Origin of the sequence: Microbacterium timonense (assembly GCF_900292075.1) — a bacterium.
Classification (GTDB): domain Bacteria; phylum Actinomycetota; class Actinomycetes; order Actinomycetales; family Microbacteriaceae; genus Microbacterium; species Microbacterium timonense.
The window spans coordinates 394,757-452,427 of sequence record NZ_OLMV01000002.1 but is presented as its reverse complement, the minus strand read 5'-3'; the positions used below and the strand labels follow the sequence as shown (position 1 = coordinate 452,427).

General features: G+C 68.1%; 49 protein-coding genes (2 of these 49 running past the window's edge). 23 read left to right on the top strand and 26 right to left on the bottom strand.

The window, feature by feature from the left end; translation table 11 throughout:
- The 4 genes from C9992_RS07970 to C9992_RS18590 all read left to right on the top strand — a co-directional run.
- On the top strand, positions 1-1,572 hold the 3' portion of the coding sequence (locus C9992_RS07970; protein ID WP_106815042.1) for a dipeptide/oligopeptide/nickel ABC transporter permease/ATP-binding protein. It extends 297 nt beyond the left edge of the window; the window shows 1,572 of its 1,869 coding nt (coding positions 298-1,869); its start codon lies beyond the left edge, outside the window; the stop codon is at positions 1,570-1,572.
- Positions 1,569-2,423, top strand: coding sequence for an ATP-binding cassette domain-containing protein (locus C9992_RS07965; protein ID WP_106815041.1), 855 nt, complete (start codon positions 1,569-1,571; stop codon positions 2,421-2,423). Before C9992_RS07970 ends, C9992_RS07965 begins: the two co-directional genes overlap by 4 nt.
- Positions 2,420-4,822 (top strand): beta-glucosidase, encoded by a 2,403-nt coding sequence (locus C9992_RS07960; protein WP_106815040.1) that lies wholly within the window; start codon positions 2,420-2,422, stop codon positions 4,820-4,822. Before C9992_RS07965 ends, C9992_RS07960 begins: the two co-directional genes overlap by 4 nt.
- Positions 4,823-4,886: 64 nt before the next feature.
- Entirely contained in the window at positions 4,887-5,867 is a 981-nt protein-coding gene (locus C9992_RS18590; protein ID WP_456085559.1) for a family 43 glycosylhydrolase, read from the top strand.
- A 203-nt stretch (positions 5,868-6,070) separates the two neighbouring features.
- Here C9992_RS18590 and C9992_RS07950 read toward each other — a convergent pair whose 3' ends face one another.
- From C9992_RS07950 to C9992_RS07905, 8 genes are all read right to left on the bottom strand, one after another.
- Positions 6,071-7,030: a fumarylacetoacetate hydrolase family protein gene (locus tag C9992_RS07950; RefSeq protein ID WP_106815039.1), complete on the bottom strand. Its 960-nt coding sequence runs from the start codon at positions 7,028-7,030 to the stop codon at positions 6,071-6,073.
- Between the two features lie 15 nt (positions 7,031-7,045).
- On the bottom strand, positions 7,046-7,963 hold the full coding sequence (locus tag C9992_RS07945; protein WP_106815038.1) for an MBL fold metallo-hydrolase: 918 nt from the start codon (positions 7,961-7,963) through the stop codon (positions 7,046-7,048).
- Entirely contained in the window at positions 7,950-9,383 is a 1,434-nt protein-coding gene (locus tag C9992_RS07940) for an amidohydrolase family protein (protein WP_106815037.1), read from the bottom strand. The genes C9992_RS07945 and C9992_RS07940 overlap by 14 nt, the downstream gene beginning before the upstream one ends.
- 164 nt (positions 9,384-9,547) lie before the next feature.
- A complete protein-coding gene (locus tag C9992_RS07935) occupies positions 9,548-10,423 on the bottom strand; it encodes a LysR family transcriptional regulator (RefSeq protein WP_160150842.1) in 876 nt (291 codons plus the stop codon).
- Positions 10,424-10,645: 222 nt separating this feature from the next.
- A complete protein-coding gene (locus tag C9992_RS07930) occupies positions 10,646-11,476 on the bottom strand; it encodes an alpha/beta hydrolase fold domain-containing protein (protein WP_235008111.1) in 831 nt (276 codons plus the stop codon).
- Positions 11,477-11,953: 477 nt separating this feature from the next.
- Positions 11,954-12,880 carry a hypothetical protein gene (locus tag C9992_RS18045; RefSeq protein ID WP_160150841.1) on the bottom strand — a complete coding sequence of 309 codons (927 nt, stop codon included), beginning with the start codon at positions 12,878-12,880 and terminating at the stop codon, positions 11,954-11,956.
- 322 nt (positions 12,881-13,202) lie between these two features.
- Positions 13,203-13,562 (bottom strand): DUF2316 family protein, encoded by a 360-nt coding sequence (locus tag C9992_RS18565; protein ID WP_160150840.1) that lies wholly within the window; start codon positions 13,560-13,562, stop codon positions 13,203-13,205.
- Complete coding sequence (locus C9992_RS07905) at positions 13,498-14,022, bottom strand: hypothetical protein (RefSeq protein ID WP_106815032.1); 525 nt, start codon at positions 14,020-14,022, stop codon at positions 13,498-13,500. Before C9992_RS07905 ends, C9992_RS18565 begins: the two co-directional genes overlap by 65 nt.
- A gap of 50 nt (positions 14,023-14,072) precedes the next feature.
- Between C9992_RS07905 and C9992_RS07900 the strand changes: the two genes are divergently transcribed.
- The gene (locus C9992_RS07900; RefSeq protein ID WP_106815031.1) at positions 14,073-14,510 is read left to right on the top strand and encodes a MarR family winged helix-turn-helix transcriptional regulator; all 438 of its coding nucleotides are present in this window, start codon (positions 14,073-14,075) and stop codon (positions 14,508-14,510) included.
- Between the two features lie 127 nt (positions 14,511-14,637).
- Here C9992_RS07900 and C9992_RS07895 read toward each other — a convergent pair whose 3' ends face one another.
- The 9 genes from C9992_RS07895 to C9992_RS07855 form a co-directional block, all read right to left on the bottom strand.
- On the bottom strand, positions 14,638-14,973 hold the full coding sequence (locus C9992_RS07895) for a hypothetical protein (RefSeq protein ID WP_106815030.1): 336 nt from the start codon (positions 14,971-14,973) through the stop codon (positions 14,638-14,640).
- 95 nt (positions 14,974-15,068) lie between these two features.
- Positions 15,069-15,794: a GAF and ANTAR domain-containing protein gene (locus C9992_RS07890; protein ID WP_106815029.1), complete on the bottom strand. Its 726-nt coding sequence runs from the start codon at positions 15,792-15,794 to the stop codon at positions 15,069-15,071.
- On the bottom strand, positions 15,791-16,504 hold the full coding sequence (locus C9992_RS07885; RefSeq protein ID WP_106815028.1) for a GAF and ANTAR domain-containing protein: 714 nt from the start codon (positions 16,502-16,504) through the stop codon (positions 15,791-15,793). The genes C9992_RS07890 and C9992_RS07885 overlap by 4 nt, the downstream gene beginning before the upstream one ends.
- Positions 16,505-16,618: 114 nt before the next feature.
- The gene (locus C9992_RS07880; protein WP_106815027.1) at positions 16,619-17,437 is read right to left on the bottom strand and encodes a carbohydrate ABC transporter permease; all 819 of its coding nucleotides are present in this window, start codon (positions 17,435-17,437) and stop codon (positions 16,619-16,621) included.
- Between the two features lie 5 nt (positions 17,438-17,442).
- Entirely contained in the window at positions 17,443-18,423 is a 981-nt protein-coding gene (locus C9992_RS07875; protein WP_106815323.1) for a carbohydrate ABC transporter permease, read from the bottom strand.
- A gap of 22 nt (positions 18,424-18,445) precedes the next feature.
- Positions 18,446-19,690 (bottom strand): sugar ABC transporter substrate-binding protein, encoded by a 1,245-nt coding sequence (locus tag C9992_RS07870; RefSeq protein ID WP_106815026.1) that lies wholly within the window; start codon positions 19,688-19,690, stop codon positions 18,446-18,448.
- A gap of 33 nt (positions 19,691-19,723) precedes the next feature.
- Positions 19,724-20,650, bottom strand: coding sequence for a DUF6807 family protein (locus C9992_RS07865; protein ID WP_160150839.1), 927 nt, complete (start codon positions 20,648-20,650; stop codon positions 19,724-19,726).
- Complete coding sequence (locus tag C9992_RS07860; protein WP_106815024.1) at positions 20,647-21,774, bottom strand: Gfo/Idh/MocA family protein; 1,128 nt, start codon at positions 21,772-21,774, stop codon at positions 20,647-20,649. The genes C9992_RS07865 and C9992_RS07860 overlap by 4 nt, the downstream gene beginning before the upstream one ends.
- Positions 21,771-22,622, bottom strand: a complete 852-nt coding sequence (locus C9992_RS07855; protein ID WP_200826255.1) for a sugar phosphate isomerase/epimerase family protein — start codon at positions 22,620-22,622, stop codon at positions 21,771-21,773. Before C9992_RS07855 ends, C9992_RS07860 begins: the two co-directional genes overlap by 4 nt.
- A 187-nt stretch (positions 22,623-22,809) precedes the next feature.
- Here C9992_RS07855 and C9992_RS07850 point away from each other — a divergent pair, with 187 nt between their 5' ends.
- The 3 genes from C9992_RS07850 to C9992_RS07840 are packed head-to-tail and all read left to right on the top strand — an operon-like array spanning position 22,810 to position 25,544.
- Positions 22,810-23,856, top strand: a complete 1,047-nt coding sequence (locus C9992_RS07850) for a helix-turn-helix domain-containing protein (RefSeq protein ID WP_106815023.1) — start codon at positions 22,810-22,812, stop codon at positions 23,854-23,856.
- Between the two features lie 7 nt (positions 23,857-23,863).
- Positions 23,864-25,000 carry a serine hydrolase domain-containing protein gene (locus C9992_RS07845; protein ID WP_106815022.1) on the top strand — a complete coding sequence of 379 codons (1,137 nt, stop codon included), beginning with the start codon at positions 23,864-23,866 and terminating at the stop codon, positions 24,998-25,000.
- 16 nt (positions 25,001-25,016) lie between these two features.
- Positions 25,017-25,544, top strand: a complete 528-nt coding sequence (locus C9992_RS07840) for a DUF488 domain-containing protein (RefSeq protein ID WP_106815321.1) — start codon at positions 25,017-25,019, stop codon at positions 25,542-25,544.
- A gap of 304 nt (positions 25,545-25,848) precedes the next feature.
- Here C9992_RS07840 and C9992_RS07835 read toward each other — a convergent pair whose 3' ends face one another.
- The 4 genes from C9992_RS07835 to aztA all read right to left on the bottom strand — a co-directional run bounded on the left by C9992_RS07835 (position 25,849) and on the right by aztA (position 28,646).
- The gene (locus C9992_RS07835) at positions 25,849-26,118 is read right to left on the bottom strand and encodes a hypothetical protein (RefSeq protein ID WP_106815021.1); all 270 of its coding nucleotides are present in this window, start codon (positions 26,116-26,118) and stop codon (positions 25,849-25,851) included.
- A gap of 92 nt (positions 26,119-26,210) precedes the next feature.
- Positions 26,211-27,452 carry an RNA polymerase sigma factor gene (locus C9992_RS07830; protein ID WP_106815020.1) on the bottom strand — a complete coding sequence of 414 codons (1,242 nt, stop codon included), beginning with the start codon at positions 27,450-27,452 and terminating at the stop codon, positions 26,211-26,213.
- A 9-nt stretch (positions 27,453-27,461) separates the two neighbouring features.
- Entirely contained in the window at positions 27,462-27,869 is a 408-nt protein-coding gene (locus C9992_RS07825) for a YciI family protein (protein ID WP_106815320.1), read from the bottom strand.
- A gap of 102 nt (positions 27,870-27,971) precedes the next feature.
- A complete protein-coding gene (gene aztA / locus C9992_RS07820; protein ID WP_106815019.1) occupies positions 27,972-28,646 on the bottom strand; it encodes a zinc ABC transporter ATP-binding protein AztA in 675 nt (224 codons plus the stop codon).
- Positions 28,647-28,702: 56 nt separating this feature from the next.
- Here aztA and aztB point away from each other — a divergent pair, with 56 nt between their 5' ends.
- Genes aztB through aztD form a run of 4 tightly spaced genes read left to right on the top strand, consistent with a single transcriptional unit; the run spans position 28,703 to position 32,985 of the window.
- Positions 28,703-29,545: a zinc ABC transporter permease AztB gene (gene aztB / locus C9992_RS07815; protein WP_106815018.1), complete on the top strand. Its 843-nt coding sequence runs from the start codon at positions 28,703-28,705 to the stop codon at positions 29,543-29,545.
- A 39-nt stretch (positions 29,546-29,584) separates the two neighbouring features.
- Positions 29,585-30,826 (top strand): ABC transporter, encoded by a 1,242-nt coding sequence (locus C9992_RS07810; protein ID WP_106815017.1) that lies wholly within the window; start codon positions 29,585-29,587, stop codon positions 30,824-30,826.
- Positions 30,823-31,746, top strand: a complete 924-nt coding sequence (gene aztC, locus C9992_RS07805) for a zinc ABC transporter substrate-binding protein AztC (RefSeq protein ID WP_200826254.1) — start codon at positions 30,823-30,825, stop codon at positions 31,744-31,746. The genes C9992_RS07810 and aztC overlap by 4 nt, the downstream gene beginning before the upstream one ends.
- Before the next feature lie 27 nt (positions 31,747-31,773).
- Entirely contained in the window at positions 31,774-32,985 is a 1,212-nt protein-coding gene (gene aztD, locus C9992_RS07800; RefSeq protein WP_106815016.1) for a zinc metallochaperone AztD, read from the top strand.
- Between the two features lie 101 nt (positions 32,986-33,086).
- Here the strand turns inward: aztD and C9992_RS18040 are convergent, their stop codons facing one another.
- From C9992_RS18040 to C9992_RS07785, 3 genes are all read right to left on the bottom strand, one after another.
- A complete protein-coding gene (locus C9992_RS18040; RefSeq protein ID WP_200826253.1) occupies positions 33,087-36,053 on the bottom strand; it encodes a LamG-like jellyroll fold domain-containing protein in 2,967 nt (988 codons plus the stop codon).
- A 406-nt stretch (positions 36,054-36,459) separates the two neighbouring features.
- Complete coding sequence (locus C9992_RS07790; protein ID WP_106815015.1) at positions 36,460-37,485, bottom strand: LacI family DNA-binding transcriptional regulator; 1,026 nt, start codon at positions 37,483-37,485, stop codon at positions 36,460-36,462.
- Between the two features lie 116 nt (positions 37,486-37,601).
- Positions 37,602-39,317 (bottom strand): amylo-alpha-1,6-glucosidase, encoded by a 1,716-nt coding sequence (locus C9992_RS07785; protein ID WP_106815014.1) that lies wholly within the window; start codon positions 39,315-39,317, stop codon positions 37,602-37,604.
- A gap of 111 nt (positions 39,318-39,428) precedes the next feature.
- On the opposite strand from C9992_RS07785, the gene C9992_RS07780 reads away from it, so the two are divergent.
- From C9992_RS07780 to C9992_RS07760, 5 genes are all read left to right on the top strand, one after another.
- The gene (locus C9992_RS07780) at positions 39,429-40,451 is read left to right on the top strand and encodes a LacI family DNA-binding transcriptional regulator (protein ID WP_106815013.1); all 1,023 of its coding nucleotides are present in this window, start codon (positions 39,429-39,431) and stop codon (positions 40,449-40,451) included.
- 44 nt (positions 40,452-40,495) lie between these two features.
- Positions 40,496-41,749, top strand: coding sequence for a sugar ABC transporter substrate-binding protein (locus tag C9992_RS07775; RefSeq protein ID WP_106815012.1), 1,254 nt, complete (start codon positions 40,496-40,498; stop codon positions 41,747-41,749).
- Positions 41,750-41,816: 67 nt separating this feature from the next.
- On the top strand, positions 41,817-42,773 hold the full coding sequence (locus C9992_RS07770) for a carbohydrate ABC transporter permease (protein ID WP_106815011.1): 957 nt from the start codon (positions 41,817-41,819) through the stop codon (positions 42,771-42,773).
- Entirely contained in the window at positions 42,770-43,588 is an 819-nt protein-coding gene (locus C9992_RS07765) for a carbohydrate ABC transporter permease (protein WP_106815010.1), read from the top strand. Before C9992_RS07770 ends, C9992_RS07765 begins: the two co-directional genes overlap by 4 nt.
- Positions 43,589-43,591: 3 nt before the next feature.
- On the top strand, positions 43,592-45,544 hold the full coding sequence (locus tag C9992_RS07760; RefSeq protein WP_106815009.1) for a glycoside hydrolase family 127 protein: 1,953 nt from the start codon (positions 43,592-43,594) through the stop codon (positions 45,542-45,544).
- A gap of 67 nt (positions 45,545-45,611) precedes the next feature.
- On the opposite strand, the gene C9992_RS07755 is transcribed toward C9992_RS07760, so the two are convergent.
- Both C9992_RS07755 and C9992_RS07750 read right to left on the bottom strand, forming a co-directional pair.
- Positions 45,612-47,147: an alpha/beta hydrolase gene (locus C9992_RS07755; protein WP_200826252.1), complete on the bottom strand. Its 1,536-nt coding sequence runs from the start codon at positions 47,145-47,147 to the stop codon at positions 45,612-45,614.
- Between the two features lie 150 nt (positions 47,148-47,297).
- Positions 47,298-48,338, bottom strand: a complete 1,041-nt coding sequence (locus C9992_RS07750; protein ID WP_106815007.1) for a LacI family DNA-binding transcriptional regulator — start codon at positions 48,336-48,338, stop codon at positions 47,298-47,300.
- A 363-nt stretch (positions 48,339-48,701) separates the two neighbouring features.
- Between C9992_RS07750 and C9992_RS07745 the strand changes: the two genes are divergently transcribed.
- From C9992_RS07745 to C9992_RS07720, 6 genes are all read left to right on the top strand, one after another.
- Positions 48,702-50,072, top strand: coding sequence for an ABC transporter substrate-binding protein (locus tag C9992_RS07745; protein WP_106815006.1), 1,371 nt, complete (start codon positions 48,702-48,704; stop codon positions 50,070-50,072).
- Between the two features lie 75 nt (positions 50,073-50,147).
- On the top strand, positions 50,148-51,074 hold the full coding sequence (locus C9992_RS07740) for a carbohydrate ABC transporter permease (protein WP_106815005.1): 927 nt from the start codon (positions 50,148-50,150) through the stop codon (positions 51,072-51,074).
- Positions 51,071-51,997, top strand: a complete 927-nt coding sequence (locus C9992_RS07735; protein WP_106815004.1) for a carbohydrate ABC transporter permease — start codon at positions 51,071-51,073, stop codon at positions 51,995-51,997. The genes C9992_RS07740 and C9992_RS07735 overlap by 4 nt, the downstream gene beginning before the upstream one ends.
- 47 nt (positions 51,998-52,044) lie before the next feature.
- Entirely contained in the window at positions 52,045-53,553 is a 1,509-nt protein-coding gene (gene arfA, locus C9992_RS07730) for an arabinosylfuranosidase ArfA (protein WP_106815003.1), read from the top strand.
- A gap of 18 nt (positions 53,554-53,571) precedes the next feature.
- The gene (locus C9992_RS07725; RefSeq protein ID WP_106815002.1) at positions 53,572-54,585 is read left to right on the top strand and encodes a LacI family DNA-binding transcriptional regulator; all 1,014 of its coding nucleotides are present in this window, start codon (positions 53,572-53,574) and stop codon (positions 54,583-54,585) included.
- Between the two features lie 121 nt (positions 54,586-54,706).
- Positions 54,707-57,671 carry the 5' portion of a DUF7507 domain-containing protein gene (locus C9992_RS07720; RefSeq protein ID WP_106815001.1) on the top strand. Its footprint extends 2,585 nt past the window's final position, so 2,965 of the gene's 5,550 nt are visible here — the first part of the coding sequence; its start codon is at positions 54,707-54,709; its stop codon lies off the right edge, out of view.

Here is a 57,671-nt window from a genome sequence, read left to right as displayed (position 1 = left end):
ATCGTCACGTCACTCGTGATCGGCGTCGTCTCCGGCCTGATCGCGGGGTACTTCAAAGGCTGGTTCGACGGACTCACGTCGTGGGTGACCTCCCTCACGATGGCGCTCCCCGGCATCGTCGTCCTCGTCGCCGCCCGCTCGGTGCTCGGTCCATCGGTCTGGTGGGCGATGCTGATCTTCGGCATCCTGCTCGCACCGGCCTACTACCGGCTGGTGTACGCCGCCGTCGTGGGCGTTCGCGAGGAGCTCTACGTAGACGCGGCGCGCGTGTCGGGCCTCTCCGACGTGCGCATCATCGGCCGCCACATCCTCTCGGTGGTCCGCGCGCCGATCATCCTGCAGACGGCGATCATCGCCGGCATCGCGATCGCCATCCAGTCGGGTCTCGACTTCCTCGGTCTCGGGGACATGACGATCCCGACGTGGGGCTCGATGCTCAGCGACGGCTTCGCGAACATCTACCGGCAGCCGCTGCTGATGGTCTGGCCGTCGCTCGCCATCGGTCTCGCCTGCATCGCGCTGACGCTGCTGGCCAACGTCATGCGCGACGTGCTCGAGCGCACGAGCACGGTGCGCCGTCGCCGTCAGCGCGCCGTGACCACCGCCACGGGCTCGATCGCCGCCGTCACGACCTCGTTCGCGATGGGAGGGGCGGACGCCGCGCCGCTCGAGGACTCCGCGCCGCTGCCGGTCGCCGGCGCGACGATCGTGCACGAGGGTGAGGATGCGGCCCGCGACGCGCAGGCGACCGTCCTGCAGATCCGCGATCTCCGCGTCGCCTACCAGCAGGCGGACGGCCCGGACATCGAGGTGGTGCACGGCGTCTCCCTGGACATCCGCAAGGGCGAGATCCACGGTCTTGTCGGCGAGTCCGGCTCGGGCAAGACGCAGACGGCCTTCGCGGTGCTCGGCCTCCTTCCCCGCGGCGGACACGTCTCCGGCGGCTCGATCGACTACGAGGGCACCCAGCTGGCCGACGCAGGCGAGCGCGTCTACGGCGGCATCCGCGGCAAGCGCATCGGGTACATCCCTCAGGAGCCGATGAGCAACCTCGACCCGTCGTTCACGATCGGATCGCAGCTCGTCGAGCCGCTGCGCAAGCACCTCGGCCTCTCGAAGAAGGAGGCGACCGAGCGCTCGCTGGCGCTGCTCGACCGCGTCGGCATCCCGAATCCCCGGCGCACCTTCGACGCGTATCCGTTCGAGGTGTCCGGCGGCATGGCGCAGCGCGTGCTTATCGCCGGCGCCGTGTCGACCGACCCCGACCTGATCGTCGCCGACGAGCCGACCACGGCCCTCGACGTGACAGTGCAGGCAGAGGTGCTCGACCTGCTGCGCGACCTGCAGCGCGAACGGAACCTGGCGATGCTCCTGGTCACCCACAACTTCGGCGTCGTCGCTGATCTGTGCGACCGGGTCACCGTGATGCAGCAGGGCCTGTTCGTCGAGCAGGGGCCGGTGCGCACGATCCTGAAGACACCGCAGCACGCGTACACGACGTCGCTGCTGAACGCCATCCTCGACGGCGGACCCGCTCGCGGGGCACTCGTGCAGGGCGAAGGAAGACGATGATGACCAGCCTGCTGAACGTCCGCGACCTCGAGGTCTCGTACCCGGGCAAGGGGTTGCGCGCGGAGCCGTTCCGCGCGCTCAAGGGCGTGTCGCTCGACATCCGCCCGGGTGAAACGGTCGGCCTCGTTGGCGAGTCCGGCTCGGGGAAGACCACGCTGGGCCGCGCCGTGCTCGGCCTCGCCCCCGTCACCGGCGGGAGCATCGAGTATGGCGGGCGGGACATCTCGCACCTGAACCGCCGACAGCGCCGGGAGCTCAGCTCCGAGATCCAGGTCGTGTTCCAAGACCCGTACTCGTCCCTGAACCCCGCGCTCACGATCGAGCAGATCCTCGCCGAGCCGCTCACCGCCCGCGGCGTGGCCGCGAAGGAGGCGCGCGGAGGCGTGCGGGACCTGCTCGACCGTGTCGGACTGCCGGCGGATGCTGCCCGCCGGCTGCCCCGGGAGTTCTCGGGCGGCCAGCGCCAGCGCGTGGCGATCGCTCGCGCGCTGGCGCTGGATCCGAAGCTCATCGTGTGCGACGAGCCGGTCTCGGCGCTCGATCTGTCCACCCAGGCCCGCGTGCTGGACCTCTTCATCGAGATCCAGGAGCGGACCGGCGTCGCCTACCTGTTCATCTCGCACGACCTGGCCGTCGTGCGCCACATCAGCCACCGCGTCGCGGTGATGTACCGCGGCGAGCTCGTCGAGACGGGCGACGGCGATCAGGTGACCGCACGCCCGGAGCATCCCTACACTCAGCGGCTCTTCCTCGCCGCACCCGTCCCGGACCCCGACGCGCAGGCGGAGCGCCGCCACACCCGGCGTGAGCTCGCTGCCGCCCAGGCCGCGTCCGAAGGAGCAACCGCATGACCGCCGCCGACCACCTGATCCCCCTCCTCGAGAAGCTGACGCTCGAGCAGAAGGCGGCGCTGATCCAGGGCGCCGACTTCTGGACCACGGTGCCGCTTCCTGAGATCGGTCTGCGCGCGCTCACGCTGTCGGACGGGCCCGCCGGCGTGCGCGGGCCGCGCTGGGATGAGCGCGAGCCGTCGGTGAACCTCCCGTCGGCCTCCGCGCTCGCCGCATCGTGGGACGTGGGCCTCGCCCACCGGTACGGTGCTGCCGTCGCATCCGAGGCCCGTCGCAAGGGCGTCGACGTTGTGCTCGGCCCGACCATCAACCTGCACCGCTCGCCGCTCGGCGGCCGCCACTTCGAGTGCTTCAGCGAGGATCCGGAGCTCACCGCCCAGCTGAGCGCCGCCTACGTGCGCGGCCTACAGGACTACGGCGTCGCCGCGACACCGAAGCACTATGTCGCGAACGACTCCGAGACCGACCGCTTCACCGTCGACATCGAGGTGGACGAGCGCGCCCTGCGCGAGCTGTACCTCGCTCCGTTCGAACGGGCGGTCGAGGCGGGCGCCTGGTCGATCATGAGCGCCTACAACTCCGTCGACGGCGTGACGATGACGGAGAACGACCTGCTCGAGAACCCGCTGAACAGCGAGTGGGGCTTCGACGGCGTCGTCGTCAGCGACTGGACGGCCGTGCGATCGCTCGACGCCGTCGCCGCGGCGCAGGACCTCGCCATGCCGGGCCCCACCCCGGCGTGGGCGGACCTGGTCGCCGCCGTCCGCGACGGCCGCGTGCAGGAGTCCGACATCGACCGCAAGGTCCTGCGCATCCTCCTTCTCGCCGAGCGCGTCGGCGCCCTCGAAGGCGCGGATGCCGTCGCCCCGGCGCCGCTCGACGGCCCTGCGTTCGCCAGGGAGGCGGCGATCGCCGGCAGCGTCCTGCTGCGCAACGACGGCGTGCTCCCGCTCGACGGGCCGGCACTGGGCGCGCTGGCGGTCATCGGCCACAACGCGAGAGAGGCTCGCACGCAGGGCGGCGGCTCGGCGACCGTGCTGCCGGAGAACGTCGTCTCGCCGCTCGACGCCCTCCGCGCCGCGCTGCCCGGAGCGGGGCTGCGCTACGAGATCGGCGCCGTCGTGCAGGAAGGCGTGGCCGAGATCCCGCTGGCGACGATCGTGAACCCGGTCACCGGCACCCCGGGCCTGCGCGTGTCGTTCTTCGGCGCCGACGGCGAAGAGCTGTTCGCCGAGGACCGACGGGCGACCGCGCTCGTGTGGTTCGGCGGCGACGCCCCGATCGCGGCGAGCCGGACCGTGGTGCTGGAGACCCGGTACACCCCGGCCGAGTCCGGCGAGATCCAGCTCGGGTTCGCGGGCGCCAATCCGGGGCGCGTCTTCGTGGACGGCGAGCTCGTGCTCGACGACAGCCCCATCATCGAGGGGGCCGATCTGGGGGCCGCCTTCCTGAACCCGCCGTCGCTCACGACCGCGGTGCAGGTCGAGGCCGGCCGGGCGATCGACATCCGCGCCGAGTTCAGCCGCGAGTCGAGCGGCGCGCTCGACGGTGCGCTGAGCGTCACCCTGGGCATCGCACCGGAGCACACCGATCCCGACGAGCTCATCGCCCGGGCCGTAGACGCGGCGCGAGCGGCCGAGGTCGCGATCGTCGTCGTGGGTACGAATTCGAAGGTTGAGTCGGAGGGCTACGACCGCGTGGACCTCGACCTCCCCGGGAGGCAGGACGACCTCGTGCGCGCCGTCGCGGCCACGGGGACGCCGACGGTCGTCGTCGTGAACGCCGGCTCGCCGGTGGCGCTGCCCTGGGCGGGCGAGGTCGCCGCGGTCGTGCAGGGCTACTTCGGCGGCCAGGAGTTCGGGCACGCGATCGCCGACATCCTCACGGGCGCCGCCGAGCCCGGCGGGCGCCTGCCCACCACCTGGCCGGCATCGCTCGCCGACGCCCCGGTGACCGACGTCACCCCGGTCGACGGCCGCCTCGTCTACGAGGAGGGCATCCACATCGGGTATCGCGCGTGGCTGAAGGATGCGGTCGCCCCCGCGTTCCCGTTCGGCCACGGCCTCGGCTACACGTCGTGGACTTGGTGTGCGGCACAACGGCACGAGGACGCGGTCGAGGTGACGCTCGCGAACACCGGGGCGCGTGCAGGCAAGCAGGTCGTGCAGGTCTATGCGGAGCGCGCGGACTCCGCCGTGGAGCGTCCGGCGCTCTGGCTCGTCGGCTTCGCCGTCGTGCACGCCGAGCCGGGGGAGACCATCACGGCCACCGTTCCCGTGCCGGCTCGTCGCCTCGCGCATTGGGACGGGGAGTGGGTCGTCGAACCCGGTGCGTACACGCTGCGCGTCGGCCCCTCGGTCGCGGACCTGCCACTGCACGTCGAGTGGGAGCTGGCGTGACCGCGTCCACGTTCACCGGCACGCTGCGCGGACGGGTCGACGACCGGCTCGCCTGGGGCGCGGCATGCTGCGCTTCACCGCGACGGATGCCGCCGGCCCGTGGAGTGATGGCGCCCTCATCCTGAAGCAGGACGGCTCGGGTTCCCTCGACGGCATCGACCCGGATATCGCGTGGGGAGAGGACGGCAAGGTCTACATCACGTTCTCCGGGCTGGTGCTGGAAGGCGAGGATGCGGGGCGTCACCTCGGCATTCAGCAGGTGCGGGTCGACCTCGAGAACCACATCGCCCTGGAGGAGCCGCGCTCGCTGTGGTCCGGCACGGGCGGGCAGTTCCCCGAGGCGCCGCATCTGTACCGCGTGGGCGGCCGCTGGTACCTGATGATCGCCGAGGGCGGCACGGAGCGCGGCCACGGCGTCTCGATCGCCCGCGGCGAGTCCCCGGAGGGGCCGTTCGAGACCGCACCGCAGAACCCGCTGGTCTTCGCGCGCTCGACGATCTGCCCCGTGCAGAATACCGGGCACGGCGACCTTGTGAGCGGACCCGCGGGGGAGTGGCTTGTGCGTGCTTCTCGGAGTGCGCCCCCGGAGCATGACCCGTGCGTTCTCGGCGCTGGGCCGCGAGACCTTCGTCACCGGCGTGCGGTGGGAGGAAGATGGCTGGCCCGCCATCGACCCGGTCCCACGCACGTGGGCGTACAGCGGGTTGACGTGTACCGCACGGCCGAGAACACCGACGAATGGCGCGATCGCTGGGGCAAGCCGGTCGTCCTCGACGAGGTGCTGTGGTGGTCGAAGGGGGGTGTGCTGCACGGCACGTCCCCCGATCGCATCCGCTTCCTCGAGCAGCTGATCGCCGAGGCGCCGGACGGCGTCTGGGTGGACGATCGACGTCATCGACACCTGGAACATGACGATCGAGCGCCTTCCGGGCACCCACGCCGCGGGCTCCGTGCGCGTCGAATTGCCCGGCCGGCAGTTCATGGCGGTGAGGGTCGCACGCGCCCAGTCGTGACGGGAGGAGCGCCGGACTCACCTGATCGGTGACACCCCGCCGAGTTCCTTGAGGCTATGCCGGCCGATCGCGAGTATCGCACGCTGAACATCGCCGAGTCACTGAACGCGGTCCCCGCGGGGAGTACCGCACCGAGATCGCCCGGCGTCTGCCCGACCTGTTCACCGGTGGCGGCATCCCCGAGAAGCTGTCGCATGTGACGTCCACAACGCTGCTCACCCGACGCGTGCCGAGCTCATCCGCGCGCGCTCACCGCGTGGTACTCGGAGAAGTTCCTTCCCGGACTGCCGTTGACGATCTGGGCGACTTGCCGGCCGAGGAGCCCTCCTTCGATCGTGACGACGTCGCCCTCCTGAAGCGAGGGAAGAAAATCGGTCCCATGTCGACCCCAGAGTTCGGCGAGGCATCCGCCGCCGCTTGTGCCAGATCCGAACAGTTCGCCGGTGCACACGTCGGTGCCGCGTGACGCGTAGGCGATCATTTGGCCGAAGCTGAAGGACATGTTGCTGAGGCTGTCACTTCCGATGATCTCACCGTTGATGCTGGCAGTCAGAGTGATGTCATACGAGGCGCGGTGACGAAGGGGCTCGAGCTCTTCACTTGTGACCAGCCATGGGCCTAGTGATGTCGCAGCGTCCTTACCTTTCGCCGGTCCGAGACGAACGGTCATCTCGCGAAACTGGAGGTCACGCGCTGACCAGTCGTTGAGCAGGACGAATCCGGCGATCAGCCGGTCAGCCTCGTCCGCTGAGAGGTCATGCCCGCCACCGCCCAGTACGGCGGCAACCTCGAGTTCAAAGTCGAAGCGTGCACACCCAGGCGGGATGGCGACGTCTTGAAAGGGCCCGTGGATGGAGTTCGGATTGCTGAAGTAGAACGCCGGGGCCTCATACCAGTACTCCGGCACGTCGCCGTCCGGGGTGGCGAGCTTGACGACTCCCTCTACATGCTGTTCGAACGTCATGTAATCGCGGATTGTGACGGGGTGCGGTAGCGGAGCGCACAACTCCACGGTGTTGAGCGGGAGCGTCAACCGGGATGAGCGCAGCGCCACGTCTCCCTCTTCGCGAAGGCGAAGACCTCCTGCGTCGAGCAGATCCATGAGGCGGACCCCGGGCTCGAATGCGTGGATCAGGTCTCCCTCGATGACGCCGCAGCGAACGCCCGATGCATGGCGGAAGGTGACAAAACGCATGAACTCTCCTTCTCGCTAGACCGCGGTTCTCAACGGGCCACCGTGGAGTGCCACGGCGTCGCGGAACGCATCCATCACATCGACCTCGCCTCCCTCGATGTCGGCGAACGCTCGATGAATGTTGAGCACGATGCGTTCTGCATCCGGCCAGTCGCCGAACCTGCCGAGATCGAGTTCGCGTGCGGCTTCCAAAGGCGACGCGCCACGTGCCCATGCAGCTTCTGCCGCCGCGTGAACGAACTCGTAGTACTCTCGCTGCCGCTGGATCTCATTGCTGATCTGCGTGCCAGACAGAACGGGACCGTGACCTGGAACCACGGTTTCAGCGTCGATAGCCTCGACCCAGTCGAGGGAACGCAACGCACCATCGATTGACCCCATGAAAGCGAGAGGCGTCAAGCCGGCGAAGAGGAGGTCTCCTGCGAACAGCACGCGCGCGTGGGGCACCCACGCGACCAGATCGCCCGTGGTGTGAGCCGGGTATCCGGGAGCTTGGAGATCGACTCGAACGTCACCGCTCCACACGCTGGTGCGGCCCGCCACGGTAACGTCGGGAAGTCGCTTCACGACGCCTCCCCAATCGGGGTTGGGACTCCAGAACGGCGGGCATCCGTCGATCACCGGGTCGGCCGCCAGCGTGGCCCGCATCTGTTCGTGACCGATGATCGTCACCGTCCGTGGGAGCAGGCTGTTGCCGTACGTGTGATCGCCGTGTGCATGGGAGTTCACAGCCCAGCGCAGCGTGGCGTCCGGACGGGCGACGGACACGGCGTCAAGCAACAGCCGGGTGCGCCTCTCCGTCGCACAGGTGTCGAAGAGGATATCGCCGTCGTCGCCTGCGATCAGACCCGCGTTGTTGACCCACCAGGTGCCGTCCGCTTGAACCCATGCCCAGACACCCCGGGCGACTTCACTGAGCTCAGGCGAGTGCATCGCTACCAGCGAGATTCGCAACGGTGAGTCCCCGGATGATCGGGAACATACCACCGGGAGGTGTGCCCGGAAGTTCGGCTCCAGACTCGGCAATTCGCGCGAGGATCGCGCGGCTCGAGTCGTCGAGGCGTCGATCGAGTTCCGCCCGGTCAACCCCGACCAACTGGCCGCCACGCTTGAGGATTTTGCCGTCGATCATGACGGTCTCGACATCCCCGGCCGTCGTCTGGAACACGAGAGTTCCCTCGGGATCAGGCGTGGGGTGCTGCGATCTCCCGTGTCCCCCGACGATGATGAGATCGGCCCGCTTGCCGACCGACAGGGTGCCGACCTCGTCGCTCAGCCCCAGGGCCTCAGCCGCGTTCCGCGTCACCCAGGTGAGTGCTTCATGCGCGGATATCGTGACGTCGAGGGGGTCGCCCCCACCCAGATTGATCTCCTCCGTGCTTGCCCACCGCGCGAAGGCGATCGCAAGCCGCAGCTGATGGAACATGTCGCCGGAGTTGAGGGAGACGACGTCGGCAGACAGCGTCGGCTTGAAACCGTGCTTCCTGGCTTGCGCAAACACCGGCCGGCCCATGCCCATGTTGAGCTCGGTCTCGGGAGAGATCGAAATCTTGGCGCCGTGACGCGCGAGGATGGCGAACTCGTCATCGGTCAGAGTGTTGCAGTGCACATGCACCTGATCGGCGTCGATCAGGTCACGCTCCTCGAACTCGGTGATGCCAGAGGGGAGACTCCAAACACATCCCGTGTGGGTGACCACCAGTGCGCCTCGGGAGCGTGCGGCTTGGACTTCGGCGACGCTCTCCTCAATCGGGATCACGCCCGGCTCGGTCAGAGCGACGCCGAGCCGGACAAGGCCGCCGTCCGCAGCATCATCGGCGATCCGATGGAAGTCGTCTATCCGCTCGTCATGGCTTGTGAAGTGCTGCGGCGCGTAGGGGCTCGAGTTGAAGAATCCGTAGGCGTGCACCCCGCGAATGCCCGAGTCGCGCATGCCGCGCAGGGCCGCGTCACTGTGTGCTGGAGAATTGTTGCAGTGCGAGAAGTCCAGAACGCTCGTCACGCCCGCATCGATCGCCTCGAGGAAACCCGCGTAGTTGCCGAGATACACATCGTCCGCGGAGTATGCCGGGGAGACGGTGAACCGAACGCCGGCGAGATAGTCGCCCAGCGTCCAGTCGGCGCAGATCCCTCGGATCTGCGTCTGCCAGGTGTGCCGGTGGGTGTCGATGAGGCCGGGAGCGACGATCTTCCCCGTCGCATCGATGACGTCCGCGTCATCCGCCGCGATACCGGCCTCGATCGCCACGATGAGGCCCTCATCGATCAGGATGTCGACCCCTTCCAGGTTGCCGACGGTTTCATCCATCGTGACCACTCTGGCGTTGCGGATGATGGTGCGACTCTGCGCCATGATTCACTCCTTGAACTCGCGCTGCCAGTACAGCACCGCAGGTGCTCGCGATCATCAGCCGAAACGGTTGTGATCTCGCCGCCGTCCGCGTGTCGGGCGCGGCCCGATCTGCGGGTCTTCGCCTCCAGGAGCCGGAAGTGATCCGTCGCCAGTGGCCGTCCGGGTCACGAATGATGTTCGGTGCGAGCAGTGACGCGAGCCGCTCGACGCAGAGCCTGCACAGCGGGGCGGTCATCGCCTGTACGCGTTACAAGAGCAACCTCCAACGGCGCACCCTCGACCGGAATGTACGAAACTCCAGGGAACGGGTACAGCACGGCGGCTGTGGCGCAGTACACGGCGAGGCGCCCGGTCGTGGCGACCGCTGCTGGAAGCGCGGCAGGTCGCTCAACAGTGGGAGCGCCGCGAAGCTGTGTCGAGATCGAACCAAGCCAGTAGCGCATCGCCTCCTGACTCGAAGTGACGCCAACCCAATCCTCCGCGTCAGCGAAGCGCAAATCGAATCGGTCGAGCGCAGCGAGTGGAGAGGATGACGGTGCCATAACCATCCGAGGAGACTCGAAGAGCACGTCGAACTGAAGCCCCTCCGAGTCGCCAAGGAACTGACAGATAGCAACGTCGACGAGTCCGTCGCGTACTGAGCTGTGCTGCGTCGAATAGTCGAGGTCTACGTAGTCCAGGCGGGTATGCGGGTCCTCGGCCGAGAACACCTCTTGGATTCGAGGCCACATGTCTGCCGCTCCAAAACCGAGAACGCCGAGCGTAAGCCGTGAAGAGACATCCGGTGACTGAGCGGCGAGGGCGGCGATCCTGTCAGCTGAAGCGAGCAGGCGTCTCGCTTCAGCGATCACGATCGTCCCCGCGGGTGTAAGCGCGACTCGGCGACTGGTGCGTTCGAACAGTTGGACTCCGAGCGCTTTCTCGAGGGTGCGGATTCTCTTCCCGAAAGGCTGCTCCGATATGAAGTGCCGGCGCGCGGCTCGACCGAAATGCAGTTCCTCAGCAAGACTCACTGCGTACTTCAACTCGCGAATGTCCACGCGGTCTCCTCGACAGAGCGACGCCTCAGGCTGGTGCGTGGTAATGGTAGTCCACACCTGAGCGAGCTACAGGCCGATCAGCCCGCACGTGCCGCATGAGATGTAGGCCGAGTGGGTGTGGTCCGCGGGCACTCGTAGGTCGTGTTCTTTGGGTCGGCACCCACGCGGTTCGACCGCTCCATGAGGGCGACGGCAGTGGGTCAGTCATGGTGGTTCCTCGAGTCAGGGGGTGAGTGTCTTGAGCCGGGCAGCGATGCGCTCGATCGTGCGCATCGCGGCCTCTTCTTCCGGTCGGTTGAGGTGACCGTGGCGGGTGTCGGGTTCGAAGACCACGTCGATCTCGCGACCGGCGGCGGCCAGGGAAGCCGCGAAGTGCTCGCCGGAGACGCGCAGCTCGTCGACGTCGCCGTTGACCATCAGGGTCGGCGGGAACGTCGCGAGATCGGATGTCGTGGCAAGCCCGGGGATTGCCGCGATCGGAGCATCGTCGACGGGACCGCCTAGGTAGTTCTCGTACATCCAGAGGACGGCGTCCCGCGGGAAGAGGTCGGCCTCGGGGTCGGCGTCGAGCTTGGCTCGCAGCTCGGCGTCGGGTTCGGGCTGGACGGCCAGGAGCGTCGGGTAGGCGAGAACCACGAGTGCGGGGAGCTCGTCGGGTCCTAGCCTCAGCACAGCGCCGGCGGCGAGATTGCCGCCGGCGCTGGTTCCGCCGATCGCAAGACGATCAGGTCGAATGCCGAGCTCGTCGGCGTGCGACCTGGCCCAGCGCCAACCTGTGAGCATGTCGTCGGAGCCCGCGGGGTAGTGTGCGCCGTCGCGCGCGGGCATGTCACCGCGGAAGTCTGCGGGCACAGGCGCGAGCCGGTAGTCGACCGAGATCACAGTCGTGCCTCGGGCGGCGAGCTCGCGGGCCACCCAGTCGGATTCGGGCATGTCGATGTCGCCGAAGGCGAACGCGCCGCCGTGCGCCCACACGAGTCCCGTGCCGTCGGAGTGGTCGGCTGGATAGACGCGCGCGAGCCCGTCGGCTGCGGTGAAAGGCGTAGTGATCATGGTGTCCTTTGCAGATGGGGGATTCGGCCGCCGGCTCTGTTCGGGTGTCCGGACGAAGCGGTCGGTGCTATCCGGTCATGCACCCCAGCCGGCCTGCCTCCCAGCGGCCGGCCACCTCGGATGCGGCGAGGTAGGCCTGCGCGGCCTCGTCGTCGGTCTCGTAATAGCCGAAGAGCGCGCCACCCTCGCCGAGGATAGCGAGTAGTTGCGGCGCCCGGCAGCGGCGATCTCGGGAAGCATCTCCGGTCAGACGGGGAGTGCCGCGCGAGGTACTCGTCCAGTAGCTCCGGGCGCACCTTCTGCTGGAACCAGTGGCGAGTAGGGATCTCCTCTCATGAATCGTTTCAATCAAACTCTAAAGAGGTATTCCGGTCTGTCAAGGAGCAAACCGGAATCTAAGGTCCGGATGACGATGCTGCACCGCACCGTTGGTGCGCTCATCAGATCGACTCACGACCTTCTCGATGGTTGCTAGCCTCACGACCCGTTCGGGTCGGTACCGTGCTCGTACACGTAAACGTCGACGTGGTCGCCTTTGAGCACCGATCTGGTGCGAGTGGTGCCGGTTATGTCCGCGATGGTGTCCTGGCCCTTCAACGAACACCCCTCGGCGGCGCGCCCCCCGTCGCTGATCGGCTGATTGGCGACAGCGACGAGCAGGCAGCTCATACCGTAGCGAGACTCTCCGCTCCAGACGTTGATGCTCCATACCTCGGGGCCGCGAAAGTCCTCATAGCGCTTCAACTCACCGGGGCTGATCCCCAGCGCATCGAGCTTGCCGCCCGGGTCATCCGGCTGGTCGGCGGCGACCCCGTCCGACCTCACCGCGAGCACAAAGTCCGGTGCAGGCGCGTAGTCCTCATTCCTCTGCCCGGACGGGAACGGGCTCTCATCGGTCGCCGTCTCGGCAGGGACGGGGGTGAACTGATCGGCAAGCAGCTGCCACGTCACAGCGGTGACGGCCATGTTCAAGGCGAGGGCTCCGATGGTGCCGACGACGATCAACGAGCGCCGTCGGCGCCACCACGGTAGCGGCCTCCGGCCAATCGCGTCTGATCCGGTGACCGATGCGGTTTCGGACTCTTGCTCGATGAGCGACGTTTCGGCACCCGTGTGGTCGTCGAATGCTCCGTCAATGGGCTCCCGGAATCGCAGGGGTGCCGAACGTGACCAATCGGCAGTCTTTGTGGAGGTTGGGACGTCGCCAGGCATCGGAACGGCGACGGCTGTGCTGGCACCGCCATCAAGAGGATGCTGTCGTCGTCGAGCGGCCTCCAGTTCGGAGAGCCGAGCCTGAGCCGCTGCATCCCCCGCGATGTCGGCATCCGGTCCGTAGGCGCGTCGCCGCAGGCGTTCCAATTCGTCCGCCTGTTCGAATTCGACCGACCCCCGCGGGGCATCCACGCCCTAATTGTCCCCCTGCGTGAGGCTCGCGGCCAGGGGTGTTCAGCGCCGCAAAACCCGGCTGACGAAAGTGACCGAGGGAGCTAAGGGTTGCGGTGACCGAGATTCCTCAGCCATGCGCGGATCCCGGTGCCTGAGCGTTCGGACGTGGGTCGTTGAGGGCCCTCCGGCCCGGGCTCCCGTCCAGGAGGCCCATAGACCTGCCCGCGCAACTGACCGTTCCGGTGGCCACTAGCAACCCGGCCCGGCCATGCACACCCGCCCCTTGAGGGAGGACGGAGCTCAGCATGAGGTCGACCTGCCCCGCCGCGGAGAGGTGCTGTCACCGGCGGGGCATGGGTGGCAGCCCGAACCAGCGGCGGGCGCGAAGGCGGTTGGTGGAGGACAGCACCGTGAAGGGCGAAGACATGCCGGATCGCTTGAGAGAGACGTGGAGGTGATCGCGCACCGTCCACAGATCCACGGGGTTCGAGCCGGGGTCCGCGGCGAGGGTTCGTTCGAGCCTGTCGTGATCCCATCCGAGATTCTGGGCGAGGTCCTCCGTCCTGACCCGGACGCTCCGAGCGCGGACAGGAATTCGTCGCGGACGCGCTGCAGCCGCGCGGCATCCAGTGACATCACGCCTCCTGCATCGCGGCGAGCGGCTGTGGGCGGCGCGTGTTCGCAGTCGCAGCGATCGCACCGAACCAGACCAGGATGAGAATCCCGGCGGGGCGGAGGAACTCTTCACCCAACTGTGGAGCCACCAACGAGTACCCCGCGAGCCATAGCCCGGTGACGACGCCGATGGTTCTGATGACCCACGAGCGCGCGACCAGCGAACTCGAGACGATCCACACACCGGCCATCACGTGCGCACCCAGGCGAACTGTCCACGCTATCTCGTAGTCGATGCCGTTGATCATCAGCACCCCTGCCAGTACATCCAGGGCGACCCAGGCGTAGCCGCAAGCGCGTGACCACTGCGCTGCATCGAGGCGTGAGACGAGGAACAGGATCGCCAGGTGGAAGAAGATGCCGAGGTACTCGCCCCACCAGACATCCGGAGCGACGAAGAAGGCGACCACCGCCGGGGTGAACAGCAGCAGCGGGAGGATGGCCGACCAGCGAAGATTGAGATAGACACGGTTCGACGTGAGCATCAACTATCCTTTCGTGTTGAGTTGTCAACACTAAGGAAGGTGGCGTTGACATGTCAACACCCAGCTCCGATGACCCGGTCGCGCTATGGCTGCTCTGGAAGCGCGCGTTCGAGCATGTGCGCGCGGCCGTCGTCGCACATGTCACGGCACATTCCGACCTCTCCGAGTCGGAGCTCAGTGTGCTCATCGCCCTCCGGGAGGCTGGCGGCGGGGCGCGTCAGAGTGAGGTGGCTGCGGCGCTTGGGTGGGATCGCACACGACTGTCCCATCTCCTGACCCGCATGGAGACGCGCGAACTCATCACCCGGGCGCGTGACGATCGCGCGGTCGTCGTGCATCTGCTCCCGCAGGGGCGCGACGCACTGGAGGCACTCACTCCCGCGCTGGAAGCGGCAACACGCCGCCACCTCGCCGACCGCATCGCCCCCACCGAGCGGGCAGCCCTCGCGAACGCGCTCTCCGCGCTGCTGCGAGGACAAGACTCGTAGCGTCAGGCAAACGGGGGTACCCGGCAGGCATCGCGGGGCATCGCGACGTTCCGCGGCGCTCTCGGTGTCACGCCGAGCGGAGCGTCGCCCGGCAGCCGGCCGGCCTCCGAGGAAGCCCTGTAGGCGACTACCGATCCTGGTCCAGGAAGTCGGTGTCCCAGGGGTCGATGAATCGTGCGGTGCCTGAGTCTCCTTCGAGCCGCATCGCCGTCCGCGCGCGGAGGGCCTGCGTGGTGGCGGGATCGATCAGCTCGGGGTGGTCGGTTGCCGCATCCAGGGTGTGCAGCTGCACGAGCCAACCCACCGTGAAGCGCAGACGTGCGGTGGTGTGGTCAGTGATGACGGGGATGTCAACGAGGTCCGTGGCCTGATCGCGGGCGAGCGCGTGACTGTACTCCTGCACAGCGTCAGCGATGTCATCGCCCGTGAGATACGAACCGAGGGCGGTGGTGATCAGCTTCATCTCAGAGTCCCGTGCGTAACGTCCTAACGAGCGCCGGGGTCTGGGGCGGTCGATTTCAGTCTAGGAAGTCGGCTGGGCGTTGCAAACAGGTGCTGTCAACGGCTCTCGCCGTCCAGGCGCAGTTCTCTGCGAACGATGCTGGCGGCGACCTGGCTCAGCGGCAGCTGGTGGCGGCGGGCGTAACTGCGGATGAGGTCGAACGCGTCCTCGATCGGGATGTCGGCGGTGAACGACACGACGCCCTTCGCCTGTTCGATGACGACGCGACTGCCGAGAGCCAGCTGCAGCTGTTGGGCCAGTACTTCGGATTCACGCAGCGAGCGCTCGTGCAGGATGCCGATGGTGGCGACGTCTGCGAAGGCGCGGGCGGCGACCACAGAGCGCTCCGGCAGGGGGCCCTCCCTGGCATCCATCAGGTTCAGAGTCCCGATGGTCCGCTCCCGCAGCCGCAGGGGAAGCGCGTGAATCGATGAGAACCCCTGCGCCAGTGCCTCCTCACGGAACGCGCCCCATTCCGAACTTGACAGCAGCGACGGGACGGTGACGGGGGCGCCTGTGCGGAAGCACTCGATGCACGGGCCGGCTTGCGCGGCGAGCTGCATGACCTCGACGAGGCGGCTGGCTTCGCTCGTCGACGCGACGAGTTCCAGTTCGCCGGCTTCGTCTGCCAGCAGGATGCCGGCCGCTGTGATGTCGAGGATGTCGCGACACGCATCGACGAGGGTCTGCAGCAGTTCGACGACGTCGTAGTCATCGACAAGGGTGTCGGCAAGGATGGTGAGGGTGTTCAGCAGTCGCGAGTCGAAGCTCGTCTCGTTCATTCGACCGCCTCGATCTCACCGTTGACCTTGCGGAATCGAAGTCGGCGCTCGAGGATTTCCGAAGCGATGGCCGTGACCGGCTCGCCGACGGCGAAGGCGTGCCCCTGAATGACCAGCAGCGCCTCCTCAGCGGTGATCTCGAGCTGGGCGAGCACCATTCCGGTAGCTTGATGAACGACCCGCCGGGACGAGCGACTCGTCGTCTCGGCGGAATCGGCGTCATTGCCGCGATCCACGGCGTCTCGCAACAGGTGGCGGCCGATGACTCCGGCCATCGCGCTGGCCTGACGGGTCTGGCGCGGGGAGAGCGTCAGCCGGGTCTTGGCGTAGAGGTCCACGGCACCGAACCGGAGTGATCCGACCGCGACCGGGAATGCGTAGATGGAGGCCGCCGGCACCTTCTGCGCGGCCGCGGCCGCGAACGCCGGCCACCGACGGCGCCCGCCACCGGCGAGATCCGCCTCAGCGATCGGTTCGCCCAGTCGCACCGCATCCCAGCAGGGACCCTCGCCGAGGTCGAACTGAAGCTCGTCCAGCCGGCGGGCCTCAGGACCGGTCGTCGAAACGATCTCCGTGCCCAGCACATCACCGAGCGTCGAGACCGACGCGCCGTCGACGGGGAACACCGTCAAGAACGGTGCGCTGTAGCGCTCCGGTGCAGCGCCTGCCCGTTCCAGGACGGCCATCGCTGTCGCGAAAGCATCATCCATGGGGCCTCCTCGCGTGCTGCACCCGCACCCGTGTATGCAATGAATGCTAGTGCGTCGCGGCGCACGCGGTGCCCGACCGCGTCCGAGTGCCGGTGCGTTCAGATGCGACCCCCTCTATTTGACCGCCCCGCCCGTCACCCCCGCTGCGATGTACCGCTGGGCGACGACGAGCAGTGCAGCAGCCGGGATGCTGGCGAGCACCGCGGTCGCCATCAGTGCCGCCCAACTCTGCGTGTGCGCGCCGACGAAGATGTACATGCTCAGCGTGATGGGCGTGACCGTCGAGCCGTTCGTCAGCGTGAGGGCGAAGAGGAAGTCGCTCCAGGCGAAGAGGAACGCGAACACCGCCGCCGTCACGAGTGCGTTCCGGCTGAGCGGCAGCACGATCGAGAGGAAGAGACGCATCTCGCCGGCACCGTCGATGCGCGCGGCCTCGAGGAGAGACTGCGGGATGTTCTGCATGAACGCGCGGATGAGCAGGATGCAGAAGGGGATGCCGTGCGAAGCGTCGGCGAGAATCAGCCCCGGGATCGTGTTGACGAGTCCGAGGTTGTTGTAGAGCGGGAATAGCCCGTTCGCGATGACGATGCCCGGGATCATCTGCGTGATGAGCAGGATGACGATGCCGATCGCTACGACCCTCACGCTGACGTTGTTCCGCGACAGGCCGTATGCGGCGGGCGCCGACACCGCAAGGCAGACGACCACCGCGCCGATCGAGACGACGAGGCTCGTGCCGAGGTTGCCGAGCTGCGATTCGATCGCACGCTGGTATCCCTCCAGACTCAGGTGGAAGGGGAACCACTCGGTCTGCAGCAGGTTCTCGTTGCCCTGAAGCGAGGTGTTCAGCATCCAGTAGACGGGGAACAGCAGCAGGCCGACGATGAAGACGCCGAAGACGGTGCGTGTGTACGACGAGAGTGTGCGAGTCATGGGTCCTATCCCGCCAGGTCGCTCGCGCGCTTGTTCGCCCGCAGCTGCAGCACCGCGACGATGAGCGAGACGACGATGAGGATGTTCGAGAGCGCGGCACCCTGGCCGAACTGGAAGTTCACGAACGAAAGCTGATACGCCTCGGAGGCGTAGGTCTCGGTGGCGTTCGCGGGGCCGCCGCCGGTGAGGGCGAGGATGATGTCGAGCACCCGGATCGTGTAGATGAAGCCGAGCATCAGCACGACCACGACGACGGGGCGCAGCAGCGGCCAGGTGATGTGCGCGAACGCGCGCCATCCGGTCGCACCGTCGAGCGAGGCAGCCTCATAGAAGTCCTTGGGGATCTCCTGCAGACCGCCGTAGAGGATCACCATGACGAAGGGGATCCCGACCCAGATGTTGACGATGATTATGGAGAAGAGAGCGATGTCAGGGCTCGTCAGCCACGGAACTCCGTTCAGCCCGAGCCCGCGGAGCACCTGGTTGATGATGCCGCTCTCCTCATCCATCATGCGGCGCCAGACGGCCGACGAGATGATGAGCGGCAGCAGCCAGGGGAGCAGGATGAGAGCGCGCAGGACACCACTCAAGGGGAAGTAGCGGTTGAAGAAGAGCGCGAGCCCGAGTCCGATCAGGAAGGTCACGGTGAGCGAGGTGATCGTGAAGACCGCGGTGTTCCACGTCAAGCGACCGAAGAGGGCGGATGTCGTGACCTCGATGTAGTTGGCGAAGCCGACCCACGGCGCATCGCCGGTGTAGAAGGTCGCCGTGGTGAAGTCCTGGAAGCTCATCGTGATGTTGCTCACGATCGGATAGCCGAAGAAGACCAGGACGTAGATGGCGGCGGGGAGCACGAACGCCCACGTGACCAGGCGCATGCGCGAGCGGTGCGAGAGGGTGCGGCGCGTCGCAGCGCCGGGCGGGCGGGCGCCCCCCGCCGCGTCGGCGACGCGACGGGGAGCGCTCGTGCTGTCGGTTGTCAGCATGTCGTGACCCATAGCGGAGGAGTTACTTGCTCACCGCCGCCTGAGCGGTCTCCATGGCCGTCTGCGGGTCTGCCTGTCCGGTGATGACCGACTGGAGGGCGACCGAGATCGCCTCGTTGACGATGGGCCACTTGGTTCCCGAGTCGCCGGTCAGCGGGTAGGCGGTCGACACCGTCTCGACGATGGATTGCATCTCGGGCATCTCCTCGATGAGCTGCCGGGCGACCTCACGGTTGCTCGGCACGGTGTTGTTCGTCAGCGCCGTCTCCAACTGGGTCTCGGGGCTGTTGAGGCACTCCACGATGTGCGCCGCCCGCCGCTCACGCTCCGGGTCTGTCACCGGGACGGTCCAGAGCTCGCCACCGAGCGGAGCGACGACATCCATCCCCGCTTCGGGTACCGGGATCGGCACGCTCGCCCACTCCAGGCCCTCGGTGTCGTTCAGGCTCGGGATCTGCCAGGGGCCGTTGATCATCATCGCGGCGTTCCCCGCGGCGAACTGGTCCTTGGCATCGGCCTGCGTCCAGTTGACGACGGACGTCGACACGAACCCGTCGAGCGCCAGCTTGGTGTAGAAGTCCAGCGCCTCCACGGCTTCCGGGGCGTCCAGCTCGAGCTGGGAGCCGCCGTTCGACCACAGGAACGGGATGAAGGTCCAGGTGCCCTCGGTACCGGCTTGCCCGGAGTAGACGAACCCGTAGCGTTCGGGAGTGGTGAGTGCTTCGGCCGCGGAACGGAGTTCCTCCCACGTCGTCGGCGGCTCGATGCCGGCCTCTTCGAGGATGGTGGTGTTGTAGAAGAGGACGAGGCTGTTGACGTTCGGTGCGAGGCCGTACAGCTCGTCGTCGAACTTGCCGACGTTCAGCACGGACTCGTAGTAGGCGCTCGTGTCGATGTCGAGCTCGGTGAGCGGGCGGAGCGCGCCCGTCTCGGCGAACTGGGGCAGATCCGGGTTGTTCACCATGAGGATGTCGGGAAGGCTGCGGCTGGAGATCTGCTGCAGAACCTTCGAGTTGTACTGGTTGGACGGCACGCTCTGGTGTTCGACCGTCGCGTTCACCTCGGCGGCGCAGGCGTTGAGGCGATCGCCCATGTTCGTGTGGCTCGGCTCATCGGTGTAGTAGTCCAGTGCGGTGAGCGTCAGTTCCTCGTCCTCGCCCGCGGTCGCATCCGACCCGGATCCTCCGCCCGTGCAGGCGGTGAGGACGAGGAACGGGACGGCGGCCAGGGCGAGAGCCGCGGCCCTTCTTCTCGGCTGTGTCGACATTGACGTACCTTTCTGGTTTCGGGTGGTGGGCGTTCAGGTGGGTGGGAGGTGTTCTTTCCCGCCGTAGGCGCGGGAGAGGCGATCGAGGGTCTCGTGGTCGACGTCGTGGCCCAGGACGACCACGCGATGCCGGAGGCGCAGCGTCTCGCCTCGAGCGAGCTGACGGCTCCCGTGCATGAGCGGCGCGGTGGCGAGGAAACCGAACTCGTCGGCGGCGGAGAACACGTACAGCGGCGTCGGTCCGTTTTCCGGATGCACGAGGATGGCCGCGCCCCCGTACGCCGGCCGATTCGGCTCGTCCGTCCCGGCACCGTCGACGTTGCCGAGGAGTGCGGCCCACTGTCCCTCGTGCGAATGAACCGTCTCGCGGCCGAGCCGGCCACCCGAGGCGAGGATGCGCTCCTCCTCGCTCATCGACCGCGCGGCGCGGTAGTTGAGCCCGGCGTAGCCGCCCCACCAGTGCTCGGGGTACGGCGTGACCGACAGTTCGACGGCGGCGTTCGCCGTCCACGTCGAGTCCCAGTCGAGCGCCCATGCATCGACACCGTCGAGAGCGGTGTGCGCGGTGATGCGGCGCACCTCTGTCAGCAGCGCCTGGTCGGAGCCGTCGGGTCGCCACGCGAGCGTCTCGTCGATCCGGATGCCGGCGTCGCCGACGGTCACCTCGTGGCCGGTGACCCATGATCGCCCGAGCGCACCGGTGCCGTTGCCGTAGTCCGGGTGGTCCTCCCAGAAGAGGACGCCGTCGATGAACTTCCACGACCACCACAAGCCGTGATGCCAGCGGTGGTCCCACGGCGCCGTGTTGGTGAGGACGCCGTCGTGCTGCAGCGGCCGGACGTGTGAGAAGAACGGGTGGTTCTGCGCCGTCGACCAGGAGTAGTCGGCGAGGTGCCGGCCGTCGTCCGTCACGATGACGGCGGTGGCGTCACCCCGCTCCTGCCAGCGCAGGCTCGTCATGCCTGCACTCCCACGACCGCCGGCGGTGCCCACTTCGTGAAGCCGTGCGACCAGCCGGTGCCATACGTCGGATTCCAGCGGTCGCCCATGATCTCCGCCAGCGGGACGACGCGGTTCTCGACGCTCGACAGATAGGCGGCTTCGATGAGCGCCGAGACGTACAGGTTGTCGTGGATGGCGCACAGCGGTGTTTCGCCCGCCGCGAGTGCCTGGCGGAAGTGGGCCATCGTGAGCCCGAAGGCGTCGGGGAACCAGCGGCGGTCGCGGTCCCATTCGACCCGGCTCACGTCGAACCCGGAGTCGGTGCGGCGCGACCGGGTCAGCCCCTCTTCCGGCCGCCAATCAACGAGACCGTCCGGCCCCTGAACCCAGATCTTCTCGTTGCCGTGCGGGACCCTGTCGGTGCCGTAGTAGGTGCCGGTCGAGATGATGGCCACGTTCATGCCGTTCGGATAGCGCAGCAGCAGGTGTCCATAGCCGTCGATCGTGACGCCGGGCTGAGATTCGTCGCGGCCGGTGACGGCGTAGACGGTCTCCGGCGGCCCGAAGAGCAGCTGCAGCAGTCCGAAGTGGTGCACGGTGAGAGCGCCGGTCCACCAGCGGTCGTCCTTGCCGAACCACGGGTGGTCGGGGAGGTCGAAGACGTACCGGACGGTGACCTCGGCGAAGCTGGGCTCGCCGACCACCCGGTCCTTCATCAAGGCGTCGATGAGGCGCAGGGAACCGGGAACGAAGCACATGTTCTGGTTCACCATGGCGGGGACGCCGCTGCGCTCGACCGCCGACACCATCTCGAGTGCATCGGTGTAGCTGTAGGCGAGGGGCTTCTGGATGAGCATCGGGGTTCCCGCTGCGGCGATCTGCTCCACCACGGGAAGGCGGGTGTCGCGGTGATGGGGGGTGGCGACATCCACCACTCCCACGCGTGGGTCGGCCAGGAGACCGTCGAGCGTGTCGTACACCGCCGCCGCCGGCTCTTCGGCCGCGAACCGCGCGCGGGCCTCGGGATTCGGATCGAACCCGGCGACAACGGGCTGCCCGTAGAGGCGATAGCCTTCGCGGTGGGCGCCGGTGATCGAGCCGAGACCCACCTGCCCGATGCCGAGCGACGTCGGGTCCGTCATCGCGTGGCGCCCAGGCTCACGAGGTAGTCGGCGGAACCGAGCACCGCGTCGTCGCCGCCGACCTCGAGCGTCGAGTACCCGTCGAATCCCGCTTGCTCGAGGGCGCGGAACGAGCCCTCGATGTCGATGACACCGGTGCCCAGCGCGATCGTCGCCATGCCGCACCCGTAGATCTCCCCGCGGCGCTCCTCCCACTCGGCACCGAGGTCCTTCCAGTGCACGTGCTGGATCTTCTCGCCGAAGGCGCGCACGTACTCGACGGGGTCGGTGCCGGCCAGCCAGCTGTTGCCGGTGTCGAAGTTGAGCCCCAGTGCGGGCGAGTCGATGCGCTCGAGGAGAGCGGCGGTGCCGTCGATCGTTCCGGTGATCGGCCCGTGCGGTTCGAGGAGGATCGTCACGCCGTAGTCCTCGGCGACCTGCAGGGGCTCATGGAGCTTCTCGGCGATCGTGAAGATCGCCTCCTTCTGGCTGAGACCCTGGCCGAACGCGGTGACCGGCTCACCCTCGGTGGTGATGACGTGCGGCACGCCGATCGCGCCGGCCGCGCGCACGGCCTTGATGATCTCGCCGGTGCCGTAGCGCCAGGGCGCCGATGGATCCAGCAGATCGGCGTGCGCGCAGTAGGACGTGATCTGCAGGCCGCGCGACTCGAACAGGCGCTTCATCTCGAACGGGTTCGCGTCGAGGCTGGCCACCGCAGTGAACCCGAAGTGGTTTCCGAGCACGGCGCCGTCACCGGTATCGGTCACATCGGCGTATGTGAAACCCCAGTCGCGGATGCGATCCAGCTGATGATCCAGCGTCGAGAACGGGTCAACCAGTGCGAAGCAACCGATTTTGATAGACACGGGGGCGTCTCCTCTTCGTCGAGATCGGCCGTCCTTGGCCGCGGGCATGCCGATGACGCTAAGGGACATGGCGCGTCCTTGTCGTTCCCATTTCGTCAGTGACGAAATTTCAACCCCGTGCGCATTGCGGCGGGCGAGACCGCCCGCATAGTTTCGAAGTCGGCCAGTGAACGACGATGGAGGTCGGATGTCGGCAGCGAAGCCCGCGACGCTCACCCTTGAAGGCGTCCGCGCCTCCGGACCGGCGGAGTTCGTCTCTCCCTACGGAACCTTCGTCGCCGACACGTGCGCGCCGTTGCGCGACGCCGGTGAGAGCGGAGAGATCGGACTCTGGGCATATGGCCGCGGGACCTACCCCGGCGAGCCCATGCCGGCCGACATCCTTCCGCAGCTCAAGAACGTGGGGACCTGGGAGGTCACGAGCGATCAGCCCTGGGGCCTGGACTGGCATCGCAACGAGGGGATCGAGTTCACGTGCGTGTCGGCCGGATCTGTTCCGTTCTCCTGCGAGCGCGAGGACTTCGACCTGAAGGCCGGGTACATCACCATCACCCGGCCGTGGCAGCTCCATCGCGTCGGGCGGCCGAACGTGTCGTCGTCACGGCTGACGTGGTTCATCCTCGACGTCGACGTCCGTCGCCCGAACCAGGATTGGACCTGGCCTTCATGGCTTCCCATTCCCGCGCCGGATCTCGCGCGGCTCACAGAACTGCTGAGCCTCAACGAGCGGCCGGTGTGGCGGGCCAGTAAGAGCCTGCTCGCCGCGGTGGACAACCTGGAGCGGACGCTGCACGGCGAACGCAGCCAACCCATGGCGCGCCTGGCGACGAGCGTTGCCGAGATCTTCATCGAGCTGAGCGACCTGTTGGAGCAGCACGAGCCGGTGCTCGACCCGTATCTCTCGTCCACCGAGCGCACCGTCAGGCTCTTCCTCGAGCGGCTCAAGGAGCGGACGCAGGAGCCGTGGTCGGTGAACCGGATGGCCGAGGAGTGCGGCCTGGGGAGGACGCGGTTCGTCCACTACTGCAAGCAGATGGTGAACCTCACGCCGCTGGAGTACCTCAACCTCCTCCGAGTCGAGCAGGCGAAGCACCTGCTCACGACGACCGACTTGCTGGTCTCAGACATCGCGCAGCTGTGCGGCTTTCAGTCCAGCCAGTACTTCAGCACGAGCTTCCGCCGCGCGACCGGCACGCAGCCTGCCCAACTGCGCCGGCAGCACGTAGACGTCTGACACGGTCATGGCGGAGCTTCTTGTCTCGGCACTCGACGACGCCTTCGCCGAAGTCGGCGCTCTCGCGGCACGATTCGCGCGGGAGACGCCCGGTTGGGGATTCCACCTCGTCGTCTACGCGGGCGGCCGAAAAGTCGTGGACCTCGCGAGCACGGAAGAGGTCGTGTCGGGCATCCAGCCCGTGGCCTCAGTGTCCAAGGGCATTTCAGGTCTCGTGGTCGGCCACCTCGTCACACGTGGACTTATCGACATCCGCGACCCGGTGGCGCGATACTGGCCCGAGTTCGCCGCACGCGGTAAGGGCCGGGTCACCGTGGCGCAGGCGCTCTCGCATCAGGCCGGTCTGCTGCGACTCCCATCCCCGTTCACTCTTGACGGGTTCGTGGGCGAGGCGGGTGCCGCGGCGCTCGCCGACATGAGCCCTGCATGGGAGCCCGGAGTTGCGCACGGTTACCACGCGTTCACGATCGGGATACTCACCGAAGAACTGGTGCGCCGCGTGACGAGCACCAGCACCGCGGAGTACTTCGCGACGGTCTACGGGCGGGACCGCTCGATCGAGTTCTGGCTCCGAGTGCCCGAGGAGCTGTGCGACGGCGTGCGCACGGTGCAGCCGCCGGTCGACCTCGACGAGCCGGTCGAGTCGTCGGGGACACTCGCCGAAGACGCTTCCTCCCCCTTCCGGTCCTTCGACGACGCGCCGTACTGGTTGAACTCGCCGTCGCTCCTGCGAGCGGGTGTCCCGTCGGTGTCTGGCGTGGGGAACGCACGCGGAATCGCCTCCGCCTACGCTGCCGCGATCGGGGCCGACGGCGGCCCGCCGCTCCTTTCCACACGCGCCCTCGACGACGTGGCCCGTGTGCACACCACAGGCGACGATCTGGTGCTCGGGAAGCACACCCGGTATGGCGTGATCTTCCAGAAGCCAGACCCTGACTTGGACTTCGGCACCGCCGACGCTTTCGGTCATGACGGTGCGGGCGGGTGCCTGGGCTTCGCCGACCCGCGGACCGGCGTCGCCCTCGGCTTCGTCACCGATCGAGTGCCGACACCCTCACGCGTGGACGAGCGTGCCCTGGCCTTCGCGCAGCTCGTGCGTCGGCTCCGGCTGCGACGCGCCGGTGCCCCGGGGCGAGCAGCCTGAGCGGCGGCAGACGGTCATGGCTCACATCTTCACGATCGGTCACTCGTCACGCGGTTTCGAAGAGGTGCTCGAGATGCTGCGCGGCAACGCAGTGGAATGTCTTGTCGACGTGCGTTCGTTCCCCTCATCCCGAACATTCCCGCAATGGAATCAGGACGCGATCCGGTCGGCACTGCCCGCGGACATCTCCTACCGCTGGCTTCGGAATCTGGGTGGACGTCGGCACACTCCAGCGGGCGTGGCGAGCCCGAACGGCGGATGGAGAGTGAAGGCATTCCAGGCCTACGCCGACTACATGGACACGGATCAGTTTCGCTCGGGGCTCGACGACCTCCTCGAGGTCGCGCGCGGATCAACACCGGCGATCATGTGCAGCGAAGCCGTGCCGTGGCGGTGCCACCGCAGACTGATCACAGACGCACTCCTGGTCGCCGGAGCGAAGGTCTCGCACATCATGTCGGCGACTGTGACCCGGCCGGCAGAACTCACCGCGTTCGCTTCGGTGCGGGACGGGAGGATCACGTACCCGCCCGAAGGGGCGTGAGACCCGAATGGAGAGCGGAGCGACGCTACGGCGTCTGGGCAGGGCGCTCCGCGAGGTGACACGTACGCCTGATCTGTCGACGCGGCCTCCCGCGGAAAGCGTTACCTCGCGGAAACGTCGCGACTCGGTGCGTTAATCCGGCTCTGGGAAGGTGACCACATTCCCTCAGGGCGGCGGGTGCGAGAGCCCCAACGCGTGCCTGACTTTCCCGGGGGCCGCAAGATGCTGCATCCTCGGCCCCCGAACGCGTGCTCAAGGCGTCACGTCACCGCGACGGCGGTGCGGATGTTGGGCGCGGGCGCCTCTACCAGATCGTGCCGCCGCCGATCGAGATACCGCCCCAGGTGAGCGCGATGAAGATCGCCGCGAACACGACGGGCGCGATGCCCTTGCCGCTGCGCGCGAGTCCCTTGAGGAGAGCGATCACTGCGAGGACCGCCGCGACGATGGAGAGGCCACCGCCCAGGATCAGCCCGATGAACAGCGGAATGGGCATGAGGACGAGGCCGGCCAGTGCGAGCCAGAACGCGGCCCAGGCGGTGGGATTCGAACGGCGCTCAACGGAAGAAGACATGCGTCCCAGTATCGCGTGTTCTGAGCGGCCGCCTCTGATTCACAGCGCGGCCGGGCGGGCGGCGCGCGGGTGTCCGGCAGCCGGCCCGGGCCTCACCAGACGAGCTGGTCGCGGCGGCGGACGAGGTACGCCCGCTCGGCGGGATTGCCGGCGAGTCCGATCGCTCGGTCGTATGCCGTCTTCGATTCCTGGCTGCGTCCCACCCGGCGCAAGAGGTCCGCGCGCGCGGCATGGTAAGCGTGGTACTCGTCCAGAGCGCCGCCGAGGCGATCGATCTCGGCCAGCGCCACGTCTGGGCCGTCAACCTCGGCGACAGCGACCGCCCGGTTCAGTCGCGTGATCGGTGACGGATCGGCCCGCAGCAGGCGGTCGTAGAGCGCCACGATCTGGGGCCAGTCCGTATCGCGCGAGGACGGGGCATCCGTGTGCACCGCGTTGATGGCGGCAAGGAGCTGGTAGCGTCCTGGCGGCTGGGCGCCGGTGGCGACAGCGGTGATCCGCTCGCGCACCAGGGCGTGACCCTCCGCGATGAGCGCGCGGTCCCACGCCCCGCGGTCCTGCTCGTCGAGGGTCACCAGCTCACCGGCGTGAGAGATGCGCGCCGCGCGCCGCGCGTCGGTGAGAAGCATGAGCGCGAGGAGGCCGGTCACCTCTCCCTCTTGGGGAAGGAGGCTCCGCAGCAGGCGCCCCAAGCGGATCGCCTCATCGGTCAGGTCGGCGCGCATCGCACCGCCGCCGGACGCCAGATACCCCTCGTTGAAGATCAGGGCGACGACGGCGAGAACGCCAGGCAGCCGCTCGTGCAGGTCGAGCGGCGATGGTACGCGGTACGGGATGCGCGCGGCCTTGATCTTCGCCTTCGCTCGCGTGATCCGTCGCGCCATGGTCGTCTCCGGGACCAGGAACGCGTGGGCGATCTGGGCGACCGTGAGGCCGCCGAGCAGCCGCAACGTCAGCGCGACCCTCGCCTCGATCCCGAGCGCAGGATGACAGCAGGTGAAGATGAGCCGGAGCCGGTCGTCCTCGACCGGTCCGGTCGGCTCAGGAGGGGCGTCGTCGGAGAGCGTGTGAGCTGCGTGATGCTTCTGGTCCCGCTGCGACTCACGGCGCAGCCGGTCGATCGCCTTCCGCGTCGCGGTCGTGGTGAGCCACGCGCCGGGATTCGGTGGTACCCCATCGCGCGGCCATCGCTCCATCGCCGCGACGAACGCTTCGCCGGCGGCGTCTTCGGCGAGATCGAGATCTCCGAAGCGGCGGGCGAGCCCGGCGACCACCCGCGCCCACTCCTCGTGGTGGGCGCGGGCGATGGCCTGCCGCACGGCGGGTTCGGTCACGTCACCCTGCTACCCGCGCCCCCCGGGAACCACCTCACCGGTGGATGCGTGGAGCTCGATCACCTCGGCGAGGTCAGACGGGAAGCGGTGCACCTCTTGAGGCCAGTCCAGGGCGACGGCCATCCGCCCAGCCCAGTACCGCGCGGCGTCGTCGTCGGGGACCTCGATGACGGTGAAGCCACCCAGGTGCTCCTTCGTCTCGACGAACGGCCCGTCGGTGAACACCGGCTGCCCGTTCTGGTTCACGACGCTGAAGACGGCGGTCGAGGCATCGATCCCGCCCTCGGCGAACAGGAAGACGCCCGCCTCCTTCATGTCCTCCATCAGGGCGTGTGAGGCTTCGCTCTTGCTGCGCAGTTCATCGGCGGTGTGCGCGGGCACCCACTCGTCGTTGAATGCGATCAGGTATTTCGGCACTGTCGTCTCCTCTCGTGGAACGAGGGCCATGTCGTGGCTCCTCACCCGCGGCCCGGTCGGGTCGCACACCATATCCACGAACGGCGACGTCCGGATACGACACTATCCCCGAGACTTTTCCACGTGCGTCACCGAGGCGATCCGACCCTGGTCGAGACGGACAACGCGTGCCGCGGCATCCATCACCGCCTGATCGTGGCTTACGCACACCACAGTGGCGCCACGAGCTACCTCTGCCGCCATCGCACCGACGATCCGCTTCGCACTCTCATCGTCGAGCGCGGCCGTGGGCTCGTCGAGCAGCAGGACGTCGGCACGCCGCGCCAGCCCCTGGGCCAGGAGGGTCCGCTGTTGCTGACCCCCGGACAGCGCCCGGAACGGTGATCGTTGCAGAGCCGTCAAGTCCATGCGATCCAGCGCCGCATCCACTGCCTCACGCGAGACGCGGTCGAGTCGACGCCAGGGCGGGACCCCGCCCCATGCTCCCACGCTGACGACGTCGCGCACGGTGAGGGGCAGGGTCGGCGAGATCGCCTGTCGCTGCGGCACAAAGGCACGGGAATCGGCACGCACGGTGACGCTGCCCGCACGCGGCGTGACGGTGCCGGCGAGCACCTCGAGGAGAGTCGATTTGCCGGCGCCGTTCGGTCCGGCGATCACGGTCAGCGTTCCCGCAGCCGCGTCGAAGTCGACACCCCGCAGGGCAGGCGTCTCCGCATACTCGACGCGGACGCCTCGCAGCGACAGTGCCGGGACGGGCGAGGTGAGGGAGGGCATAGCCCCAGGCTAATCGATTTTGAGAATCGTTCTCATTAACGCTACGGTCGGGACTCGTGCCCCTCATCACCGATCCCTTCGCGATGGAGTTCGTCCAGCGAGCACTCCTCGGCGGCTGCCTCGTCGCGGTGCTCTGCGGTGTGGTCGGCACGTGGGTCGTCGCTCGCGGCATGGCATTCCTCGGAGAGGCGCTCGGTCACGGCATGCTCCCCGGTGTTGCGCTGGCGACCCTCCTCGGAGTGCCCGTGCTGCTCGGCGCCGGAGTGAGTGCGGTCGCCATGAGCCTGGGCATCGGGGCGCTGCAGCGACGCGGCCGGCTCTCGTACGACACCAGCATCGGCATGCTGTTCGTGGCCATGCTGGCCGCCGGCGTCATCGTCATCTCGCACTCCGGAAGCTTTGCGACGGATGCCACGGCCATTCTGTTCGGGGACATCCTCGCCATCTCAGCCGGCGACCTCATCCTGCTCACGTGGGCGACCGGCGTCGGTCTGGCGGTCGCCGCAGCGGCTCATCGTTCGCTCGTGGCGCTGGCCATCGACGGGAGGGTCGCCGCCGTGCTCGGGCTGAGGCCGAGGATCGCCCAGGCGGTGCTGGTCGGCTTGGTCACACTCGCGGTGGTCGCGTCGTACCAGGCTGTCGGATCGCTCCTCGTGGTGGGCCTGCTCATCGCTCCCGCCGTCGCTGCGAGCCACTGGGCGCGCCGACTGCCGTCTGCGATGGTGCTCGCGTGCGCCTTCGGCATCGCCGCCGTGGTGCTCGGCCTGCTGCTGTCCTGGCACGCGGGCACCGCCGCCGGCGCGTCCATCGCCCTCACTGCGGTGCTCCTCGCTGGTGCCTCGTGGGCCGTGCACGCTGTGCGTGCGCGAGCGGGAGCCACGCGCCCGACATACGCGTGACGCCCTGCAGCCATCCCACCCTCGAAAGGACGAACTTCCTTGCCCCACCGACCATCACCGTTCACCCCGCTCACCGCGATCGTCGTCATCGCCGCTTCGATGCTGGTCGGCTGCGCGGGCGCCGAAGCCGAGCCCCCCGCCGAGACGGCGGGATACGACGATCACGGTGCCGTCGATGGCGCGACCGAGGTGAGCGAGCCTCCGCTGGCCGTGGTGACCATCGATGCGAACGGCGCCGTGCGCCAGCTCGACCTGCTGGACGAGACCACCGACGAGCTCGGCTCCGTCTCGCCGGCGAACCGGGCGACGAGCGACGGCCGCTATGTCTTCGCCGACACCGATGAAGGACTCTCGATCGTCGACAGTGGCCGGTGGACGTGGGACCACGTCGATCACTTCCACTACTACCGCGCCGAACCCGCGCTGCTGGGCGAGGTCCCCGGCCGGGGACCGGCTGCCGTGGCGACCACCCTCTCATCCACAACGGGCAGCACGGGAGTGTTCTTCGCCGACAGCGGTGAAGCTGTGCTCCTGGACACGGCAGCGATGGCCAAGGGTGAACTCGTCGAGCGGTTCCGCCTGAAGGTCGACCCGCATGCCGGAATGATCGTGCCGGTCGGCCCGTACGCGCTCGTCACCCAGCCGCAGCACGGGGTGGCGGCATCCGTCTCGGTCCTGGATCAGGAGGGGATGCCGGATGCCGGCGCGACGGCCGCCTGCGTGGACGCGCGGGGCACGATCACGACCCGCGTCGGCGCGGTCATCGGGTGTGCCGACGGCGCGCTGCTGGCGACCCTCGCCGACGGCGCCGTGAGACTCGAGCGGATTCCGTATCCCGAAGGCACCGCCGCCCCGCCCGCGACGGCGTTCGCCGGAAGGGACGGCCGTCCCACCGTGGCGGGCGTGGCGGGGGACAGCGGGATCTGGCTCCTCGACACCCGCGAACGCACCTGGACGCTCCTTCCCGTCGACCGGCCGATCGTGCAGGCGACCGCCGTCGACGACGAGGCTCACCACGTGCTTGCGCTCGCGGCGGACGGGCGCGTCATCGTGATCGACGGCGGAACGGGGACGCTTCTCGCCCAGACCGAGCCGCTGGTCGCCGAGTCGCTCGCGACGGATGCCGGCATCCCGACGCTCGTCGCGGATCATCCGCGCGCCTACCTCAATGGACCCGCGGAACGCGTCGTGTACGAGATCGACTTCGCCGACGCCGCGCGGATCTCGAGGACGTTCCCGGCCGCGACCGAGCCGACCCTCTTCGCGGAGACGGGGCGATGAGCCGTCCGCGCTCCGCCGTGCTGCGCACACTGCTCGCGGCTGCGGTCGGCGCATTCCTCCTTTCCGGATGCGCACCGGCGGGAGACGACCGACCCTTCGTCGTGGTCTCCACGAACATCCTGGGTGACGTCGTGGATCGGCTCGTCGGCGACGACGTCGCAGTGATGACGCTCATGCGGCCTGATGCCGACCCGCACTCGTTCGAGATCTCGGCGCAGGATGCTGCACGGCTGCGTACCGCCGACCTGCTGGTGTCGAACGGTCTGGGCTTGGAAGAAGGGCTTCAGCAGCACCTCGACGCCGCCGTCGGGGAGGGCGTCGACAGTTTCGTCGCGGGCGAGGTGATCGAGGTGCTCGAGTATGCCGCGGGCGATGCGGCAGGAACTCCGGACCCGCACTTCTGGACGGACCCCGGCCGCATGATCGATGTCGTCGAGGCGCTGGGGCCGCGGCTGTCTGCACTCCCCGGTGTGGACGCCGTCGCCCTCGACGCGCGTGCGGAGACCTACCTCGCCGACCTCAAGCGTCTCGAGGACGACATGGCGGCCGCGTTCGACACCATCCCCGCCGCCCGCCGCGCGCTGGTCACCAACCACCATGTCTTCGGCTATCTCGCCGAGCGCTTCGGGTTCCGCGTGGTGGGAGCCGCGATCCCCGGCGGCACCACTCTGGCCGCTCCCAGCGCATCCGATCTCGCCGATCTCGTGTCGGCCGTCGAACAGAACGGTGTGCCCACGGTGTTCGCGGAGTCCTCCGCGCCGGACCGACTCATGCGAGCGCTCGCGGAGGAGACCGGTACGCACGTCCGGGTCGTCGAGCTGTACACCGAGTCGCTCACCGCCGAGGGGGGTGGCGCGGAGGACTACCTGACCATGATGCGCGAGAACACGCGACGCATCGTCACCGGGCTCTCGCACTGAGCCCCACACAAGAAAGAGGAACACCACATGCGCACACGCACGCTGCGGCGCGTCGGCCTGATCGCCGTCGCCGCCGGTGCCGTCGCGACCCTCGCGGCCTGTTCATCGACGCCGTCCGCTTCCGGAGGCCCCACCGGCCAGACGCCGACGGAGGACGCGGCGGGGTCTCGCGTCGCGGTCTCCTACGAGGGCGGAATCCTCGTGCTCGACGGTGAGAGCCTCGAGCCCGTCGCCGACCTCGAGTCCGAGGAGTTCACCCGCCTCAACCCGGCCGGTGACGGACGCCACGTGCTCGTCACGATGAGCGAGGGCTTCCAAGTGCTGGACACCGGAGCCGGAAGCACCGATGAGCCGGAGCTCACCGACGCGGTCTTCGCCGCGGACACCCCCGGGCACGTGGTGCGCCACGGCGGCAAGACCATCCTCTACGCCGACGGCACGAGCGACACCACGATCTTCGACACCGACGCGCTGCTCTCCGCCGACGGCAAGCTGCCCGCGACCGAGACGGTTCCCGGCGTGGAGGCGCATCACGGTGTCTCCGTCGTGCTGGAGGACGGCACCTTCCTGACGACGGTCGGCGGGGCCGACGGACGCACCGGCATCTCGGTGAGCGATGCGTCTGGCGAGGTGATCGCCACGAGCGACGCCTGCCCCGGCGTCCACGGCGAAGGGACTGCGGCCGACGAGGCCGTCGTGTTCGGCTGCGAGAACGGCGCGTTGCTCTACCGCGACGGCGAGATCGTCAAGCTCGACGCGCCTGACCAACCGTACGGTCGCATGGGCAACGCGTACGTCAGCGAGACGAGTCCGCTCGTCGTCGGTGATTACAAGAACGATCCGGATGCCGAGGGCTACCTTCTGGGAGCGGTCACCGTCATCGACACCGAGGCCGCCACGCTCGAGGTCATCGACCTGCCCGAGGGTGTGGAGTACACCTTCCGCGACATCGCCCGCGGACCGCAGGACCTCGCCTACATCCTCGCCAGCGACGGATCGATCCACGTCTTCGATCCCGCGGCCGGTGAGATCACCGACGCCTTCCCGGTGATCGAGGCCTGGCAGGGCCCGGCCGAGTGGCAGGATCCTCACCCGGCGATCGTCGTGATCGACGACATCGCCTACGTGACCGAGCCGGCCGCCGACGCGATCCACGCCGTGGATCTCACGACGGGCGAGGTCGTGGCCTCGGCGACCCTCGACATCACGCCGAACGAGATCGCCGTGGCCGCGGGTTGATTCCGGCGAGGGCGGGTCGGGATCGCCCGCCCTCACGCCACCACGACGGTGCCCCCTCCCCAGGCGAGGGGGAGGGGGCACCGTCGGGCGAGGGGAGATGATCAGTTCAGCGTGAACGTCACCGTCTCGGTGTTGCCCGCGACGTCGTAGACGACGAAGGTGTTCTGGCCCTTGACCGCCCCGAACACGCCGGGGGCCACGAAGTTGACGTCGGACCACGCATTGTTGCTGAGGTCCTTCGCCACTCCATTGATCTCGACCTTGTCCACCTTGCCGGCGTCGTAGAGCTTGAAGCTCACCTTGTCGTAGGTGTCTCCGGTCGCAACCGTGAACTCGGCGCCGTCCTTGACCGTCACTTTGGGCTTCGTCGCATCGATGGTGAACGCGAACGAGCCCGTGGATGACACGTTGCCTGCCAGGTCGTGCGCGTTGTAACGCAGCGTGTACGAGCCGTCCGGCAGCGTCACGCTCGCCTTGTGCGAGCCCGATCGCGCGCCATCGGCGACCGCGGACTGCGTGCTCTTCACCAGCGTGCCGTCGCGGTACACGTTGGCCACGATCTTCGCGAGGCCGCGGTCGTCACTTGCGTCGACCTGGATGTCCAGCGAACGGAACGGCCCGGCGGTGGTCGGCGACGCGAGCTGCGTCGTCGGCTTCACCGTGTCGGCGGTCAGCGTCAGCTTCCAGAAGCGGTCGGCCGTCTGCGCGTCGGTCGCCGTGGTGGAGGTCGACCCGCCGCCTCCGATGACGACGGTTCCATTGCGGTTGTTGCCGGACGAGTCGACCAGCGTCGCTCCGCCCGCCTCATCGAAGGCGTAATGGGCGACATTTCCCGCGGCAGGTTGACCGCCTGCCAGCGCGGCGATCTCGCTCTCGGACAACGCGCGGTTGTAGATCGCGAAGTCGTCGATCGCGCCGTCGTACGCCGGGTCGTTGTACTGCGACTTGCCGAGGTAGTTGCGGTTGGTGTTGCCCAGCGCCGACGGCTTCACCGTCATGTTGTCGTTCGTCGCGACGACGGTCCCGTTGAGGTACATCTTCCCCGGGGTCCCCGAGACGGTCACCACGATGTTGGACCACTGGTTCAGCGGGAAGTTCTGCCCGCCGTAGGTGAGCTGCCGCTCGCCGCCGGCACCGCTGCTCGTGATGGCGAACCGCGGACCGGCGCCGCCGGCGTTGAGCGTCAGGAACATGTTGACGTTCTGCCCGGTTCCGAAGTCGAACACCCGCGACCAGTTCGTGAGCGCGGCCGGCTTGATCCATGTCGAGATCGACCAGTCGCCCGTCAGGCCGCTGACGATCCCAGCGGGAAGCGACCCGTACGAAGACGTCTTGCAGAAGTCCAGCGCTGAGCCGATCTTGCCCGGCTGCCTCGCGCCATCGGCCTGGCAGTTCGACGTCGGCGAGCCGTCCGTCCACTGGATCACGCCGGCCCCATCGGACTTGCTGAGGTTGAGGACGCCGAGCGTCTTCCCGGTGGCGTAGTTCGCCAGACGCACGTTCCCCTTGCCATCGGGGACCAGCTGCCAGCGCTGTTCGTCGGCGCCGCTGTCGTCCGCGATGATCGCCGGTGACCCGTTGGACGTCGACGCGCCCTGGATCGTCAGCACCCGACCGCTCGGCGTGTGCACGATCTTGTACAGGCCCTGCCCGGTCGCTACCGCTTCCCACGTCTGGCCCGGTGTGACGGCCGGATCGGCCTGCACGACAGGCGTCCCGTTCGCCGTCGCTCCGCCCGCGGTGGCGAGGTTCAGTCCGGAGTTGACGTTGGTCAGCGAGTACGTGCCGGCGAGATCCTCGGGATCGCCGGCGGGCGTCACGACGACCTGGTACCCGTAGGTCGGGTTCATGACGATGGGCACCGTGATCGAACCGTCCGCACCCACCTCGTACGTCGTGTTCGAGATCGTGATGGGACCGTCCGTCTTCACGGTGCGGCCGTACGAAGGCGTGAAGTCGAGCTCGACATTCACCTTGGATCCGAGCGAGAGGTTGTCCAACCCGTTGATCTTCACAGCGGTCGGGCCGGAGTTGCCTCCCGTGATGACCCGCACTTCATCGCCGGCATCCGTGACGGATGCCGCGCCGTCGAGCGGGCTCTCGTTCGAAGGCGGCGTCGTGACCACCATCTGACCGCTCATCTGGGCGTACCAGGTGTAGAGCCAGTACGCGCCGTTCGGGTCGCCGTTGCGTCCGGTGAGCAGATCGCCGAGCGCCCCGGACTGATTCCAGAACGGGAGCTCCGCACGAGTGATGCCGTAGCGCTCCAGCTTCGCGATGTAGCCCACGAGAGGTCCGGACAGGCCGACCTCTGCCGGAGCGGCATACTCTGCGATGTCGATCGGCGGCTCGGGGATGTCGAGGTCAGCGAGGATCTTGCGGACGTTCTCGACGTCGCCCTTGATCTTCGAGGAACGGATCAGCTCGTGCCACTCGAGCACGTCCGGAAGCGTGTTCGTCGCCTTCGCGTGCTCGAAGAACGCTCGCATGTTCGAGATGTTGTCCGAGTAACTCGGCCCCTGGATGGGCATGTCGGGGTCGAGGTTGCGCACGAGGCGGTAGGTGTCCGTCCAGAGGTCGAAGAACGATCCGTTGGCGGTCTGCCACGTGATGTCGGGCTCGTTCCAGATGGCGTACGCCACGATGTTCGTCTTGCCCGACGCCTTGGTGTCGTTCACCATCTTCTCGACGGCAGGCAGCCACGCATCCTTGTTGTACCGGTACGGCCAGCCGGGCAGGTAGTCCACCAGCCGGATCACCACGCCAGCGCCCGCCGCCTTGGCGGTGTCGGCGACCGAGAGGGCGTCTCCGGTCGGCTGCTGAGTGCCGCCTTCCGGCTTCTGCATGAAGGTGTGCGGCTTGATCGGCAGGATCTTGTCCAGCGTCGGCACGTTGGCGCCGGCCAGACCGTACAGCGAGCCGCTTGCCATGTGCGTCACCGGGCGGAACGGCTGGTCCGCCTCGACGACGAGCGTGCTCGCCGGTCCGGGCGCCGCATCGGCCGGCGGGCTCGAGGCGAGCAGTCCTCCTGCTGCGACGACGGCGGTGGCGGTGACCGCTGCGAGCACTCGTGCGCCGCGAGGCCCGTGTGCGGCGCGCGGCCGCCGCGTGGAGTGATCCGGTGCCTCGGCAGACCGCAACAGCAGCCTCGGCGTGAGTCTTCCCATCATTGCTTCGTCTCCATTGATCGAGCCGTTCTCGAAATGAACCTCGTCGACAATGAGTGTCGAACCGGTTCGACGACATTGAACCATCCGGATGCCGCAGATTCAAGAGTCGTGACCCGAAAATTCCCCTCGGGCCGGCCATACGCCGGAACCCCCAAGATTGATGCAATGACGAAATATGCCTGACCAATCCGCAGAAATCCGAAGCGACGGCGCCGTTCACAGGTGTGCGAAAGAAAGTCGAATCGGTTCGACATCTCGACCTCGTCACGGTCGCGCGACGACTGCGACGCGGTTCGGGCGCGGGTCAGAGGGGCGTGCCGGGGGTCGGCCCCGTACTGCCGCGGTCCGTGAGCTCGGGGGCGATGAAGCGGACCACGGGCTCGCCGGCGGCTTCGGGGTCCTGCATGCGTTCGACGAGAGCTCTCACCGCCGCGCGTCCCAGCTTGTCCGGTGACGTCTCGATCGCCGTGTACGGCAGCGAGAACAGGCGACCGAAGTCCTCGGAGAAGATCCCGACCACCGAAAGGTCCTCCGGCACTCGTACGCTGCGGGCCGAAAGCACCGAGGGCAGCCCGGCGATCATCGCATCGTTGTGGATGACCAGCGCGGTCGATGAAGGCCACTCGTCGAGAACCGCGTTCAGCGCGGCGCCCACGGCGGGCTGCTGAACCTCTCCGTATCGCGCATGGATCCGAAGGCCGTAGCGAGCCGCGCGCTCGAGCGCCGCGTCGCGGAACCGCCAGGCGTACGCGCCTCCTCGGCTGATGACGTGCTCATGTGGAGAGATCAGCGTGATCTCGCGGTGGCCCAGAGCGTGGAGATGGTCGATGATCATCCTCGCCGCCTCCCCGAAGTCCAGATCGAAGATGTCCAGACCGCCTGTGGATCGGGGAAGACCGACGAGTGCGCCCGGCTTGCCCGAGCCTCGCAGCGGATCGACGCGAGGGTCATCGTGCGCGACGTTGAGCAGGATGACTCCGTCCACCATGTTCGAATCAGTGATGCGCTTGAGGGCTCGTGGGCCGTCCTTCTCCGTCACCATCAGGATGTCGTAGCCCGCATCCCGCGCGGCATCGGAGATCGGCAGAACGTACTGCAGCATCGCGGGCGAGAACTCGTCGCTGAAGAACTGGACGAGCAGTCCGATGACCTTGGTCTGCGATGTGGCCAAGGCGCGCGCTCCCGCGTTCGGGGTGAAGCCGAGTTCGCGTATCGCCGCGGAGATCCGCTCCCGGGTCTCGAGCGAGATCGGCCGGTTTCCCGACAACGCGTATGAGACCGTGCTCCGCGACACGCCCGCCGCGCGAGCGACGTCGCCGATTGTGACCACAGACTCTCCGATCCCACGCTGATCGATGCCGGAGGGGCACCCCCATCCTGCCCAATTCAACCGCGCCGTGGGACCGATCCGCCGTCATGACCGGACGCGATCACCGCCCCGACCCTTCAATCCTCTCCGCGGCCGGCGGCCTCGCGAGCCAGGATGAGGTACACGGCCGCCGTCCACGTGTACGCGCGGTCGCGGAGACCTTCGCCCGTGAGAGCGTCGAAGTTCTCGGCGAACCCAGACCGCTCGCACAAGCGGCGGAATCGCTCGCTGACCGCGTCGGCGGTCGCCGATGCGCCCGCACGGCGCAGCCCATCCTCGATCAGCAGGGTGGAGGGAGCCCAGATGGGCCCACGCCAGTATCCGTCCGGCTCGTATTCCGGACTGCTCGGCAGCTCGGTGGCGGGGCCCCACTCGGTCAGGAACGGCTCGACGGCGGCGGCGAGCGCCGTCGAGACCTCCGTGTCCAAGGCATCGGCCGCAACCAGCGGCAGGAGTGTGATCAGGCTCGTGCGCGTGCCGTCCGCGCCCGCGGATGAGCCGCCTTCCACGCCACGGGTGACGAAGCCGTCGCCACGCCAGAGCTCGGCCATGAGCGCCGCGCGGATGTCGTCGCGTCGCTGCTGCCATGGCAGGTGGTCTTCGCCGAGTTCGCGTGCCAGGCCGGCGAGCACCTCCAGCTGAATGATCAGGAAGGCCGCCAGATCGGGGGAGTGGATGACGCGGTCGCGGTCGAATGCCGTCGAGTTGTCCCATCCGCTGTCGTTTCCGTGCTGGTAGACGGGAAGAACGCTCGCAGGGCTCGTGCGACGGGCGAGCCAGAAGTGCGTCCACCGAGCGAGTCCGTCGTACGCGTCGCGCAGTTGCGAGGGCGTCGGTTCCCACCCGGCTGCCCTCATCCGACGCAACGCCCAGCCATGGATCGGCGGTTTGACGAAGTTGTAGAGGCGCTCCGAGTGCGCGATGGAGTCCGGCAGGGCTCCCTCCGGATCCTGGTGATCGAACGGGGCGAGGAACTGATCCCACGCCTCGTCCGGCAGCCCAGGCGTCAGAGCGAGCGCGTTGAAGCAGTGATCCCAGCTCCAGACCTTGTCCATCCAGTGCTTGGACATCAGCACGGACTCGCGGCGGAGGAAGCCGGCGGGCGAGACCGTGGCCGACCACATGACGTAGCAGGCGAGGTCGGCGGTCGGGGCTGCGGAGCTGCGCCACGGCGCGACCGCGTCCACATAGCGGGTGAACTCAGTCGCGACCTCGGCTGCCGCCTCATCGAAGCTGCGCACCTCGACGTAGGGACGGCGGGCGGTCTCGAACTCCTCGATCACGGCTTCCCACCCGTCGGGTCCGGAGAGCGTCACCGCGCGGTGCGCTTCCCCCAGCCGCTGCGCCCCGCTGATCGTCATCTCGCCGCGGATCGATGTGACGCGATAGCGGCATCCGGTCTCGTACGAGGTGAACACCGCCGCGCCGTCGGTCGGGTCGCGGAACACGTAGGTGCCGGTGAACGGCGTGAGACGGGCCGCCGCGTCGGTGAGATCGACCGCCGAGCCTGCCGTGCCTCGCAGGCGCACGGCGTCCGTTCCCTCGAAGACCGCGTCCACCCTCAGGCCATCGCCGCGCCACGTGAGCATGGCGGGCGTGGCCTCCACGACGAGATCGGTCGCCACCGCCCGCGGCCGCACGGCCAGAACCGGGTGCATGCCCGTCCGGTGAGAGATCAGATGGACGTCATCGACGGTGGTGTGAGCGGCGACCACCGGCGAGAGGTTGATCCATGCGCCCCGGCGGCTGAACGGGATGCTGCGCACATCGAAGTGCGGGAGGGTGCTCGTCATCGAAGGCTCCGATCATCACGATCGATCCGCAGTTGCGGACCTTTTCGGTCAACTGTAGTGTCGAACCGGTTCGAATCGAACCGGATCGACAGATGGCCCGGAGGAGGTCCCATGGTCAACATCGGCGACGTCGCCCGGGCTGCCGGCGTGTCGCGGAGCACGGCCTCGTACGCGCTCTCGGGCAAGCGGACCATCTCGGCCGCGGTTCGGGCACGCGTGGAAGCCGCCGTCGCCGAACTGGGGTACACGCCCAACGCCGGTGCGCGTGCCCTGGCCACCTCACGCACGAGTGTGATCGCACTGCTCGGGCAGTTCTACGAGGACGAGTTCGCTCCCGCGATGCTCCAGTACATCCTGGGCGTGACCGACCGTGCGCGAGAGCTCGGCTACGACACCCTCTTCGTGTCCGATGCCGACGGCTCCGCGGCGCTGCGGCGCATCTCGGACTCCCGCATGGCCGATGGATTCGTGCTGCTGAACGTCGCCGAGAACGACGAGCGCCTCGCCGCCTTGCGGGCGGCGCCGCAGCCCGGCGCTCTGGTCGGCCTTCCCGGGGATGCCGCCGGGGTGGACGCGTTCGACCTCGACTTCGTCGCCGCCGGCCGGCTGATGGTGGAACGCATGCACGAGCTCGGCCACCGTGAGGTCGTGCTGGTCTCGCAGCCGGAGCACGTCGTCGAGCGAGGCGGCGCCTACGTGTGGCGGCTCGCGAACGCGGCGGCCGACCGTGCCGAGGAGCTCGGAGTCAGGCTGCACCGCTACTACGGCGCCTCGAGCCAGCCGGCGATCGGCAGAGATCTGAACGCCTTCCTCGACGCACACCCGGCCGCGACCGGCCTTCTGCTCAACAATGAAGCGGCTGCCGCAGCACTCCCGCACGTGCTGCAGACGCGTTCGCTCGCGGTGCCGGACGACATGTCGGTCATCGGCCGGTACTCGGACACCTTCGCCCGCACGTTCTCGCTTCCCTACTCCGCCATCGACAGCGCCCCGGATCTCCTGGGGCGACGCGCGGTGGAGCACCTCGTCTCGCGCATCGACGGCACCGCCGATGCGGACACCCACGTCGTCGACCTGATCGCGCCCGTCATCGATGACCGCGGCTCTCTGGCCGCACCACCATCCCGTCACTGACACCACAAGCCCCGGCACCGACCGGGCATGTTCAAGGAGGAACCATGATCACGAGCAAGCTGCGCGTGCCCATCGCGATCGCCGTCGCGGCCGTCGCGGCGGGCGCCCTGACCGGATGCTCCGGTTCGGCCGGCGCCGGATCGGCCGATGCCGAAGACACCTACACCTGGTGGGACCCGTACCCCCAGCACGAGGAAGACTCCGACTGGGCGGGCCGCGTGCAGGACTGCGGAACCGAGGCCGGTGTCACCATCGACCGCACCGCCTACGACACGACCTCCCTCACCAACCAGGCGCTGCTGGCCGCGCAGGAGGGCACGTCCCCAGATGTCATCCTGCTCGACAACCCCGCCGTGTCGACTCTCGCCGAGACCGGGATGCTGACCACGACCGACGAGCTCGGGCTCGACACGTCCGGAATCGATGAGAACCTGCTGGCGGCGGGTCAGCTCGACGGCAAGACGTACGGCATCCCCGTGGGTGCCAACACGCTCGCGCTGTACTACAACGCGGACATCCTCGCGGAGGCCGGTGTCGACCCCGCGTCGATCACCGACTGGGCTTCGCTGGACGCGGCCCTGGCAGCGGTGACCGCGGCCGGTCACAAGGGCATCACTTTCGCCGGCATCAACACGGAGGAGGGCTCCTTCCAGTTCCTCCCTTGGTTCTGGGGAGCCGGCGCCGACCTGACAGAGCTCGACTCGCCGCAGGCGGTCGAGGCCCTGCAGCTGTGGACGGACTGGGTGAACAAGGGATACGCCCCCAACTCCGTGATCGGGAACTCCCAGAACACCACCTGGGAGGAGTTCCTCACCGGGGACTTCGCCTTCGCCGAGAACGGCACCTGGCAGGTCAACAGCGCCGCCGAGGCGGATTTCGGAACCGGCGTTCTGGAACTTCCCGCCAAGGACGGCGGGGTGGCACCCGCGCCCACCGGCGGCGAGTTCATCATCGCGCCGGTGCAGCAGGACACCGCCCGCTACGAGACGACGAAGAAGATCATCGACTGCATGACCACGCCGGAGGGCTTCGTGCAGACCGCCGACACCTTCGCGTACTACATCCCGCCCACCGAGGAGGGACAGCAGGCGCTGCTGGAGGAGCACCCCGAACTCGAGACGTGGGTCTCCGCCGTCCAGTCCGCGAAGGGCCGGACCAGTGACAACCTGGGCACGGACTACCCGCTGATCTCCGAGCAGTTGTGGACCGCGGTCCAGAGTGCTCTGTCCGGCGCGGCATCGCCTCAGGATGCGCTGGCCGACGCTCAAGCGGCGGCCGCAGAGGCGATCGGCAAGTGACATCACGTCCGGGGCGGAGCCGGTCCCGCTCCGCCCCGGACACCCGAGGACTCCGATGACTCTCTCCATGACGACTCCGCAGACCCCTCCCGCCGACACCGTGTCGGTGACGGTACCGCCACGCCGCCGGCGGGCGGCGGGTCTGCACGGCTCACGCTGGATCGCGTTCGGCTTCGCCGCGCCGCTGCTGGTGTACCTGGTGGCCTTCTACGCCTACCCCCTGATCCGCAGCATCGACCTCAGCGTTCACGACTACGACGTCCGGGCGTTCGTGCAGGGCAACGCCGAGTTCGTCGGCCTGCAGAACTACATCGACGTCGTGACCTCGCCGCTGTTCGCGCAGGCCCTCACCAACACCGCGGTGTTCGTCGTCGGCTCCCTCGCCTTCCAGTACGCCATCGGCCTGGCGCTGGCGGTATTCTTCCGCAACAACTTCCGGCTCTCCGGAGTGCTGCGGGCCCTGTTCCTCGTCCCGTGGCTGCTGCCGTTGATCGTCTCCGGGTCCACGTGGGCATGGATGCTCAACAGCGACAACGGCATCGTGAACGCTGCGCTCCAGGCCTTCGGGATCGGGCAGATCAACTGGCTGACCTCACCCGACACGGCGATGGCGGCGGTGGTCATCGCCAACATCTGGCTCGGCATCCCGTTCAACCTCGTGATCCTCTATTCCGGGCTGCAGAACATCCCCGGCGACCTCTACGAAGCGGCGTCTCTGGACGGCGCGGGAGCATGGCGCCAGTTCTGGAGCCTCACCTTCCCGCTGCTCAGACCGGTCTCGGCGATCACGCTGCTGCTCGGCCTGGTCTACACCCTCAAGGTCGTCGACATCATCTGGATCATGACCACCGGAGGACCGGCGAACGTCACCACCACACTCGCCATCTGGTCGTACCGCGAGGCCTTCGGCACCGGCCAGCCGGACCTGTCGCCCGCCGCCGCAGTCGGCAACATCCTCATCCTCATCGCGCTGGTGTTCGGCTTCTTCTACCTGCGCATGCAGAGACGTCAGGAGGACTCATGAGAGACCGCCGCCCGTGGTGGAAGACCGCTCTGGGCGTGATCTTCACCGCCCTCATGCTCTTCCCTGTGTACTGGATGCTCAACGTCTCGCTCACCAAGACGAGCGACCTGCGCCTGAGCCCCCCGCACCTGTTCCCCGTCGACCCCACCTTCGAGGGGTACGCGGAGGTGCTGCGGCAGCAGCTTCCCAACCTCGGAACGAGCCTGCTCATCGGCATCGGATGCGTGCTGCTGACGGTCCTGATCGCGGCACCCGCGGCGTACGCGATCTCGCTCCTCAACCTCCGCGGCGGTCGCCCGCTGAACTTCGTGCTGCTGGTCGCGCAGATGATCCCCGCGGTCGTGATGGCCATGGGCTTCTACGCGATCTACGTGCGGCTCGGACTGCTCAACAGCGTCGGTGGCCTCATCCTCGCCGACTCCACGATCGCCGTCCCGTTCGGCGTGCTGCTGTTCACGGCATTCATGAGCGGACTGCCGCGCGAGCTCCTGCAGGCGGCGCGGATCGACGGCGCGGGCGCTTGGCGGGTGTTCACATCCGTCGTCATGCCCCTCAGCCGCAATTCCGTGCTGACCGTCGCGTTGTTCGCGTTCCTGTGGGCGTGGTCGGACTTCGTCTTCGCATCCACCCTGGCGCGCAACTCAGCCCTGAAACCGATCACTCTGGGCATCTACGCCTACATCGGCAACAACACCACGCAGTGGAACGCCATCATGGCGACCGCGGTCGTCGCCTCCATCCCCGCCGCGATCCTCCTGATCGTCGCGCAACGCTATGTCGCCGCCGGTGTCACTGCCGGCGCGGTGAAGGACTGACACGTGACCCTTTCCGTCTCACCTGATGCGACGTCCGCTCCCGTTCGAACCCGGGCCGTTCCCGTCGCGCCCGGACGCGGGAACCGCTCCGGCATCGCCGTGGACGAGGTCGCCTTCGATCCGGCCGGGTTCTGGGGCAGGCGACAGGCTGTGAACGCGGCGGCCACCTTCGCCCACTGCCTGGACTGGATGGAGCGTCTGGGATGGGTCGGCAACTTCGACCGGGTCGCGCGTGGCGAGACGACCACCGAGCGGCCGGGCTGGCAGTTCTCGGACTCCGAGATCTACAAGCTGCTCGAAGGCATGGCGTGGGAGCTGGGCCGCCACGACGATTCCCAGCTGGCCACGACGTTCGACGACCTCGTCGCCCGCGTCGGCAGCGCCCAGGACGACGACGGCTATCTCAGCACGGCGTTCGGCCACCCCGGTCTGCCGCCGCGGTACTCCGACCTGGCGATGGGCCACGAGCTCTACAACATGGGCCACCTGATCCAGGCGGCCGTCGCGCGCGCCCGCACCGGCCGGCCCGATGACCCTCTCGTCGGCATCGCGCGGCGCGCCGCGGATCACATCTGCAGGGAGTTCGGCGTGGGCGGGCGGGATGCCGTCTGCGGACACGCCGAGATCGAGGTGGCGCTCGCCGAGGCAGGGCGCGCATTCGGCGAGCGCCGCTACCTCGAGCAGGCCCGGTTGTTCGTGCAGCGCCGCGGACACCGTTCGCTGCCCGTACCTCCCTTGCTGTCGGCCGAGTACTTCCAGGACGACGTCCCCGTGCGCGATGCGGCTGTGCTGCGCGGGCACGCCGTCCGTGCGCTCTATCTCAGCGCCGGTGCGGTGGACGTCGCCGTGGAGACCGGCGACAGCGGCCTGTTCTCCTCGCTGGAGCGGCAGTGGGAGCGCACGGTCGGCCGACGCACCTACCTCACGGGCGGGATGGGATCCCGCCACCAGGACGAGGGATTCGGCGAGGACTTCGAACTGCCCGCGGACCGCGCCTACTGCGAGACCTGCGCGGGAGTGGCCTCCGTGATGTTCGCGTGGCGGCTGTACCTGGCCACCGGCGAGGTCCGCTACGCGGACGTGATCGAACGCACCCTCTTCAACATCATCGCGACGTCGCCGAGCGACGACGGACGCTCCTTCTTCTATGCGAATCCGCTTCACCAACGCGACGCAGCCGCCGAAGCGCAGGACGGCGTCAATCCGCGCGCGGAGGGGGGCGTGCGTGCGCCCTGGTTCGAGGTGTCGTGCTGTCCCACCAACGTCGCTCGCACGTTGGCCTCACTCGGTGCTTACACGGCCTCCGTGGACGAAGACGGCGTCACGGTCATGCAGTACGCCGCGGGGACGATCCGTGCCGGCGGCTTCGTGCTCCGTGTGGAGACCGCCTACCCCGAGCACGGCCGCATCCGGATCGTCCTCGACGCGGCTCCGGAGGAGGCGTCGCGACTGCGCCTGCGGGTGCCCGTCTGGGCCACGGGCGCTCGGCTTCGACTGCCCGGGACGGACGCGATGCCGGTCAAGCCGGGGTGGGTCGACGTGCACCGATCCTTCGAGCCCGGCGATGAGATCCTGCTCGATCTGCCGAGCACGCCCCGGTACACCTGGCCCGATCCCCGGATCGACGCCGTCCGCGGCGCCGTGGCGGTGGAGCGGGGGCCGCTCGTGCTGTGCCTGGAGTCACATGATCTTCCCGCGGGCGCGCATCTGGATGCTGTCCGGCTCGTCACCGGGATCCCGCCGCGCGCCGAAGGCGACGGCGCGCTCGTCGAGGCGGTGACGATCTCGGACCCGCCGGAGGCGCTCATGCCCTACTCGCGGACGGCTCCTACGCCGAAACCGGCGGGTTCCACCGTTCTGCGACTCGTGCCGTACCACCGCTGGGCCGAGCGCGGACCGTCGACGATGCGGGTCTTCGTTCCCGTGCAGTCGACGCAGCCGGAAGCGGCTCACTGAAAGCAAGGAGGCGGGCTGCCGGCGAGGACGTTCGCCGGCAACCCGCCTCGTGTGCGGGGACGGGGGCCTACTGCTGCCAGTAGCCCACGTTGAACAGGATCTTCTGTGCGGTCGCCGTCAATCCCGTCGCCTGCTCGGCGGTGAGCTTGCCGGCCGTCTGGAACTCTCCCACCTGGGTGACGAACCCGTTCAACACCTCGAGCACGCCGTCGCTGTCACCCTTGGCGAGCAGCTTGTACGCCTGGTCGAGCTTCACGGTGAGCGCGTTCTTGTTGCCCTTGTTGAGACCCGTCGAGGCGACGGCATCCTTCATCGTCGTGATCTCGTCGATCACGAACGCCTCCGGGTGCCAGAGGTAGTCACGCGCGAACGTCGTGAACATCTGGTTCCAGGTGTTGAAGTCGTGGGCGCCTGCCACCACGACGTTCTCGATGAACCCGATCTCGTCCAGCGCCGCGACGGTGTTGGCGTTGGGAAGACCGAAGTCCCAGCGCCCGCCGCCGTAGAGGATGTACGGCGCGGCGAGGTTCGGCGTCGTCGCGCGGACGCTGGCGCCGCCGCTCCACGGACCGTAGTACCCGAACTCATCGGCGTCGAAGTTGATCAGGTTCTGCGTGACCGCCGAACCTGCCGAGAGGCCCGCGAACGCGCGGTCGATCGCGCGGCTCGAGACGTTGTAGCTGCTCTCGACGAACGGGATCACCACGTTGCGCAGGTTGGGGTAGCCCTGGTTCGCGGCGCCGAGGTAGTTGGTGTTGGTCGTGATGACCACCGCCGGCTCGGTGTCGCCGTCCTGGATGAGGTTGTCCATGATGACCGGGACGTCGCCCATGTTCAGCCAGTCGGACTGATCCTGCCCGCTGCCGTGCTGCATGTAGATGGTCTTGTACGGCTCCGCGCGGTTCGCGTCGTACCCGGGCGGCAGGTAGACGCCGATCGTGCGGGTCGTGCCGTTCACCTGGAACGGGACGTAGCTCCACGTGCCCTTGGCCGAGTCCTCGCGAGGGAGCTCGATCACCCGGGCAGCGAGGGGAGCGTAGTCCTGCTTGGCGGCGTCGTACGGCACGAACACCTTGTTGAACGCGCGGCGCGCCGTGCCGGTGAGGCCGTCGGGAGCGAAGATCGGCGAGTTCGCCGGGTCGGCGACCCACAGGTTCGTGTTGTTGTTCACGTAGAACCAGTACTGGTTCGCACCTGCCGCCAGCGGCACATCGGTCACCCAATAGCCATTGCCCGCGTTGGTCATCTCGACGTCATAGCCGCCGCCCCCGCGCATGAGACCCGGCTCGTACTGCGACGGCTGGTACACGGTCGGATCCGTCGGGTCCTCCCAGTTGCGCAACAGGATGTCGGCGGCGAAGCGCACGCTCGTCGCGGTCGGGTTGTAGTAGACGAAGTGCCCGGTGTAGCCGGTGGGCGAGTTCGGGTCGGCGACGACGGTGGGTCCCGGGGTCAGGTCGACATCGTCTGCCTGGGCGGCCAACGGCGCCGTTCCCAGCACCATCGCCGCCGTGATGCCGACAGTCGCCAGGCGCTTCATGCGGCGGGATCGGGCGCCCCCGCCTTCGCCCTCGTGTCGTGTCCGCCATTGCACAGTTCTCATCACTCTTCCTCCTTGAATAGCTGCTGAGCGCCGCCAGGCGGCTCGAACGACGCCAGGCTAGCGACGGTTTACGACGTTGTAAAGGAAAATTTACGACGTTGTAAACGGCGGGGGGCGAAAGCCCTGATCGCCCCGCTTTACCGGGGTGCGCTACTCGGTCTCTTCGCTGACGAAGCCCGTCGACTCACGTTTGACGATCCGGAACGGCGGCTTGAACGTCTCGGGGGGACGGCGCTCGCCCTTCTCGTTGATGCGCTCGATCAGCCTGTCGACGGCGATGGCCGCGATCTCGTCGCGACCGGTGTCGACGGTCGACATCGACGGCATCGAGTACTTGCTCTCGTCGATGTTGTCGAAGCCGATCACGGCGACGTCGTCGGGCACGCGCAGTCCCTCTTCGCCGAGGGCGCGCAGGACACCGAGGCCCAGCGTGTCGTTGAGCGCGAAGATCGCATCGAACCGTACGCCTTCTTCGACCATGCGATGCGTGGCGGCCGCCCCGCCCGCACGGTTCCACTGCGACATGGACGTCGGTCGCACGAGCGCCGGATCGAGGCCGATGCCGGCCTGCTCGAGCGCGCGGAGGTATCCGCGCAGACGCAGATTGGCCGAGTTGACCTCGTCACCGCCGTGGAGATCCGCGCCGATCAGCGCGATGCGCCTGCGCCCGATCTCGAGCAGGTGCTCGACGGCGGCCTGCGCAGACGACATGTTGTGCATCGTGACGTGATCGGTCGGTCCGCCGAAGATGCGCTCACCGAGCAGGACGAGCGGGCCGTCGATCAGGAGGGCGTCCGCGTCGGCGTCACCCAGGCTCACCGGGCTGAACAGCAGGCCGTCCAGGAACCGCGGGCGATTCGTCGACACCGCGCGCAGCTCGCCGTCGCGTTGACCGCTCGTCTGTTCGACCATGACGCCGAGCCCGCGCTTCTCGGCCGCGCGGATCACCGAGTCGGCGAGCTCGGCGAAGTAGTTCTCCCGCAGCGAGGGGACAGCCAACCCGATCACGCCGGTACGGCCCGAGCGCAGACCGCGCGCGGAGAGGTTCGGACGATAGTCCAGCTGCTCGATCGCCTCGTTGACCCGGTCGCGGGTGCCGGGTCGCACGTGCGGGTAGTCGTTGATGACATTGGACACCGTCTTGATCGAGACGCCGGCGACTCGCGCGACGTCGTGCATCGTCGGTCCCATCGGTGCTCCTGCCTGCCATCCGAACGTCTGTACTCTACTGCGTCGGCGGTCGGAGCCAGGCGCGGGGACGAAGGGGTCCCTCTGCTTCGCGCGACGGAGCGATGCAACGTTGTATCTTCAGCCTACCGGGCGGTCGTGTCCGTGCCTCCGGGGTCGCCGAAGGCCCGCCGACGGTCCAGAAGTTTCGCCCCCGGCAGGGTAATTTCCGGTCCGCCCTTGACAGCGGCGCACCCCCGGTGCCAAAGTCATCTACAACGTTGCTCTACAACGTTGTAGACCAGCTCACGCAGCCGGCCGTGACGGGCCGCGCACGGAGACGGTCGTGCACCGACGAAGAAGTCCAGCAAACCGAAAGGAACTCCAGTGAAGACGAAGCCTGTCCTTGCTGCGATCACGACGCTCGCAGTGGCTGGTGCCCTCGCAGCCTGCACCGCCGGAGGTGGCGGCGACGGCGGCAACGGCGGAGGGGGCGGTGGTGACGCATCGAGCTGCACCAACGAGATCAAGAACCCCGACGCGCCCGTCGTCACCCTGTGGGCTTGGTACCCGAACTCCGAGACCGTCGTCGACAACTTCAACGAGGCCAACGACGACGTCCAGGTGTGCTGGACGAACGCCGGCGCCGGAGGCGACGCCTACGACAAGTTCCAGACGGCCATCTCGGCCGGAAGCGGCGCCCCCGACGTCATGATGGTCGAGGCCGACCGGATCGCGTCGTTCCAGGCGCAGGGTGCCCTCGTGGACCTCTCCGACCTCGGCTACGAGGACGTCAAAGACAACTTCAGTGAGGGCGCCTGGAAGGACGTCTCGGTGGGAGACGGCATCTACGGTGCCCCGATCGACGGCGGCCCGATGGGCATGATCTACCGCACCGACATCTTCAGCCAATACGGCCTCACGCCGCCGACGACGTGGGAAGAGCTCGAGGCGACGGCGCAGAAGCTGAAGGATGCCGGCGGTCCGGTCTTCGCCAGCTTCGCGGCGAACCAGCCCGCCACGGCCACCGCGTACTTCTACGGGAACGGCGCCGAGCCGTTCACGTACGACCCCGCGAACGAAGGCGAGATCGGCATCACCCTCAACAGCCCGGAGATCAAGGAGGTCCTGGACTACTGGGACCGACTCGTCGACAAGGGACTCGTCGGCACCGAGGACCAGTTCACCCCTGAGTACATCGCGGGTGTCATCAACGGCGACTACGCGACCTACCTCTCGGCCGCGTGGGCTCCCGGTTACCTCCAGGGAGCCGGCGTCGGCGAGGGTGCGGACGCGGGCGTGTGGGCCGCGGCGCCCATGCCGCAGTGGGACCCCGCCAACCCCATCGCCATCAACTGGGGCGGCTCGGCGTTCTCGGTGAGCAGCCAGGCCAAGGATCCGGAGCTCGCCGCCAAGGTGGCCTTCGGGGTGTACGCGGACCAGGCGTCTCTGGACGAGGGATGGCAGCAGCAGATCATCTTCCCGCTCAACGTCAACGTCCTCGACTCGCCGGAGTTCCAGGACTACGAGGTGCCCTTCTTCAGCGGACAGCAGGCCAACAAGGAGGTGTACGTGCCGGCGGCCAATGCTTACAAGGGCATGACCTACACGCCGCTCGGACAGTACTACTACTCCGCGCTGACGAAGCAGCTCGCCGCCATCATCGACGGCTCGGCGACCGGCTCCGAAGCCGCTGACGCCCTGCAGGCCGACGTTGTGGCATACGCAGAGGAGCAAGGGTTCACCGTCACCGAGTGACCGTTGCCCGGGGGCCGGTCCGTGCTCGCGCGGACCGGCCCCCGGTCATCCCTTCTCACACACCCGGGAGAATTCATGACCACCACCACCGAGACCCCGGTCTCGAGCAAGCGCCGCAGGTCCACCGCGCTGCGTCAGAACCTGACCGGCTGGGCTTTCGTCGCACCGTTCGGCGTCATCTTCGTCGCCCTTCTCGTTCTGCCCATCGGCTACGCGCTCTACTTGAGCCTCTTCCAGAAGTCGCTCATCGGAGGGACGAGGTTCGTCCTCTTCGGCAACTACGTCAAGGCGTTCAGCGACCCGTCCTTCCTCAGCGGTGTCGGGTTCGTGATCGCGTTCTCGCTCGTGCTGATCCCGCTGCAGATGGTGATCTCGCTGGCCGCTGCGCTGATCCTCGACATCACCGTCACCCGCTTCGCGCGCTTCTCGCGCCTGATGATCTTCATGCCCTACGCCATCCCGACGGTGATCGGGGCCCTGATGTGGGGGTTCCTCTACAGCGACAACTTCGGCCCCTTAGCGGAGATCTTCGAAAGTTTCGGCCGTCAAGCGCCTGATTTCCTGAGCAGCAGCCTCATCTTCTACGGACTGCTCAACATCGTCACGTGGCAGTGGGCGGGCTACTACATGATCATCCTCTACGCCGCCCTCCAGGGCATCGATCCCACTCTCTACGAGGCCGCGCGGATCGACGGGGCGTCCCAGTGGCAGATCGTGCTGCGGATCAAGATCCCTCTGCTCACGCCCGCGCTGCTGCTGATCCTCGTCTTCGCTCTCATCGGCACGCTGCAGTTCTTCAATGAGCCCAAGATCCTGCAGAAACTCGCCGCGGGCGCCATCCCGAACGACTTCACTCCGAACATGTACGCCTACCAGCAGGCGTTCTCGCTGGCCAACGCCAACTACGGGGCCACGATCTCGTTCGCGCTCGGAGCGGTCGTCTTCATCTGCGTCTACATCTTCCTGTTCGCGACCCGCAAGCGAGGGAGCTTCCTCTCATGAGCGTCACACCTGTCGAGCTCGTCGAAACCCGCCGCAAGCCGCGGAAGATCATCGAGCGGCGTTCGGCGCCGCGCGCCCGCGGCCGCGTGCCCCTGAACATCGTGCTCGCGCTGCTGATGGTCTACTTCCTGGTCCCGTTCTGGTGGCTCATCGTCAACAGCTCCAAGAACGCGGCCGGTCTGTTCGGCGGCGGCAGCTCGCTCTGGTTCGCGGACGATATCAACTACATCCCGAACCTGATCGATCTGTTCACCTACAGCGGCGGCATCTACGGACGCTGGCTCGCCAACTCCGCCCTCTACGCGATCGTCGGCGGGGTGGGGGCGACGGTGCTCGCGGTTCTGGCGGGATACGGCTTCGCGAAGTACACCTTCGCGGGCCGGCGCCTCTCGTTCGCCATCCTCCTCGGCGCCGTCATGGTGCCGACGACGGCCCTGGTCATCCCGACCTTCGTCCTGTTCGCGCAGATGGGCTGGACCAACACGATCTGGGCGGTGATCGTCCCGACGTTGCTCAATCCGTTCGGCGTGTACCTGATGAACGTGTACGCGCGTGATGCGGTTCCCGATGAGCTGCTCGATGCCGCGCGCATCGACGGCGCGGGCGAGTTCCGCTCCTTCTTGGTGGTGGCGCTGCCCCTGCTGCGCCCGGCGATCGTCACGATCCTGCTGCTGTCGTTCGTCGCTTCCTGGAACAACTACTTCCTTCCGCTCGTGATGCTGTCCGACAACCGGCTCTTCCCGGTCACCGTCGGCATCGGACTGTGGAACTCCACGGCTGCGACCTATGGCGCTGCCGGCGGCCAGAGCCTGTGGAGCATCATCGTGCTCGGCTCGCTCGTGTCGGTGATCCCGCTGATCATCGCGTTCCTGACGCTGCAGAAGTACTGGCGGGGCGGTCTCGCCATCGGAAGCCTCAAGTAACCGGCGGCCCCGGCCGTCCCCGATCCACCGTCTCCGGAAAGACAAGAATGACCCGCGCACACCTCACCATCGACCCGCACTTCACGGTCGGACCCATCAACCGACGGCTCTTCGGCTCGTTCGTCGAGCACCTGGGCAGGTGCGTCTACGACGGCATCTACGAGCCCGGCCACCCGAGTGCGGACGAGGACGGCTTCCGCACCGATGTCGTGGAACTGGTGCGGGAGCTGGGAGTGTCGACCATCCGGTACCCGGGCGGCAACTTCGTCTCGGGCTACCGATGGGAGGACGGCGTCGGCCCGCGGGACCAGCGCCCGCGTCGCCTGGACCTCGCATGGCACTCCACGGAGACGAACGAGATCGGCTTGGACGAGTTCGCGACCTGGATCAAGAAGGTCGACGGCGAGCTGATGTACGCCGTGAACCTCGGAACCCGGGGCGTCCTCGAGACGCTGGATGTGCTGGAGTACGCGAACCTGCGGTCGGGCACCGAGTGGGCCGACCGGCGCGTCGCCAACGGCTACCCCGAGCCGCACAACATCCGCATGTGGTGCCTGGGCAATGAGATGGACGGGCCGTGGCAGCTGGGCCACAGCACGGCCGAGGAGTACGCGCAGCTCGCCTCGAAGACGGCGCGTGCCATGCGGCAGATCGACCCCGACCTCGAGCTGGTCGTCTGCGGCAGCTCGGGCGCCCAGATGCCGACCTTCGGCGAATGGGAGCGGGTGGTCCTCGAGGAGACCTACGACAACGTCGATTTCATCTCGTGCCACGCGTACTACGAGCCCGAGGGTGAGGACTACGGCAGCTTCCTGGCATCCGCGGTCAACATGGATCGCTTCATCGACGCGGTGATCGCCACGGCCGACCACGTCAAAGCGGTGCGGCGCAGCGACAAGACCATCAACATCTCGTTCGACGAGTGGAACGTCTGGTATCAGTCGCGCTACAACGAGGTGGACAAGATCACGGATGTCGCGGACTGGCCGGTGGCGCCGCGCCTCCTCGAGGACTCGTACAGCGTCCTGGACGCCGTCGTCTTCGGCAACCTCCTGATCTCGCTGATCCGGCACGCCGACCGGGTGACCTCGGCGAGCCTCGCGCAGCTGGTCAACGTGATCGCCCCGATCATGACGGAACCCGGTGGGCCGGCGTGGCGGCAGACGACCTTCTACCCCTTCTCGCTGACGTCCCGGCTGGCGCGGGGCGTCGCACTCGAGCTCAAGCTCGACAGCCCGACGTACCAGACTGAGCGGTACGGCGAGGTCGCCCTCGTCGACGCCGTCGCCACGCACGCACCCGAGGGTGGAACGACCGTCTTCGCGGTCAACCGCAGTCTGACCTCCGAAGTCACGTTGGACATCGATTCGCTCGCACTGGGCGCCGTGTCGAATGTGACCGCGACCTCGATCCACGACGACGACATCCACGCTGCCAACACCCTCGAACACCCCGACCGTGTCGCGCCACGGCAGAACGACTCGGTGGCCGTCTCGGACGGAGCGATCAGCGTCACGCTTCCGCCCTGCTCGTGGACGGTTCTCACCATCGACTGATCGACTCCCCGCCCCGACATGTCGCACGTCCAGCGAGTGACCCTCAAGGAGATCGCCGCGCAGACGGGCGTGTCGATGACGACGATCTCGAAGGTGCTCAACGGAGCGGTCGACGTCTCGTCCACGACGCGGGAACTGGTGGAGGAGCAGCTCCGCCGGAGCGGATACCGGCGGCGCAAGAGCCGGCGGCGGCGCGAGTACGTCGAAGTGGTGCTGCACGAGCTCGAGGGGGAATGGGCGCTGGCCATCATCGAGGGTGTGCGGGAGGCGGCCGCACAGGCGGGGATGGCCATCTCGCTGTCGGTGAGCGGCGACAGGCGGGCCCCCGGCGCCGACTGGCTGGAATCGGTGGTGCGGCGCGGCCCGACGGGGATCATCATGCTCTTCGCGGGGATCACCGCCGACGGGCGCGAGAGACTCGCCGCCCGCGGCATCCCCTTCGTGCTGATCGACCCGGCCGGCGATCCGGCGCCCGGTGTTCCCGCCGTCGGGTCCGCCAACTGGGCGGGAGGGGTGGCGGCCACCCGCCACCTCATCGATCTCGGGCACGAGCGCATCGCCGCGATCGCCGGGCCTGAAGACGTCATGGCTGCTCTGGCCCGCCTCGACGGCTACCGGTCGGCGCTCACCGCGGCGCATCTTCCCCTCGACGCGGAGCTCACGCGTTTCGGTGACTTCACCCGCGAGACCGGCGAGCGGCACGCCCACGCGCTGCTGAGCCTTGCCCGCCCTCCGACCGCGATCTTCGCCGGCAGCGACCTGCAGGCCCTCGGCGTGCTGCACGCTGCCGTCGCGCGCGGGCTGCGGGTGCCCGAGGATCTCTCGGTCGTCGGGTTCGACGACCTCGGCATCGCCGAACTGGCTGTCCCTCGTCTGACCACCATCCACCAGCCGCTGCACGAGATGGCTGAGCAGGCGACGCGCCTGCTCCTGAGGCTCCTGGAGGACCGGCCCCCGGAGGTGACCAGGGTCGAGCTCGCGACGCGTCTGGTGGTGCGCGACTCCACCGCCCCACCACGGCGGTCTAGCTAGGAACCGCACGCACGCCCGGCGTCGTCCGTGTCGGACCGGCTCCCGCCGCCAGATCGCGGTTCCGATAGGGTGCATTCGGGGGAGGCGCACGGTTGCTCAGCTGCGCCCTCCGGGGGGAATCATGAGGAACGCTGCATCCGTTCATTCGCGTGCGCGCCGCGTCGTCGCGGCCGCCGCCTCGGGGTTGCTGCTCGCAGCCGGCTTGACCGTCGTGACCGAGGCCGCCGAGCCGACTTCAGCGTCCGCGGCGCAGGATCCGACCACCTGCCAGAGCGCGGTGTCGCTGACCAACGGCTCGTTCGAGACCCCCGTCATCCCGAACGCCGCGTATCGGCTCTACGACGAGTCCCAGGTACCCGGTTGGCTCACCGACGACCGTTTCAATCAGATCGAGATCTGGAGCAACGGATTCCAGGGTGTGCCTGCCGCGCAGGGCCGCCAGTTCGTCGAGCTCAACGCGAACAGCGCGAGCATGCTGTACCAGGACGTCGCCACCACTCCCGGGCAGACGCTCGCCTGGTCGCTGAAGCACAGGGCGCGCCAGGGGACGGACGTGATGCGCGTCGTGGTCGGGGTGCCGGGCGGCACGCTGGTGCAGAGCGGCCCCAACATCTCCGATACGACAGCGGCGTGGGGCTCTCATTCCGGGACGTACACGGTTCCCGCGGGTCAGACCGTGACCCGCTTCGGGTTCCAGGCGGTGAGCGCGGGGTCGGGGAACGCCGCTGCAGGGAACTTCCTCGACGACATCACCTTCGGGACGGGGCCCTGCCTCATCACGACGAAGTCGGTCACGAACCTCACAAGAGGCGGCACGACGGCCGAGGTCGGCGACGTCCTCCGCTACACGGTGACGACGCGCAACGACGGCGGGAACCCTGCGACGCAGTCGGTCTCCACGGACCAGCTCGCGTCCGGCCTCGACCTGATACCGGGTTCGCTCCAGATCGTCAGCGGCGCCGGTGCGGGAGCCCTCACCGATGCGACCGGTGATGATCGCGGCGAGTACGTTCCCGCCACCCGCACCGTGCGCGTACGGCTCGGTGACGGCGGCACCGCCGCCGCCGGCGGATCCATCGCGCCGGCGACGAGCACGAGCTACTCCTTCGATGCGAAGGTCAACGTCTCGGCCGCGAACGGCGCCGTGCTCAACGAGGCGATTGTCGCCTTCCGGGACGGAGTCGCCAACCAGGACCGCACATCGGTCAGCAACCCCACGCAGACCTCGGTGAACGCGGCCGCCGACCTCGCGATCGCGAAGACGCTCGACACGGCACCCCTCATCGCCGGACGGCCCGCCACCTTCACGATCGAGGTGCTCAACAAGGGTCCTCAGACGGCGACGGGAGTGACGGTCTCGGATGCCGTGCCCTCGGGATTCTCGGTGACGCAGGTCGACCCCGAGCAGGGAACGTGCGACATCGCGGCATCCGTCACCTGCACCATCGGGTCGCTGGCCGTCGGGGCGAGCGCCACGATCTCGGTGACAGGCACCGTCGCGGCATCCCTCGACCCCGGGTCGGCCCTCGTGAACACGGCGTCTGTATCGGGTGACCTGACGGACCCCACCCCCGCGGACAACACCGCCACCGCGTCGGGCACGCTCACCTCCCAGGCCGACCTCTCGATCGTCAAGGGTTTCGCACCGGCCGCACCGGTGGCCGGCGAGGACGTGACGTACCGCCTCACCGTGCACAACGACGGACCCTCGGAAGCCCGCGACGTGCGGGTGACGGATCCGCTGGACCCGGCGACGACCTTCGTCAGCGCCACACCGGAGCAGGGATCGTGCGCCGTGGCGTCGCAGACGCTGAACTGCCTCGTGGGCACGCTGGCGCCCGGCGCCACGGCCGTCGTGGACGTCGTCGCGACGATCGCCCCCGGTGCGGATGGGGTGGTGCAGAACTCCGCCTCCGTCACCAGCTCCACCAGTGACCCCGACCCTCGGAACAACGTCGACTCGACGAGCTTCAACCCGACCGTCATCGCCGATCTCGAGCTGACGAAGGGGGCGTCGGCCACGCAAGTCGCGGCAGGCGGAACGCTCACCTACACGCTCGGGGTGACGAACCACGGGGCCTCGGACGCGGTGAATGCCGTGCTCGACGACACCCTCCCGACGGGCCTGGTGATCGAGGGCATCACCGCGGACCCCGGAGCCGTGTGCGGCACGACCGCTTCCGCCACCCTGCAGTGCACCTGGGCGACCCTGCCTAGCGGGACCTCGAGCACGATCACCGTCCAGGCGCGGGTCGCCGCGGACGCTCCCGCGGGAACGGTGACCAACACGGCGTCCGTCGCCTCTCCCGCTGAAGACGCCAACCCTCAGAACAACTCCGATTCCGCCGGTGTCGAGATCGTCCAGAGCGCCGACCTCCGCATCGTGAAGACCGCCGACGCGCAGGCGGTGCCGGGGAGCGACTTCGGCTACACGCTGACGGTCACCAATGCCGGTCCGTCGGTGGCGCGGGGTGTCGTCGTCTCCGACACGCTCCCGGCCGCATTCGCGCTCGCGTCCGCGCCGGCCGGATGCTCGGTCGCAGGCAGCACGCTGACGTGCCTGGCGGGCGACGTGACCGTCGGGCAGGAGGTGACCGTACGCGTGGAGGGTGCGCTCGACGCGACGGCCATCGGAACAGTGAGCAACACTGCGACGGTGAGCTCCGCCACACCCGATCCCGATCCTTCCGACAACGCCTCCACGGTCGACGAGGTTCTCGCGCCTGCGGCCGACGTCGTGCTGACCAAGACGACGAGCACTCCGAGCGTGCCGCTGGAAGGGCAAGCCGCCTTCGTGATCACGGTTCGCAACGACGGTCCCTCCGCCGCGGCGGGCGTGGTCGTGGACGAGGTGCCGTCGGTGGGCCTCATCATCACCGACGCGACGCCGTCGACCGGCACCTGGTCGGCCGTCGACGGGCGGTGGACGGTGGGAACCCTCGCTCCCGGGGCCACTGCCACGCTCGACCTGACCGCCCGCGTCGTCGAGACGGGGACGATCACGAACACTGCGACGGCGACCTCCCAGACGCCGGATCCGGACCCGTCCGACAACACCGGTGCCGCGACGGTGGAGGGTACCCCGT

Bases quoted from the DNA above. Each gene is read 5' to 3' on its own strand.
- C9992_RS07905 (WP_106815032.1), bottom strand. From the start codon at position 14,022: ATGCTCACGTCGAACCGTGTCTATCTCAATCTTCGCTGGTCGGCCATC.
- C9992_RS07965 (WP_106815041.1), top strand. From the start codon at position 1,569: ATGATGACCAGCCTGCTGAACGTCCGCGACCTCGAGGTCTCGTACCCG.
- C9992_RS07950 (WP_106815039.1), bottom strand. From the start codon at position 7,030: ATGCGTTTTGTCACCTTCCGCCATGCATCGGGCGTTCGCTGCGGCGTC.
- C9992_RS07895 (WP_106815030.1), bottom strand. From the start codon at position 14,973: ATGAAGCTGATCACCACCGCCCTCGGTTCGTATCTCACGGGCGATGAC.
- C9992_RS07740 (WP_106815005.1), top strand. From the start codon at position 50,148: ATGACCACCACCACCGAGACCCCGGTCTCGAGCAAGCGCCGCAGGTCC.
- C9992_RS07870 (WP_106815026.1), bottom strand. From the start codon at position 19,690: ATGTCGACACAGCCGAGAAGAAGGGCCGCGGCTCTCGCCCTGGCCGCC.
- C9992_RS07765 (WP_106815010.1), top strand. From the start codon at position 42,770: ATGAGAGACCGCCGCCCGTGGTGGAAGACCGCTCTGGGCGTGATCTTC.
- aztD (WP_106815016.1), top strand. From the start codon at position 31,774: ATGCGCACACGCACGCTGCGGCGCGTCGGCCTGATCGCCGTCGCCGCC.
- aztA (WP_106815019.1), bottom strand. From the start codon at position 28,646: ATGCCCTCCCTCACCTCGCCCGTCCCGGCACTGTCGCTGCGAGGCGTC.
- C9992_RS07930 (WP_235008111.1), bottom strand. From the start codon at position 11,476: ATGATCACTACGCCTTTCACCGCAGCCGACGGGCTCGCGCGCGTCTAT.
- C9992_RS07900 (WP_106815031.1), top strand. From the start codon at position 14,073: ATGTCAACACCCAGCTCCGATGACCCGGTCGCGCTATGGCTGCTCTGG.
- C9992_RS07750 (WP_106815007.1), bottom strand. From the start codon at position 48,338: ATGGGACCGACGATGCACGACGTCGCGCGAGTCGCCGGCGTCTCGATC.
- C9992_RS07770 (WP_106815011.1), top strand. From the start codon at position 41,817: ATGACGACTCCGCAGACCCCTCCCGCCGACACCGTGTCGGTGACGGTA.
- C9992_RS07725 (WP_106815002.1), top strand. From the start codon at position 53,572: ATGTCGCACGTCCAGCGAGTGACCCTCAAGGAGATCGCCGCGCAGACG.
- C9992_RS07945 (WP_106815038.1), bottom strand. From the start codon at position 7,963: ATGCACTCGCCTGAGCTCAGTGAAGTCGCCCGGGGTGTCTGGGCATGG.
- C9992_RS07875 (WP_106815323.1), bottom strand. From the start codon at position 18,423: ATGCTGACAACCGACAGCACGAGCGCTCCCCGTCGCGTCGCCGACGCG.
- C9992_RS07735 (WP_106815004.1), top strand. From the start codon at position 51,071: ATGAGCGTCACACCTGTCGAGCTCGTCGAAACCCGCCGCAAGCCGCGG.
- C9992_RS07755 (WP_200826252.1), bottom strand. From the start codon at position 47,147: ATGAGAACTGTGCAATGGCGGACACGACACGAGGGCGAAGGCGGGGGC.
- aztC (WP_200826254.1), top strand. From the start codon at position 30,823: ATGAGCCGTCCGCGCTCCGCCGTGCTGCGCACACTGCTCGCGGCTGCG.
- C9992_RS07960 (WP_106815040.1), top strand. From the start codon at position 2,420: ATGACCGCCGCCGACCACCTGATCCCCCTCCTCGAGAAGCTGACGCTC.
- C9992_RS07775 (WP_106815012.1), top strand. From the start codon at position 40,496: ATGATCACGAGCAAGCTGCGCGTGCCCATCGCGATCGCCGTCGCGGCC.
- C9992_RS07885 (WP_106815028.1), bottom strand. From the start codon at position 16,504: ATGGATGATGCTTTCGCGACAGCGATGGCCGTCCTGGAACGGGCAGGC.
- C9992_RS18590 (WP_456085559.1), top strand. From the start codon at position 4,887: ATGCTGCGCTTCACCGCGACGGATGCCGCCGGCCCGTGGAGTGATGGC.
- C9992_RS07850 (WP_106815023.1), top strand. From the start codon at position 22,810: ATGTCGGCAGCGAAGCCCGCGACGCTCACCCTTGAAGGCGTCCGCGCC.
- C9992_RS07860 (WP_106815024.1), bottom strand. From the start codon at position 21,774: ATGACGGACCCGACGTCGCTCGGCATCGGGCAGGTGGGTCTCGGCTCG.
- C9992_RS07840 (WP_106815321.1), top strand. From the start codon at position 25,017: ATGGCTCACATCTTCACGATCGGTCACTCGTCACGCGGTTTCGAAGAG.
- C9992_RS07890 (WP_106815029.1), bottom strand. From the start codon at position 15,794: ATGAACGAGACGAGCTTCGACTCGCGACTGCTGAACACCCTCACCATC.
- arfA (WP_106815003.1), top strand. From the start codon at position 52,045: ATGACCCGCGCACACCTCACCATCGACCCGCACTTCACGGTCGGACCC.
- C9992_RS07780 (WP_106815013.1), top strand. From the start codon at position 39,429: ATGGTCAACATCGGCGACGTCGCCCGGGCTGCCGGCGTGTCGCGGAGC.
- C9992_RS07865 (WP_160150839.1), bottom strand. From the start codon at position 20,650: ATGACGAGCCTGCGCTGGCAGGAGCGGGGTGACGCCACCGCCGTCATC.
- C9992_RS07880 (WP_106815027.1), bottom strand. From the start codon at position 17,437: ATGACTCGCACACTCTCGTCGTACACACGCACCGTCTTCGGCGTCTTC.
- C9992_RS07940 (WP_106815037.1), bottom strand. From the start codon at position 9,383: ATGGCGCAGAGTCGCACCATCATCCGCAACGCCAGAGTGGTCACGATG.
- C9992_RS07835 (WP_106815021.1), bottom strand. From the start codon at position 26,118: ATGTCTTCTTCCGTTGAGCGCCGTTCGAATCCCACCGCCTGGGCCGCG.
- C9992_RS07845 (WP_106815022.1), top strand. From the start codon at position 23,864: ATGGCGGAGCTTCTTGTCTCGGCACTCGACGACGCCTTCGCCGAAGTC.
- C9992_RS07785 (WP_106815014.1), bottom strand. From the start codon at position 39,317: ATGACGAGCACCCTCCCGCACTTCGATGTGCGCAGCATCCCGTTCAGC.